The organism is Bacillus sp. ISL-57, from assembly GCF_018613135.1.
GTDB lineage: Bacteria > Bacillota > Bacilli > Bacillales > DSM-1321 > Peribacillus > Peribacillus frigoritolerans.
Genome location: NZ_JAGGQV010000012.1, coordinates 173,015 through 230,089 on the forward strand (window position 1 = coordinate 173,015; position 57,075 = coordinate 230,089).

Here is a 57,075-nt window from a genome sequence, read left to right on the forward strand (position 1 = left end):
TATCGTAATGGCGTTGATGCATGAGTCCGCACCGATTTAACGCATCAATGATTTGCGGGTCCTTACATTGTGTGGCAAAAAAATGTGCTTTTTTAACCGCATTCAGATTCCATGCAAGCATATCGGTTAAGTATAAGCTATCTTTCACCGAAACCATCTCCGGCGGCTGTTTCATAAAGCCGGTCGACTGCTGTTGGCTATTAAACGAATTTTGCTGTTCCATCATTCTACCTCCTTATGTGTTCTATAATCGGGCTTAATTTTCCCTTCATGAAATTTTTTATTCTTGATTCTAAATATCTGAAAAATGAATTAAATGGTAAAATAATCTTGTGCATCTATTTTCCAAAATGATTTGGAGGGGACTGCAGATGGAAAGGATTTTGAAAAATCTATTCCTTTTTTTATCAAAGAATAAAGCAATGACAAAGGCAGCGAAAAAATACGGGCTGCGGTTTGGTGCATCTCGCTTCGTGGCAGGAGAATCTTTGGATATGGCATGTGATGTGATTGCTGAACTTAACCGGAAGGGGCTTGCTGTCACCATTGATTATTTGGGTGAATTCATTGAAGATGAACAAGAAGCAGGGAAGATGGCAGAAGAGTGCATCGAAGCCATCCGGATGATTGGCACAAATGAACTGGATTCACAGTTATCCCTGAAGCTGACCTCGATGGGCTTGGATGTGTCCGAGCAAGTCGTAATGAATAACATGCGGAGAATCTTGGATGAAGCTAGAGCCCATCGAGTTTTCGTGACGCTTGATATGGAAGATTTTCCGCGCTGTCAGCCGACTTTGGATGTATTCAAAACCCTTAAGTCTGAATATAATGAATTGGGGACTGTCATTCAAGCTTATCTGTATCGTACTGAGAGGGATATTGAAGAGCTGGATGCATACCATCCGAATTTAAGACTTGTTAAAGGGGCTTATAAAGAACCAAGGGACGTGGCTTTTCCTGAAAAAAAAGATGTGGATGAGAATTTCAAGAAAATCATCAAGAAGCATATGCAAAATGGAAATTACACAGCCGTTGCCACACATGATGATAGTATCATTGATTATACGAGGGCCCTAGTCAAAGATCATGGAATACCCCGGGATTCATTTGAATTTCAAATGTTATATGGCATCCGCACTGAAAAGCAGCTTGAACTTGCTAAAGAAGGATATAAGGTAAGGGTGTATGTTCCTTATGGTACGGATTGGTATGGATATTTCATGCGCCGCCTTGCGGAGAGGCCGGCCAATATTGCTTTCGTTTTAAAAGGCCTATTCAAGAAATAGGAAGCGAGAGCCGCCCCGGAAAAGGGACGGCTGCTCAAATCAAGAAGGATTATCTTTTGAACTGATTGTTCTGGCTGTTCACTTTATTGATTCCATGTTGACGTTCAGCGCCAGGGCCGGCATTGCCTTTAACACTTGCTGCGCTCACGGCTGCTTTAGAAGGATTATCTTTACGCTTCATTATATAAGTCACCTCCTGCCCGGTTATTTTTTACTGAACGGAGGAGAAATAACCGAAAGAACGCGGAGAAAAAAATATTTTTTCCTGTTTAATCATTGCGGAATTTCCAAATATATTCTATATTAGTAATAAGAAAAAATATTCAAAATTTTTTTGAATTAAAAATGAATGAACATTCATTCAATAAATTGTGTAAGGGGGATATAAACTTGGTTCGACAAATACGAAAGGCTGCTGTTCTAGGGTCAGGAGTTATGGGATCAGGGATTGCTGCACACCTTGCTAACATTGGCATTCCGACTTTATTATTGGATATCGTACCTCGTGAACTCACTGAGGATGAAAAGAAAAAGGGACTGACATTAGATAATAAACAAGTGCGTAACCGTATCAGCCAAACGGCGATTACGAAACTTTTAAAACAGAAACCAGCTCCGCTTTCGGCTAAGGGAAACATCGAGTTGATCGAGGCTGGAAACCTGGAAGATGATATAAGTCGTTTAAAGGATGTCGATTGGATCATCGAAGTGGTCGTTGAGAAGCTTGAGGTTAAGCAAAGTGTGTTCGCCCAGGTTGATCAGCATCGTAAACCAGGAAGCATCGTTTCATCGAATACATCCGGAATTTCAATCGAAGCGATGGCAGAAGGACGTTCGGAGGACTTTCAAAAGCACTTCCTGGGAACTCACTTCTTCAATCCGCCACGTTATCTTAAATTGTTGGAGATCATCCCTACTAAGGCAACTTCACCTGAAGTGCTCGAATATATGAAACGATTTGGCGAAGATGTGCTTGGAAAAGGTGTTGTCGAAGCCAAGGATACCCCCAACTTCATTGCAAACCGCATTGGAACTTATGGATTATTGGTCACTTTGCGGGAAATGCAAAAAGGCGGATACAGTGTCGGTGAGGTCGACTCGGTTACAGGTCCGTTGATTGGAAGGGCAACTAGCGCCACTTTCCGGACACTTGATGTCGTTGGATTGGATACCTTTGCACATGTTGCCAGAAACGTTTATGACCAGGTGGACGGAGAAGAAAAAGAAGTTTTCAAGATACCTGATTTCATGAATGAAATGCTTAAGAATGGGTGGCTTGGAAGCAAGTCAGGACAAGGATTCTTCTTGAAAAAAGGCAAGGAAATCCTTGAACTGAATCCCGAAACCCTTGAATATGCTGAACGAAAAAGATTAAAAACGCCTTCCGTCGAAATGGCTAAACAGGTCAAGGGCTTGGATAATAAAATGAAAGCGCTTGTTTATAGCGAAGACCGTGCAGGCCAATTACTATGGAATGTTCTGAATCCAGTGCTTGTGTATTCTGCCCAGCTGCTTGGGGACACCGCGGATGACATCGTGGCGATCGATCAAGCGATGAAATGGGGATTTGGATGGTCCACAGGCCCATTTGAAACCTGGGATGCGATAGGTTTAGAAAAATCGGCAGCCCGAATGGAAGCGGAAGGCATAACCGTCCCTCAATGGGTGAAGGATATGCTCGCTAAAGGCATCAAGTCATTCTATAAAGAAGATAATGGCATAGTTCACTATTATGATAATGGTGAATATAAAGAGCTTGTCGAAAATCCTAAAGTGATCAATCTTAAAGCCATCAAGAAGCAAAAAGGCGTAATCAAGAAAAACAGTGGCGCAAGCTTGATCGATATCGGCGATGGGGTAGCTCTGCTTGAATTCACTTCGCCGAATAATGCAATCGGTCTGGATATCATTCAAATGATCAATGCCGCGGTTGACGAAGCGGAAACGAATTTTAAAGGCCTGGTCATCGGAAACCAAGGAAAGAATTTCTGTGTCGGCGCTAATATTGCAATGATGCTGATGGAAGCGCAGGATGACAATATTTTTGAACTCGATATGGTCATCAGCCAATTCCAACAGGCGATGCTTAAAATAAAGTACAGTGCAGTTCCTGTAGTGGTTGCCCCGTTTAATATGACACTTGGCGGGGGTGCTGAAGTGTCCCTTCCGGCAGCGCGCATCCAGGCAACGACTGAAACGTATATGGGACTAGTGGAACCTGGTGTCGGCTTGATCCCAGGCGGCGGCGGGACTAAAGAACTTTATGTGAAGACGTTGAGGAATATGCCGAAGGGCGTTGACTTCGACTTACAGAAAGTGGCCAACCAAGTATTTGAAACGGTCGCCATGGCAAAAGTTTCGACCTCCGCCGAGGAAGCGAGGGGGAATAATTTCCTTAATTCAGCTGATGGAATAAGCGTGAATGCAGATCATCAGTTATATGATGCGAAACAGGCGGTACTTTCCATGCATGAACAAGGATATACCGCTCCAGCCCGCACAAAGATCCCTGTCGTAGGTGAAACTGGATATGCCGCACTGCTATTGGGGGCGGAATCCATGCGCCTTTCAGGATTCTTATCTGAACATGACCTTGTCATAGCCAAAGAGCTGGCATACGTCCTGGCGGGAGGAAAACTCCCATTTGGCACGGAAGTAGATGAACAGTATATCTTGAACCTGGAAAAACAGGCATTCCTAAAACTGATTTCGACTCCGAAATCCCAGGCAAGGATGCAGCACATGCTCGTTAAAGGTAAACCACTCCGTAATTGATGAATAGATGAAGATGGCCAAAACGAGATCGATAGATCGATAGCTTAAAAATGAGTAAGGGGGATCCTCATGAAAGAAGCGGTAATAGTAGCTGGAGCAAGGACTCCGGTAGGAAGAGCGAAAAAAGGTTCTCTTGCTAGTGTACGTCCTGATGATTTAGGGGCTCTTGTCGTAAAGGAAACGTTAAAGCGTGCAGGGAATTATGAAGGAACGATAGATGACCTGATTATCGGTTGTGCAATGCCAGAAGCGGAACAAGGATTGAATATGGCGCGTAACATTGGAGCATTGGCAGGATTGCCTTATACAGTACCGGCCATAACGATTAATCGTTACTGTTCAAGCGGGCTGCAAAGTATCGCATATGGAGCCGAAAGGATCATGCTCGGCCAAAGTGATACAGTCATTGCAGGCGGTGCGGAATCCATGAGCCTTTTGCCAATGATGGGCCATGTAACACGTCCGAACGCGAGACTTGCGGAAACGGCACCGGAATATTATATGGGGATGGGTCACACTGCTGAAGCCGTTGCCAAAAAATACGGCATTTCCCGTGACGAGCAAGATGCATTTTCTGTTAGAAGTCATCAGAAGGCGGCTAAGGCCATTGCAGAAGGAAAGTTTTCCGAGGAGATCGTACCGGTTGACGTTACCCTTCGTTCAGTGGGGCCAGATCTTAAGTTAAAGGAAAAATCATTTACTTTTACACAGGATGAGGGCGTTCGTCCAGGAACGACAGCTGAAGTGCTGAAAAAACTAAGACCTGCATTCTCCGTTACGGGATCCGTAACAGCAGGGAATTCATCACAGACGAGTGATGGTGCAGCCGCGGTCATGGTCATGGACGGGGAAAAGGCTTCTTCCTTAGGGATGAAACCGATGGGTAAATTCCGTTCCTTTGCTGTAGCAGGAGTACCGCCTGAAATAATGGGTATCGGACCGATTGCAGCCATACCTAAAGCTTTGAAGCTAGCGGGTCTTGAATTATCGGATATTGGTTTATTTGAATTGAATGAAGCATTTGCTTCCCAATCCATTCAAATCATTCGTGAGCTCGGATTGAATGAAGAGATTGTTAATGTAAATGGCGGAGCCATCGCCTTAGGCCATCCGCTAGGATGTTCGGGAGCAAAATTGACATTAAGCCTGCTTCATGAAATGAAGCGCAGAAACCAACAGTTCGGAGTCGTGACAATGTGTATCGGCGGCGGAATGGGTGCTGCCGGAGTGTTTGAATTAATGGCGTAATCCGATCCCTTCCGGAAGCTGTCATGCTTCCGGCGGGTTTACTATCTTAAACACATAGGAGGAAATAACATGTCCAATCAAACTACAGATAACCTTATTAAAGGCGGAGCCTTCTTAATAGAAGATATTACGTATGATCAAGTGTTTACACCTGAAGATTATTCTGATGAGCATAAAATGATTGCCAAAACTTCCGAGGAATTCGTAGTGAATGAAATTCTGCCGCAGGTTGAACATTTAGAAAACCATGAGTTTGACCGTTCCGTTAAATTACTGAAGCATGCAGGTGAAATCGGTTTACTTGGTGCTGATGTTCCTGAAGAATACAGCGGATTGGGTCTTGATAAAATCAGTTCGGCATTGATTACGGAAAAAATGGCACTTGCAGCCGGCTTCGGGATTACTCATGGTGCACATGTAGGTATCGGATCTTTGCCAATCGTATTATTCGGGAATGAAGACCAAAAGAAAAAATACCTTCCTTTACTTGCAACGGGTGAGAAGATTGCTGCGTATGCCTTAACGGAACCAAGCTCAGGTTCAGATGCCTTGGGAGCAAAAACGACAGCGAAATTGAATGCAGAAGGAACACACTATATTTTAAATGGTGAAAAACAATGGATTACAAATGCAGGTTTTGCAGATGTCTTCTGTGTATACGCCAAAATCGACGGCGAACAATTCTCCGCTTTCATTGTTGAGCGTGATTATAAAGGTGTATCAACTGGGGCTGAGGAGAAGAAAATGGGCATTAAAAGCTCATCTACACGTACTTTAATCCTCGAAGATGTTCATGTACCAGTCGAAAACCTTTTGGGTATAGCCGGAAAAGGTCATGTCATCGCTTTCAATATCCTGAATATCGGCCGCTATAAATTAGGCGTCGGTGCTGTAGGCGGATCTAAACGTGCCCTTGAGATTACAGCTGCTTATACGAATCAACGTCAACAGTTCAAAACGAAAATTTCCGATTTTAACTTGACGAAAGAAAAACTTGCAACAATGGCGGCGAAAATTTATGCAGCAGAAAGCTCTGTATATCGTACGGTTGGCCTTTATGATCAAAGACAAAGCAAATTGACGGATGAGCAAGTGAAAGATGGGAAATCAATGGCGGCCGCAATCGCTGAGTATGCCATTGAATGTTCATTGAATAAATTCTTTGCTTCCGAAGTATTGGATTACGTTACGGACGAAGGCGTACAGCTTCATGGCGGTTATGGTTTCATGCAGGAGTATGAAATTGAAAAGGCATATCGCGATTCCCGTATTAACCGGATCTTTGAAGGTACAAATGAAATCAATAGGTTGCTTGTCCCGGGAACGTTCCTGAAGAAAGCACTTAAAGGGGAATTGCCGCTGCTTCAAAAAGCTCAAGGCCTGCAAGAGGAATTAATGATGATGATGCCGGAAGAACCTGGCGATGCGCCGCTGGCACAAGAAAAAATGCTTGTTAGGAACGCTAAGAAAATCGGTATTCTGGCAGCTGGGCTTGCGGCACAGAAATACGGCAAAAATCTTGATCAAGAACAAGAAATCCTCTCCAACATCGCTGATATCGCATCTCTTGCCTATGCAGCTGAATCCGTGGTATTGCGTACGGAAAAAGCAATTGCAGCTACAGGTCTTGAGAAGAACAAACAAAAAGTGCTTTACACTGAAATATTCGTTCAGGAAGCTTTCAATGAAATAGAACAGCATGCTAAGGAAACGTTAATTGCGGTGGAAACAGGCGATACTCTTCGCATCATGCTTTCATCGCTCCGTAAGCTCACTAGACACACTCCGATCAATGTCATTGCGAAAAAACGTGAAGCATCCGTAAAAGTAATCGAAACGGAAAAGTATGCTCTTTAAGCAATGAGTCAGAATCCGTAAAGGGAATGCCCGTAAAGGCATTCCCTTTATTTCCTATGATGAAATCACATTGGAAATTCAAAAGACATTTCGTTGTATTGCGTAGTAAAAACGGGTATTCTATTGATAGGTGGTGAAATGATGGGCTTAACATTATATTGGTACCCAAAATGCGGTACATGCCGTAATGCGAAGAAGTGGCTGGATAATCATGAACTGCAATATGAAGCGATCCATATAGCGGATAATCCCCCTTCGCGAACTGAAATAGAACAACTATATAAAAACAGCAATTTGGAGTTGAAGAAGTTTTTCAATACTAGCGGTCAAAAATATCGGGAGCTGGGTTTAAAGGATAAGCTGAAAGAAGCTTCTGAAGCAGAGATGCTTGATATATTGTCCACAGATGGCATGCTTCTGAAAAGGCCGATTGTTACGGATGGCACCAAAGTGACGGTAGGATTCAAAGAAGAGCAATTCGAACAGGTTTGGAACTGAAATTTCACAAAATATTTGGTTAATTCCTTACTTAAACAAACAATCTACCTTATAATGGAATAGATAAAATAAGATGTACATATGGAGGGTTAATTATGACAACAACACCAAAAGAACTTCGTTACACTAAAGAACATGAATGGGTCAAAACGGAAGATGGAACAGTGCGCATTGGAATTACGGCATTCGCACAGTCCGAGCTAGGGGACATCGTATTCGTTGAGCTTCCGGAAATCGGCGATGAATTAAAAGCGAACGAACCATTTGGAAGCGTTGAATCCGTTAAGACCGTTTCTGAACTTTATGCACCTATCAGTGGCAAGGTTGTTGAAGTGAACGAAGATTTAAGTGACAACCCTGAATATGTAAATGAGTCTCCTTATGAAAAGGCATGGATGGTTGTGCTTGAACCATCTAATAGCAGTGATATTGAAAACTTGATGAGCGCTGAAGAGTATGAGAGTTTAATCAACGGTTAAAAACAAAGGAGAGGGGGGACTGAAAAGGCCTGCTCTCTTTTTCATTTGTACAGTGGGTGAGTTGCGCACATAATTCGTGAGATGGAGTGATGACATGGAGTGGGGCGAATTCGATAAAGTGATCATTGTAGAAGGCAGTTCCGATAAAAGAAAAGTTGCCTCCGTTTTAAATGAAGATGTGGAAATAAGATGTACAAATGGGACCATATCATTAACTAAGCTGGATGAATTAGTGGATGAATTGATGGACCGTGATGTTTATCTCCTTTTTGACGCAGATGAATCAGGAGAAAAGCTGCGGAAGCAGTTCCGAAGGGAAATGCCGGAAGCGAACCACCTGTATATTAATAAAATGTACAAAGAAGTGGAGAGCTCACCCGAACATCATATCGCAACTGTGCTCCTATCTGCCAATATGAATGTGAAAATGAAATTTTTAAGTCAAAGGGTGAACGACTAATTGATGCAGGAATGGAAAGAAGAAGAGTGTAAGCGTGCTGTTGAAAATGGGGAAACCTTTTGCTTATATTTATATACACCTTTATGCGGAACCTGTCAGGTGGCCTCCAAGATGCTGACGATATCCTTGGAGCTTTTCCCCGAATTGAAGGCAGGCAAAATGAATATGAACTATGTCCAAGCAATTGCCGAATCATATGAAATCGAAAGTGTTCCTTGCTTATTGCTTTTCAAAGAAGGGAAGCTGCAAAAGAAAATATATGCCTTTCAATCCGTTCCATATTTGTACGGATTACTTAAGGAAATCAGTTAGGAAACCAATCAGAACCGCGGTTGGTTTTCTTTGTTGCTGACATTTGAATGAGAGCAGGAAATAAACAAAGAATATTCTAACAATTCATTGACTGATTTAATCTAAAATGCTATATTTTGAATTAAGTAATGGCAGAATTTAATAGTTCTTATCAAGAGTGGCGGAGGGACTGGCCCGACGAAGCCCGGCAACCGGTATAAATTTTTATATACGGTGCTAATTCCAGCAGAGTGTTGGCTCTGGTAGATGAGGTGTGTTCTTGAAACCTCTTCTTATAGAAGTGGTTTTTTTGTTTATAAAAAGCCATATTTCATATAAATCCAACTAAATCCATAGAAAAAAGGTGAAATTATATGTCAGAGAAAAAGTTGCGTTTCGAAACATTGAGTGTTCATGGCGGTCTGCAAGCTGATGAAACAGGTGTCCGTGCCGTCCCTATCTACCAAAGCAATGCATACTTGTTTAAGGACACCGACCATGCAGCGAATTTATTTGGCCTAAAGGAGAATGGCTATATATATTCACGGCTTCATAATCCCACGGTCAGCGTTTTTGAGGAAAGAATGGCCTTATTGGAAGGCGGTATCGGCGGATTGGCAACGGCAAGCGGAATGGCCGCCATCTCACTTTCAATCCTGAATATCGCCGCTGCAGGGGATGAAATTGTTTCAGCCTCAACATTATATGGCGGTACGTATAACCTTTTCGAAAACACTCTTCCTAAATATGGGATCAAAGTGAAGTTCGTTTCTCCCGATGATCCTGAAAACTTCAAAAGGGCGATTACGCCAAGAACTAAAGCCATTTTTGCTGAAACGATCGGAAATCCAAGTTTGAGGGTGCTTGATATTGAAGCAGTAGCGGAAATCGCCCATGAAGCAGGCATACCTTTAATCATTGATAATACCTTCGCGACACCGTATCTTTGCAGACCAATTGATTTTGGAGCGGATATTGTCATCCATTCCGCTACAAAATGGCTTCTTGGAAATGGAACGACGCTAGGCGGTGTCATCGTGGACGGAGGGAAATTCGATTGGAACTCGCCGAACTACCCTGGCTTCACGGAACCTGACCCAAGTTACGACGGTCTGGTATACGCCGAGGCAGTTGGCCCTGCCGCATTCATAACGAAAGCCCGAGTCCAGTTACTACGTGATTTGGGCCCTGCGCTAAGTGCCCAAAGTGCATTCCAGTTTACGCTTGGACTTGAAACGCTGCATGTAAGGATGAAAGAACATCTATCAAACACCAAGTCTGTCATTCAATATTTAAAAAACCATCCTGCCGTGACCTGGGTTTCACATCCAGGTGATGAGGATCATCCCGATAAAGCCCTTGCGGATAAATATTTGCCAAAGGGAGCTGGATCTGTCGTCACATTTGGGATTCAAGGTAATCGCGAAGCCGGGGCAAAACTTATCAATTCGGTGGAATTATGGTCCCATGTGGCGAATGTAGGGGATGCGAAGAGCTTGATCATCCACCCAGCCAGTACGACCCATCAACAATTGAATGAGGCGGGTCTTGCGAAAGCGGGTGTAAGTGCCGATCAAGTCCGTTTATCGATTGGGATTGAAAATGTAGAGGACTTAATAGAAGATTTGGAGCAGGCAATTGAAAAGGCGACGAACATCGTCTCCTTGACTTCCAAAACGCTTTAAGCAAAGTTCCTGTTCATTCTTGTACTAGAAATAATATACATTGCGCTCTTTTTTTATCTATGATAAAATTTCAACATACTAAAGAACTTAATGATATTTAAATATTCTATATATTAGCTCTTATCAAGAGAGGTGGAGGGATGTGCCCGATGAAACCCGGCAACCGACAAGGAGATTTCCTTGGAAAGGTGCCAATTCACACAAAGTTTAATCACTTTGGAAGATGAGAGGAAGGCCTGTTTCTTCACCTGCCTTTCTGCTCATGCAGAAAGGTTTTTTCTATTTTAATTGAGAAAACTTTTACATGATGGGAAGAACAGACTAATAATGTAGAGAAATCAACTAAGTTCATAGGTTTTATTGGATAAAAGAGGTGAGGGTTAATGATTACATTGACGAAAGTCAGTAAGCTGTTCCGAACAGGAAAAGGAAACAGTGAGACGATCAAGGCTGTAAATAATGTGAATGTTGAAATAAATAAAGGCGAGATTTTCGGGATCATCGGTTACAGTGGAGCGGGGAAAAGTACTTTGATCAGAATGCTCAATGGATTGGAAACACCGACAGAGGGATCCGTTGTGGTGGCTGAAAAGGAAATTTCAAAAATTAAAGGGGCTCAGCTTCGTAAGGCCCGCCAAGAAATCAGCATGATTTTCCAACATTTCAATCTATTGTGGTCAAGGACCGTTCAGGAGAATATATCTTTCCCGTTGGAAATTGCAGGAGTTTCTAAACCGGAACGCACCAAGCGTGTGAACGAATTGATCAAGTTAGTCGGACTTGAAGGCAGGGAAAAGGCCTATCCTTCGCAATTAAGCGGAGGGCAAAAGCAAAGGGTGGGAATAGCCAGGGCTCTGGCAAATGACCCTAAAGTGCTGCTGTGTGATGAAGCGACTTCTGCATTGGACCCGCAGACTACCGACTCCATACTCGAATTGCTTGTTGACATCAATCAGCGTTTGGGATTGACGATCGTCTTGATTACGCATGAAATGCATGTAATACGTAAAATCTGCCATCGCGTCGCCGTGATGGAAAGCGGGCAGGTTGTTGAACAAGGTCCTGTCCTGGATGTCTTCAAGAATCCTAAAGAACAAATGACGAAGCGTTTCGTGCAACAGGTAACGGAACCGGAAGAAACGAAAGAAACGATGGACCATTTGCTCGAACGCTATCCAGCAGGCAAAGTGATTCAATTGACCTTTGTAGGCGATCATGCAGAAAGCCCATTGATTACCAAGCTTGTACGTAACTTCGAGTTGGATGTCAATATCGTTCAAGGTAAGATATCCCAAACAAGAAGCGGTTCATATGGAACATTGTTTATCCACCTAGATGGCAAAGAGGATGAAATGCTCCGCGCAATCGAATTCATTAAAGCACAGCAGGTAGGCGTGGAGGTGATTACTCATGCTTGAAGAATTATTGCCGAATGTTGATTGGGAAGACATCATTGAAGCTACGAAAGAAACGCTTTACATGACAAGCGTCTCTGTAGTGGCAACCTTTTTTATAGGCATAATACTAGGATTGATCCTTTTCTTGACAGGAAAAGGTAATATGTGGCAAAACCGGGCTGTCAACGGAATCATGAGTGCTGTCGTCAATATATTCCGTTCCATTCCATTTCTTATTTTGATTGTGCTGCTCATTCCTTTCACTAAAGCGCTTGTCGGTTCCATGATCGGTGAGAACGCTGCACTGCCGGCACTCATTATCGGAGCGGCACCATTTTATGCGCGTATGGTTGAAATCGGCCTTCGTGAAATCGATAAAGGTGTAATTGAAGCCGCTAAATCGATGGGGGCAAAAACGAGCACGATCATTTGGAAGGTCCTTCTTCCAGAGTCGATGCCTGCCCTTATTTCCGGGATTACGGTAACATCGATTGCATTGGTTGGATATACCGCAATGGCCGGGGTCATCGGCGCAGGCGGGCTTGGTAATCTAGCCTATTTGGAAGGCTATCAAAGAAATCAAAATGACGTTACGCTTGTAGCGACGATCGTTATTCTAATTATCGTCTTCATAATTCAAATTATTGGAGATGTGATTACATCTAAATTGGACAAAAGATAAAGGGAGATGAATAGGATGAAAAAGTTTTTAGGATTTGCATTAATCTTAGTGTTATCTATCGCTTTGGCTGCTTGTGGAAGTGAAAAGGATAAAAGCGGCAGCGATACGGATAAAGAATCGAAGAAAATAGTTGTAGGGGCATCCAATGTTCCTCATGCAGAAATCCTTGAGGAAGCTAAACCGCTTCTTAAAGAAAAAGGAATCGATTTGGAAATTGAAACGTTCCAGGACTATGTTTTACCGAATAAGGCGTTGAATGATAAGGAATTGGATGCTAACTACTTTCAACACATTCCATATTTAGAGGGGCAAATTAAAGAAAATGGATATGACTTCGTCAATGCTGGCGGAATCCATATCGAGCCGATTGCTCTATATTCACAAAAATATAAAAGCATTGATAAACTTCCGGAAGGTGCAACAATTATTATGAGCAGCTCTGTTGCTGATCATGGACGCGCATTATCCCTTTTGGAAAAGAATGGCCTGATCACTTTGAAAGAAGGCATCGATAAAACGACGGCTACAACGAAAGACATCGTTGAAAATAAGAAAAACCTTAAATTCGATGCAGATTATGAAGCGGCCCTGCTTCCTAAAATTTATGAGAGCGGCGAAGGCGATGCAGTCTTGATCAACTCCAACTATGCAATAGACGCCGGTTTGAATCCGCTTAAAGATTCAATTGCGATTGAGGATTCCGAATCACCTTATGTGAATGTCATTGCCGTAAACAAAGGTGACGAAAATAAAGAAGCAATCAAAGCGCTTGTAGAAGTATTGCATTCTAAAGAAATTCAAGATTTCATTCTTAAAGAATACAAAGGTGCAGTTGTACCGGCGGATAAATAATTCGAGAATGGCGGCCTGATTTAATTCAGGTAGCAGTTTAAAAAGGTTTCGGAATGGTCTCATTCCGAAACCTTTTTGTTATTGGATTTAATCATTATAGCCCTCTATATTTGTTATTGAGTGCCGATGGACAGGGATAACAACCAAAACGCTCATATTACGCATAGCCATGGTTGCGGAATCTGGGTCAACAGCTTCAGGTTTTCCAGCTTTCTTAATCACTTGTTCAATCAGAGGCTCTTAATCGAGTATTTCCGGGTGTTACTATCGTCCCAACACAAATCCGTTACGGTCTGCTGAAGCATAAATGAATAAGCGAGCTGGTTTGTCCGTTCAGCTTTTACATAATGCGTCGCTCATGATTTTTAGTTTGTCTACAGTTTTTTAGATTTTTAGGTTTTAAAAATTTGAACGTTACTTTCCGCTTCAGGCACTCGCTTTTCCCTCAAGAGTCTCGTACCTTCCGTTCCAATCCACTAAGACTACACAATCAGAATAGAATCACTTTCACCTACATTCTATTTCCGTTCAATGCCGGTTAGGATTTCCGTGATAAAGTGCTTCACTTCTATAAGTTCGGTTAATGATGATCCAGGTTGTTTCAGTCTGCGGTTTAGTTTACTCCTTTCATGTTTAATCAGGAAAGGAAAGGGTATAGAGATAATGAAGGTGAAAAATGATACACAAATTTGAAAGGATGGTTCACTATCAATACTCTGGATTTAAATGTAACAAGCGAAATGGAAAAGGCGATGCAGTCTTCACATGGGATTGGCTACAGTGAGTACAGCAGAGATTTAGACCTCCGTATCGAGGTTGAGAAAGAACGGGATAGGGAACATGTAAAGTGCAACAAAATGGTCCAGGACCTACAACGCAAAATTCACGGCTAAGCATATAAAAGAGTTCTTTAAAAGATCGGTCTGTAGAGGTAAAATGGAAAGTGGTCCATAAAATAAGGATTTCCTTATTGGATAAACTTACATAATACCTGACAGTCCGATTTTTTTCTTTTTAAGCGGAACGTTCATACCTTGCAATCGAATCCTTTGAACATATAGTATTAAGGACGAAGATTTGCCGAATAATAAGATAATTTTAACAAAAGCTAAAATAAGTATGAATATGCAGTAAACAGGCCATATCTGTTAGTATTGTAAGAATGGGACAGGTTTTTAACATGGCCGAAGTGGAAACCCATATCTATTTAGTTGATTCTAAATTGGATTTGTTATAAAATTGGAATGAGAATAAAGTGAGAATGCTTTTACGTAAATTATAGTAATGAAAGTAATCTTTACTTTCTGGTAATAAAATTGGAATTAGTTCACGGAGGTATTATTATGTCAGCTTCTACATTAACGGTTAAAGATCTGCACGTATCAATTGAAGGCAAAGAGATTTTAAAAGGGGTAAACCTTGAAGTTAAAGGTGGAGAAATCCATGCGATCATGGGACCAAATGGAACTGGTAAATCAACTTTATCATCAGCAATCATGGGTCACCCTAAATATGAGGTAACTAGCGGAAGCATCACATTCGATGGTGAAGATGTATTGGAGATGGAAGTAGACGAGCGCGCTCGTGTCGGTCTATTCCTAGCTATGCAATATCCAAGTGAAATCAGCGGTGTTACAAATGCAGACTTCTTACGTTCTTCCATTAACGCACGCCGTGAAGAAGGCGATGAAATTTCATTGATGAAATTCATCCGTCAAATGGACCAAAAAATGGAATTCCTTGAAATGGATGAAGATATGGCGCAACGCTATTTAAATGAAGGTTTCTCAGGCGGAGAGAAAAAACGCAACGAGATCCTTCAATTAATGATGATCCAACCTAAAATTGCAATCTTGGATGAGATTGATTCAGGTCTAGATATCGATGCACTTAAAGTCGTTTCAAAAGGAATCAACGAAATGCGCGGAGAAGACTTTGGATGCTTGATCATCACTCACTACCAACGTCTATTAAATTACATCACTCCTGATTTTGTACATGTAATGATGCAAGGACGTGTCGTAAAATCAGGCGGTCCTGAACTTGCTGCCCGCTTGGAAGCGGAAGGTTATGACTGGATTAAACAAGAATTGGGCATTGAAGACGAAACTGTTGGCGAAGAAGCGTAAGTAGGAGGATTTGCAATGACTACAGAAACGAAATTACCGTTTGAACAAGAGGATATAAGCTCCTATTCAACTAAAAATAATGATCCAGCTTGGCTATCCGAGCTTCGGATTCAAGCGTTTTCTGAATTAGAAAAGCTCCCGATGCCAAAGCCGGATAAAACGAAAATCGATAAATGGAATTTCACTTCTTTCCAAACTCATACGGTTGAGAGTGAAGCTTTTGCCTCTTTAGAGGAGCTTCCGGAAGAAATTAAGTCCATCATTGAAGAAAATGAAAACTTATACATCCAACGCAATAATACGCCGGCACATATCAATCTGTCAGCAAGTGTGAAAGAACAAGGCGTCATTTTTACGGATATTTTATCAGCGGCCCGCGATCATGCTGAGCTCGTGCAAAAATATTTCATGAAAGACGGCGTTAAAATAGATGAGCATCGTTTAACAGCACTTCATGCTGCATTGGTTAATGGGGGAGCATTCCTTTATGTTCCGAAAAATGTAGAAATCAAAGAGCCGATTCAATCGGTATTCCTTTTGGATAATCCAGATACTACACTTTTCAACCATGTCTTGATCGTAGCTGAAGATAATAGCTCTGTCACATATGTAGAGAACTACTTCTCAACCGTTGAGTCTAACGAAGGTGTTGCCAACATCGTAACTGAAGTATTTGCAAATGCGAATGCCAAAGTCCAATATGGTGCGGTCGATACCCTTTCAAAAGGCTTCACGACATATGTTAACCGCCGTGGAGTGGCAGGACGTGACGCACGTATTGAGTGGGCGCTTGGCCTGATGAACGACGGAAATACGATTTCAGATAATACAACATATCTAATGGGCGATGGCTCTCACGGTGATACAAAAACCGTTGTAGTCGGACGCGGGGAACAAAAGCAGAACTTCACGACAGCCATCATTCATTATGGCAAACGCTCTGAGGGTTATATCCTTAAGCACGGTGTCATGAAAGAATCCGCATCCTCCATTTTTAATGGAATCGGGAAAATAGAGTATGGAGCTACAAAGGCCAATGCCGAACAGGAGTCACGCGTATTGATGTTAAGTGAAAAAGCACGCGGAGACGCCAATCCGATCCTCTTGATCGATGAAGATGATGTAACGGCTGGCCATGCTGCTTCCGTCGGCCGTGTCGATCCGCTTCAACTGTATTATTTAATGAGCCGTGGTATTACAAAGAAAGAAGCAGAAAGACTTGTCATTCACGGATTCTTGGCCCCTGTTGTTAACGAGCTTCCAATTGAGGGAGTCAAAAAACAATTAGTAGCGGTCATTGAAAGGAAAGTACAGTAATGAACCCATACGAAATTCGTAAGCTTTTTCCAATATTAGATCAAGAAGTCAATGGTCAGCCATTAGTTTATTTAGATAGTGCTGCAACCTCTCAAAAACCGGCTGCAGTGATTGAAGCGATTGAGCAATATTACCGCGGTTATAACTCGAATGTTCACCGCGGGGTGCATACACTAGGAACAAAAGCTACGGATGCGTATGAAGGTGCTCGTGAAAAGGTACGTAAATTCATTAATGCTTCTTCTACAGAAGAAATCATCTTTACCAGAGGCACAACGACTGCTTTAAATACTGTAGCAAGAAGTTACGGTGGTGCAAATATTAAAGAGGGTGACGAAATCGTCATCTCTTACATGGAGCATCACAGTAATATCATTCCGTGGCAGCAGCTTGCCAAAGAAAAAGGCGCTGTATTGAAGTATATTCCGCTTCAGGAGGATGGCACGATTTCCGTTGACGATGCGAGGGCTACAATTACGGAAGCCACGAAAATCGTGTCCATCATGCAGGTTTCGAATGTGCTTGGCGTTATCAATCCTGTGAAGGAAATCGCCCAAATTGCCCATGATCACAATGCTGTAATGGTAGTCGACGGGGCACAAAGCACGCCGCATCTAAAAGTGGATGTCCGTGATTTGGATTGTGATTTCTTTGCCTTCTCAGGTCATAAAATGGTCGGTCCAACAGGCATCGGCGCATTATATGGCAAGAAAGATCTTCTGGAAAAAATGGAACCGATCGAGTTCGGCGGAGAGATGATTGATTTTGTAGGTTTGTATGAGTCTACATGGAAAGAACTCCCGTGGAAATTCGAAGGCGGTACTCCAATCATCGCCGGCGCCATCGGCATGGGGGCTGCCATTGATTTCTTGGAGGAAATCGGTTTGGATAATATTGAACGGCATGAACATAAGCTCGCCGCATATGCAATGGAGAAAATGTCAGCAGTTGAAGGGCTGACCATTTACGGTCCTAAAGATGCAGAAAAGCGTGCTGGTGTAATAACCTTTAATATTGATGACGTACATCCACATGATGTCGCTACCGTTCTTGATGCAGATGGAATTGCTGTCCGTGCCGGTCACCACTGCGCACAGCCATTAATGAAATGGCTTGACGTATCAGCAACAGCAAGAGCAAGTTTCTATCTATATAACACGGAAGAAGATATTGATAAGCTTGTGTCCGGGCTTGTTAAAACGAAGGAGTATTTCAGTAATGTCTTTTGATAACCTTGATACACTTTACCGTCAAGTCATTATGGATCACTATAAGAAACCTCGTAATAAGGGCATGCTAGAAGATGGAAGCATGACAATCGATATGAATAATCCTACTTGCGGCGATCGGATTCGTTTAACGATGAAGATTGAAGATGGCAAGGTCAGCGATGTTAAATTCGATGGTGATGGTTGTTCGATATCCATGAGTTCGGCTTCCATGATGACGCAAGCCATTAAGGGCAAAGACGTTGATACTGCTCTAGCGATGTCCGAGACTTTTTCCTTAATGATTCAAGGAAAAGAATACGACGATGAGATGGACCTTGGGGATATTGAAGCCCTTCAGGGTGTTTCTAAATTTCCTGCCCGAATCAAGTGTGCTACCCTAGCTTGGAAAGCCATGGAAAAGGGATTGAAGGAATAATTAAATTAAAATGAGCTGTTGTAATTCAGCCATTTGAAATGGAGGAATACGAGCTATGGCAAAGAAAATGCCTGATATCGGCGATTATAAATATGGCTTTGCGGATAAAGATGTTTCCATCTTCCGTTCAAAGCGTGGTCTGACAAAAGAAATCGTGGAAGAAATTTCTCGAATGAAGGATGAACCGCAATGGATGCTTGATTTCCGTTTGAAATCATTGGAGCATTTTTACAACATGCCAATGCCTCAATGGGGCGGCGACATGCAGAGCCTGAACTTTGATGAAATCACATACTATGTTAAGCCATCAGAGAAATCAGAGAAGTCTTGGGATGAAGTTCCTGATGAAATCAAACAGACTTTTGATAAATTGGGAATTCCTGAAGCCGAACAAAAATACCTTGCCGGTGTATCTGCCCAATATGAATCTGAAGTGGTTTACCACAGCATGAAAGTAGAATTGGAAGACTTGGGTATCGTGTTTAAAGATACGGACTCAGCACTTCGTGAAAATGAAGATATCTTCCGTGAGCATTTCGGGAAAACGATCCCACCTACTGACAATAAATTCTCTGCATTGAATTCGGCAGTTTGGTCAGGCGGGTCATTCATCTATGTACCGAAAGGCGTTAAAGTGGATACTCCGCTTCAAGCTTATTTCCGGATCAACTCTGAAAACATGGGGCAATTCGAACGTACGCTAATCATTGTTGATGAAGGCGCATCCGTTCATTATGTAGAAGGTTGTACAGCTCCTGTTTATACAACGAACTCCCTTCATAGTGCAGTTGTTGAAATTGTCATCAAGAAAGATGCTTACTGCCGTTACACGACGATCCAAAACTGGGCAAACAACGTGTTTAACCTGGTTACGAAACGTGCGGTTTGTGACGCTAATGCAACAATGGAATGGATTGATGGTAACATCGGTTCCAAATTGACAATGAAATATCCTGCTGTCATCTTAAAAGGTGAAGGCGCTCGCGGTATGACATTATCGATTGCCATTGCAGGAAAAGGCCAACACCAAGACGCTGGAGCGAAAATGATTCACCTAGCGCCAAATACATCTTCGACGATTGTATCAAAATCAATTTCTAAACAGGGCGGTAAAGTAACATACCGTGGTATCGTTCATTTCGGACGTAAAGCGGATGGAGCTCGTTCCAACATTGAATGTGATACATTAATCATGGATAATCAGTCTACATCTGATACGATCCCTTACAATGAAATCTTGAATGATAACATTTCCCTTGAACACGAAGCGAAGGTTTCCAAAGTATCTGAAGAACAATTGTTCTACTTGATGAGCCGCGGGATTTCTGAGCAAGAAGCAACGGAAATGATCGTAATGGGATTCATCGAACCATTTACAAAAGAACTTCCAATGGAATATGCGGTTGAAATGAACCGTTTGATCAAGTTCGAAATGGAAGGCTCCATCGGATAATAACCGACTGGCCTGCCTGTAAGGCGATTTAGAATAACCATTCATACAAAAGCCTGCCGGGCATGACTGGCAGGCTTTTTGTTTTGATATTCCACACCCTTATACGGAAGATTAGATATGGCTCAATAAGGGTAAAAAATAATAAAAGAAGAAGTCAGGAAATGGTCCTGTCCCAAAGGAGTGATGATGCAGATGATTTATGTTGGTGTGACCGGTTGGGGTGATCATGATAGTTTATATCATGGAGGTGTTTCCCAACGTGAAAAACTCAAAGAGTACGGCGCTCATTTTCCCATTGTGGAGGTGGATGCCTCATTCTATGCAGTCCAGCCAAAGAGGAACAGTGAAAAATGGGTATCCGATACGCCAGCATCATTCCAGTTTGTCGTTAAAGCCTACCAAGGGATGACAGGACATCAACGTGGGGAAATCCCATTTGAAAGTAAGAAGGAGATGTTCAAGGCGTTTTGCGACTCACTAGAAGCATATCGGAAGTCCGGCAAGCTCGCGATGGTCTTATTTCAGTTTCCGCCATGGTTTGATTGTAAACGTGAAAATGTGAATTATCTGCGATGGTGCAAAGCTGAAATGGGCGATATCCCAGTTGCCATAGAGTTCAGAAATCAAAGCTGGTACAGGCCCAACGTAATTCAGCCAACTTTGGATTTCATCGAAAAGGAAGGCTGGATCCATACTGTATGCGATGAGCCGCAGGCTGGTGAGGGATCCATTCCTGTCGTTTTGCATGCCACCGATAAAGATAAAACCTTGGTACGCTTTCATGGCCGTAACCTGCATGGCTGGCAAAGGCCTGCTTCGGGGGATAATTGGCGTGAGGTCAGGTACCTATATCGATATAATCATCAGGAATTGACTGAATGGGCGGAGAAAATCAGGATATTGGAAAAGGAATCCAAGGAGTTATATGTCCTGTTCAATAATAACTCGGGCGGGGATGCCGCTGATAATGCCAAACAGATGATTGAGTTGCTTGGTATAGAATATGAAGGGCTGGCTCCTAAGCAGCTTGGTTTGTTTTAAGAGGAATTATATAATGAATAATGAGATGATGTGACAAGCTAGTAGAGGCAATATCCTCACAAACAGGTAAAGGCGGATTTTTTCATGGTATGGTTAGTATTAGTGGGTATTGGATTATTAGCGGGATCAATCGGCGCTCTTGTCGGTCTGGGAGGCGGCATCATCATTGTGCCTTCCCTTTTATATTTAGGAACATCTACAAATATTATCGATGAGCTGACTCCACAGGTCGCCGTTGGTGTTTCAACCGTAATCATGATTTTTACCGGCTTATCTTCCACTCTATCTTATTTAAAACATAAGGTGGTGGATTATAAGGCCGGCTTAATCTTTTTCATTGGCAGTGCACCTGGTGGAATAATGGGGGCCTATGTGAATAAAAACCTTAACGCCGAAGCTTTTTCATTGTACTTTGGAATTTTCATGGTTTTCATGGCCATCGTGTTATTAGTGAAAAATCGTTTGAAGCCCATGCTTTTCAAGCCTGGAAAAGGGAAAATAGTGAAAACGTATAAAACCGAAAATGGACATTCATTTTCCTATGGTTACCACCCCCTGTTAGCTGTATTTATTTCTTTTGTCGTGGGATTCAGCTCCGGGTTATTTGGAATTGGCGGCGGAGCCTTAATGGTACCCGTCATGATGCTTCTTTTCTTCTTCCCTCCGCATATGGCTGTAGCGACTTCGATGTTCATGGTATTTCTATCTTCCATCACTAATTCGATTACGCATATTTCCCTTGGAAATGTAAATTGGCCATATGCTTTTGCCCTGATTCCGGGTGCGTGGTTCGGTGCTAAATTGGGCGCATTCATAAATACGCGCCTAAAGAGTGCATCGCTGGAAAATATATTGAAAATAGTGCTGATAATCATTGGTTTACGTCTAATATATCAAGGCATTACAGGATAAACGAGGAGGAAAAATGATGTCAGAAATCATTCATTTGTATCACACCAATGATCTCCATAGTCATTTTGAGAATTGGCCTCGTATTGATAAGTTTCTTAAAGAAAGAAGACAACTTCATCAAGAAACGGGAGAAGAAGCGATCATACTGGATATAGGCGATCATGTGGACCGCTGGCATCCATATACAGAAGGTACGTTGGGTAAAGGGAATATTGAACTGCTTAATGAAGCGGGCTACCAATATGTGACCATCGGCAATAACGAAGGGATCACTTTACCTCATGATGCATTGGACTCCTTATATGATCAAGCAAGGTTCAAGGTCTTGGCAGCCAATATTTATTATGGTGATAATGAAAGGCCGGAATGGGCGCTTCCATTTTGGATACATACAACGGTAAAAGGCACCAAAATCGCGATGATAGGTTTGACAGCCTTTTTTCAAAAGTTTTATTCTGCGATGGGCTGGGAAATAACGGAACCATTCATGGAGTTACAGGCACAGCTCGAAAGGGTCAAAACAGAGGCGGATGTAATCATCATCCTTTCCCACCTGGGCATCAATGATGATGAGAGGATGGCAAGGGACTTTCCGGAGATTGACATTATACTTGGCGCGCATACCCACCACATCCTCCACCAAGGTAAATTGATCAATGACACACTCCTTTGCGGGGCAGGGAAATATGGTTTTTTTGTTGGACAGGTGGAAATGACCGTCAATCAGGAAAAGAAAATTAGCCAGAAGAGAGCCATTCTTTATGATACCAATGATTTTTTGGAATTGGAGAATGAACGTTCATGGATTGAAGAAATATACCAGGCCGGGGGGGAATCGCTAAAACAGGTTGCTGTGCACTTACCGATGGCACTGGATAATGAATGGTTCAAACGAAGTCCTTTGACGGAAATTCTTGTTGAGGCCCTAAGGGAGTGGAGTCAGGCGGATTGTTCCTTTTTGAATGCAGGTCTTCTGCTCGAAGGGCTTCCGAAGGGACCTGTCACAAAAGGAGATATTCACAGAATCTGCCCACATCCCATCAATCCGTGCGTAGTTGAAGTCGATGGGAATGAATTAAAGGAAATCTTAATGCAATCGAGAAATGAAGAGTGGCCTCATATTCAGGTGAAAGGTTTCGGTTTCCGCGGAAAAATCATGGGAGCCATGCATTATGATCAAATTGAATTTAACGAAATGGAGAATGGAATCGTAAAAGAGATCCTTATAAAAGGAGAGAAACTGCAGGCGGATAAGTCCTATAAATTGGCAATACCTGATATGTTCACGTTCGGGCACTTCTTTCCAAGTATCCATCGCTCCAATTGCAAAGAATACTTACTGCCGGAATTCTTACGGGATATCCTTTTATGGAAGCTGAAAAAAATATACACGAACCCCTGATACAAAATCACGGTTTTGCCCTTTTTTTCATAAAGTATGGGGAAGGAAGGGGCGAAACCAATTGATTAACATGATCCCAATAATTCTTGATAATCATACATTCCTAGCCATTTCTGTCCGACTGCCGAAAACGAATTTACTTGCTGTCGCGTCCGAAAAGGGGTATATAATGTGCGGTGCGTTAGATGTTGGACTGCTGAACGATAAATTGAGAGATCGTAAAATCCTTGCAGGGAGGGCCACAGGGGTTAAATCGATTGAAGAGTTATTGGAAGCGCCGCTTGAATCAGTTACCTGGGAGGCTGTTGAAAAGGGCATACATCCAGGAATGATTGGTAAAGAGGCATTAATCAAAATGATTTGAAAAGGTGGGCTTTCTTTCTTCCGGAGGGGGCCTTATTTTTTTTACCAAAGTAAATGCTGATATTTTTTCAATAAATATGTTCTAACGGATTCATTTATAAAAATATGTTCCGATAAAACTTAAAAAGGAAAGAATCGGTATGAATTACAAATATTGAATGGGGAAACGGAGTACAAGTATGAGGCTAGCTATTACAAAGTCCCTAAGACCTGGAGCAAGGCTCGGTAAAAACATCTATAATGAGCAGGGCCATATCCTATTGTGCGAGGGCCTTACATTAACGCAGAAGATGATCAATCGACTGGTTTCCCTTAATATTCCCTTTGTTTACATTCAAGATTCCAGGACGGATGACATTATTCCAAAGCCCCCAGTTTCCGGGAAACTTAGAAGAGAAGCCATTAAAACAATTGAAACCACTTTCCTGGACATGAAAAATAAAATGAACCTGGATGGATCATTCACGATAGAGCAGGCTAACGTCAAATTAACTCAAATAGTCCGGAACATCATGGGCGAGCTGAAAAGGAATAAAGAGCTAATGACTTTATTGGCCGACGTTTATACATACGATGACTATATCTTCACACATTCCTTCAATGTGACCTTATATACCTTGGCGATAGGGGTGGAATTGAATATCAATGATAAGAATCTCGAAATCCTTGGGCTTGGAGCGATTTTACATGATGTCGGCAAAATGCTCGTGCCTTTGGAAGTCCTCCGTAAACCCGGTAAGCTGACGGAAAAGGAGTTTGAACAAATCCAAAAACATGCCGATTACGGATTTCATCTAATTAAAAATGTTCATACGGTTCCACTTTTAGTTGCGAATTGTGCCTATCAGCATCATGAAAGGTTAGATGGATCTGGATATCCCCGTGGGATAAAAGGGGATGAAATCCATTATTTCGGCAAGATCATTGCCGTTGCCGATGTGTTTGATGCCGTTACTTCCAATCGGGTTTACCGTAAGGCCATGCTGCCGCATCAGGGATTGGAAGTCCTTTATGCAGGAGTCGGGAAAAAGTTCGACAATACGATCATCGAAGCTTTCCGCAGGGCTGTTGCCATTTATCCCAATGGTCTATCCGTCGAATTGAATGATGGGAGGAAAGGGGTAGTATCCTCTCAAAATGAAGGGATAGGAGACCGCCCCATGATAAGGATACTTGAAGAAGATGGCGAGCAGATAAAAGAGCCCTACGAAGTGGACTTGAATAAAAACCTGCAACTGCTCATCATGAAATGTCTCGATATACAAGAACCAGCCTAACCTCAAGGATAAGCTGGTTTTTTCATTCCTTGTTTTCCTTCATGATGGCAGGTGCAACCGAACCGTTTCCGTTACTGAAATAACTTGGAACATCACCTTCGATCAGCAGGCTTCCGACTGTCACTTCCTGGCTCACCTTGGTCTCCTTCGTGAAAGAGGGGATGACGATTTGAATATTGACATCAAAGTCCACGATCAATTCATAATAAACATTATTGATGCCTGCGTTTGTCAGTTTTGTCCTTAAATCGGATTCAACATTCCCGATGACTGACATTTTCACTGGGATTTCAGGTCCGTAATTGGAAAGGAGGTTATTCCCGGTTACGACACCAAATGGTATATAATACACCACACTTTTATATTGTTCATCATTTATTTTGGCTGAACCTGTTTTAAAAGGGTTTCCCTGTTTGATGCCAAGCTTCTTTTGAATATCCTTCGTGATGTTAGCCCGCAATTCACTATATATGACTGGATTGAAGCTATAGGAAGAACTGGAGTCATCACCACCCTTGTTGTTGGTGATGATTTTGTTCATGTCAACCTTGGCTATATTCTCATCAACCGATTCATGAATCGTTTCGGTTGCAATCCGTTTGATTTCATATTCGGCTACACTCATGATCACGGGTTCGATCGATTTGTCCACGTACCAAAGAGTCATGATGCTTGAAATGATGAAAAGGATAAATGAATAGAGAAATACTTTTCGGGTGGGAAGAGGCCCCTTTTTTCGGAATTTCTTCGTTCGAAATCTTTTTCGGAACACGCTTTAGCCCCCTTTACTAATAACTATGCATCAAGTTCAGGGGTTTATGTTCGAATCAAAAAAAAGCAGCGTAAAATTCACGCCGCTCACTATTTCTTTTTGGCGAGATCTTTCCTTTCCCACAATTTTAAATAGGGGTAAGGGTCAAAGCTCCATTCTGTGATTCCGTTGTCTTTGTACATTCCGTAATGAAGATGAGGAGGGAATTTTCCGGAAGTTCCTGGAGGACCGTAGCCCGTACTGCCGACACCCCCGATGACTTGTCCGGGCTCAACGATTTGACCGACTTTCAACCCTTTGGCGAAGCCGCTTAAATGGGCAAAGTAATGATAGGTATTATTTAAATCCCGTATCCCGATCCTCCAACCGCCGAATTTATTCCAGCCTTTCATTTCAATGATTCCATAGCTCGTGGAACGAACGGGAAGGCTATAATCCGCAAAAATATCGGTGCCCTCATGGATTCTTCTTCCGCCCCATCCGCGAGCGCTTCCCCATGTATTCAAGTACGTATAATGAGTCCGCACTGGAACCGGGAAGGCTTTTTCATGTAGATCCAACCGGCCGTATTTCTTATAAATCTCGGCATTGCCGATAATGATGCTGACGGCTTTATCGCGTTTATAATAATCCCACAAGCCGATCCGGATATTATCTTCATCTGCACCATATGCTTGGAGATGCTTCGAAAAAGCATACAATCGATCGGTATCATTAGTGATATCCGCTTTGCCATCACCATTGCCATCCTGGCCCAACCCATCAAAAAATGTAATCGTGAGCGGGTTCACATCGTTTAAGTCTGGATTGAGAGCCCCGCTCCACTTTGAAGGCTCGATGTGGATGCCTATAAAACCTTTTGCCGGCTCTAAATCCCTTCGTGCGGCCCTTAGGCTGTGCTCATATTGATCTGCTCCAGCAAGGTAATACCACGGGATTTGGAGGGCAGCCTCCATATTTTTATATAGCGCCATTCTCCCGGCATAAACATCAGGGGTATTGGCAGCATTGGCGACTTGGCCTGGTGCCAAGATAAACAAACAAGTTATCGTTAGAAGGAATAATTTTTTCAACGGGGCAGGCTCCTTTCATGATATTCTCCGTTATTAAAAGACATCAGTCCATCCATCTTTTATAGTTTTGCTGATTTGGCAATAAACATGAAAAATAAATAATGGGAAACCAACTATAACTTGTATAAATGCTTTTTTATTGTTAAAGTAGGGTGTGTTAATTTCTATAGAATGGAGTGGCATTTTCATGTCTTCTAGAAATAAAGAAATTCTTCGAAAACCAGATTGGTTGAAAATAAAGCTTAATACTAACGAAAATTACCTCGGTTTAAAAAATATGATGCGCGAGAAAAATCTTCACACTGTCTGTGAAGAGGCAAAATGTCCGAATATTCACGAATGCTGGGCAGTTAGAAGGACGGCCACTTTCATGATTCTAGGTGAAATCTGTACAAGGGCTTGCCGTTTTTGTGCAGTAACAACCGGACGTCCGAATGAATTGGATTGGGCTGAACCGGAGCGTGTTGCCGATTCCGTTGTTTTGATGAATTTAAAGCATGTCGTCATTACAGCTGTTGCCCGTGATGATTTAAAGGATGGAGGCGCTGAAGTTTTCGCTGAAACGGTCCGTGCCATCCGCCGCAAAAATCCATTTACATCAATTGAAGTATTGCCGTCTGATATGGGCGGGGTGTTTGAAAATATCAAGACTTTGATGGATGCTAAACCGGATATCCTGAACCATAATATAGAGACTGTCAGAAGTTTATCCGACCGTGTACGGGCTCAGGCCAAGTATGATCGTTCATTGGAGCTTTTAAGAAGAGCCAAGGAACTGTATCCGGAAATACCGACAAAGTCCAGTTTAATGGTGGGGCTGGGTGAAACGCGTGAGGAAATCCTTGAGACAATGGATGACCTAAGGGCTAATAATGTGGATATCATGACGATCGGCCAGTATTTGCAGCCGACTAAAAAGCATTTAAAAGTGCTGAAATACTACACGCCTGAAGAATTTGCCGAACTGAAAGAACGTGCATTGGAAAAAGGGTTCAGCCATTGTGAATCAGGTCCGCTTGTCCGTTCGTCCTATCATGCGGATGAACAGGTTAATGCTGCGGCTAAACATAAGCAGAGCAAAGGTGAAGAATTATTGAAATAGAGTGAAATAAAGGACCGAAAAAATTCGGTCCTTTTGTATTCAACGGTTATCCATTTTTTGATGGATGTTATCGTGATGATCTCTTTTATCGTTAACCATTTCGCCGTTTTCATTTTCACCATCACTCATTTTGTATCCTTGAGGCGACTTCAGCATTCTTTTGATGGTTTGTTCAATCGTATAGTCAATCCCTCTGCTGCCGGATTTCACTGTAGCGAAATTCTCGACATCTTGGGCAAGGGTTTGATAATCATCACTGACATAGACATGATAGTAGCGAGGCACGACGGACATGGCAGTACGTTTAACCTGGTCTGCGGTTTCCGTCCGATCCTTTGCATTGGTATCATATACGACAAGCACTTCCTCATCAGTAACGAGGGTAGCGGCATCATTGACATTTGGAATCTGAACACTCAGTTTAGAGATGACATCAGAAAGTTGTTCACGGTCAATGGAAGCAGCTTTGTTGGAAATGTTACGGCCGTCAATGGTTGCACTATTTGTGCGGGTAAAACCGAAATCATCACTTTTATTGTCATTATTACGATAATCCTCGTCATAATATTGAGTTGGATTATTTACGTTCGTTGGGTTACCGGCATTGTTTTTTGCACCTAGCCCCTGGTCTTTTTCTTTATCAGCACATCCGGTTAGTGCAATAATCGAGCTTAAACCTATCGTTATTATCGTTTTTTTCATCAATAACACCCCCATAACTTTAGGATGAACATATTTCTCTATTTTTCGCTTAGTAATTGATGGGGAATCAGTTATAATTTAAAGAAGGAATTTATATATGAGAGGTGAAAACATGATTAACATCAATAACATGACCTATGAAATAATTGAGGATGAAAGGGAAGGCTATAACGAAGAAGCGTTTAAAGCCAGATACAGTGAGATTTTAACGAAGTATGATTATATAGTGGGCGATTGGGGTTACGGGCAATTGAGGCTGCGTGGATTTTTTGATGATTCCAATCAGAAAGCCACCTTTGATACGAAAATAAGCACGCTGAGTGAATATTTATATGAATACTGCAATTTTGGCTGTCCTTATTTCGTCGTGAAGAAAATAAAGAAATAAAAAGGCCAGAATTCACTCTGGCCTTCCATGTTAAGAGTTACCATATCCTTTATATGGAGGCTGTTCGTCTTTTTCTGAATCATCATGTGTCGGATGTGCCCCAGGATATTGTCGAGGCATACCCTCATGTAACGATTTATTTTCATAATTAAAGGCACTTTGATATCGTTGCCCTTCCTGCCACGGGGTATTTTTATTCTGAACTGGTTCATCTTTTGCTATGGCTGATCCAAAAGGTCCTTCGGGAAATTCTTCAGGAATTAAATAATCCCTCTGTTTTTCGACATTGGAAAAATCGTGGTATTCTTCTTTGTCCAAGATTATCCCCCCTCATGTAATCGGTCTTACACTCAGTAGGTTTCCCGTTTAAGCTAAAAAACTTCAGCACTCAGACGATTTCCATTAAAAAGTGACGAAGTTCTTCGGCTTCCGCTTCCGACAATTGAAAGGCATGCTCAAGATAGCCTTCCTCTTCCAAATCATCAGGCCCAATAATCGCGAAACGGTTACTCTGCATATTTAAAACAAGCTTCTTTCCATAGAAACGATCGGTTGCCGTAATGGCCAGATCGAATCTTGATTCCTCTCCCATGAAGCTTATGAACCGGGTTTTTGAATCAACGACGTCATTGTATAAATAAAAACGATCTTCCATAGTATCATTCCCTTCTTATCTTCACATTTGTAGTTCCATCATAACAAAGTGACTTCAATAGGGGAACAGACATTTTTCGGGGGTTCCGGTTGAACATTTCGCTTCGGCAATAATGGCATTCATCGATTAAATGAAAATGGCAAGAATATAAATGGAATCGGGAGTGTACGTCTGGAAATGCATCCCCGTAGAAAAGGCAATGTGTAGTTGAAGGAATTGAGAGTAAGGGAGAAGCTATGGTATCATCAAGGAATAAGGTTGGTTCGGTACAGCTTTTAACTATGCCGCTCACTCAACCAATGATTCCCTATATCATCTTAGATCAGAAAGGATCTGGAAAAAATGTACTTTGTAGACCGCCAAAAGATTGAACAAATATTAGGTTTTCTTGAAAAGCAGCTTGGACTTTTTGAGGGGCAGGATAATTGGGATGGAGAGCATTCGGAACTTATCGCTGAAAGGCTTATACAAACTTCCATCGATTCCGTGTTGGATGTAGGAAATGCGGTAATTGATGGTTTCATTATGCGTGATCCAGGAAGTTATGAGGATATTATCGATATCCTTCAAGATGAAAAAGTGATTTCAGAAGAAAAAGCGATGCAATTCAAAAAGGTTTTGCCATTAAGGAAAATGCTGGTTCAAGACTTCATTGAAGTGAACCACAAAGAACTGCATGCCGTATTTTCGGAAAATATCGAGGCATTCAAGCAATTCCCTGATTTGGTGAGGAACTATTTAACGAATGAATTGGGACCTGTTTCAGCTTTTAAAAACTAGCAGCGTTAGGAAGGCGAATTTCAAATGAAGTCGTATAAAGGATATTTAATTGACTTGGATGGCACCATGTATCGCGGAACGGAACAAATTGCGGAAGCGGCAGGGTTTATTAATGACTTAAGGAAAAGGGATATCCCTTATTTATTCGTCACCAATAATTCATCCCGAACTCCGGCACAGGTAGCGGATAAATTGAGAAGCCTCGGCATATCGACGGAGGATGACCAGGTTTTCACGACAAGCATGGCCACGGCCATTTACATAGCTGAACAAAAGAAAGGTGCATCGGTCTATGTGGTGGGTGAAGAAGGCATCATCGAGTCTCTTAAGGAAAAAGGAATGAAGCTTGTGGAAGAGCATCCGGATTTTCTGGTCATGGGCATCGACCGCGGCATCAATTATGAAAAGTTGTCAAAAGCCTGTCTTGCTGTAAGAAATGGTGCTGTTTTCATTTCGACCAATGGTGATATTGCTATTCCTACCGAGCAAGGCCTTTTGCCTGGGAATGGTTCCTTGACCTCCGTTGTTTCCGTTTCGACCCAGGTACAGCCGATTTTCATCGGAAAGCCAGAATCCGTCATAGTGGAGCAAGCCCTAAGAGTATTGGGGGTTCCTAAAGAAGAGACAATCATGGTTGGAGATAACTATGATACGGATATCCTTGCCGGCATTAATGCTGGGATCGATACACTGCTTGTACATACTGGCGTAACGACAAAAGAACGTTTAAAGCAATATAAGGAGCAGCCTACGCATGTGGTGGACACCCTTGACTTATGGCGCTTTGAATGAAAAAAACCAGGTCTGCGAATGCAGCCCTGGTTTTTTCATGTCGGAATATCATTCGTTTACTATTCCGCATTTTCGGTTCTATGGGCAAGCCGGCTTGAAGCGGCAGCGGCAATTGCCCCAACGATATCATCTAAAAAGGTGTTCACCTTACCTGTGCTTTTATCGTTTAAATATTTTAAGATACCCGGCTTTTGTTTATCGATGAAACCATAGTTGGTAAAGCCGATGGATCCATAAACATTCACAATTGAAAAAGCCAATATTTCATCGACCCCATATAGGCCTTCGTCTATTTCAATGATGCTCAGCAGAGGCTCCTCGAGCAGTTTTTTCTCAGCCAGAATATCCAACTGTATGCCGGTAAGGATGGCATTTTGGACCTCACGTTTTGAAAGGACCCGTTCGACATTGTGAAGGCAATCAGACATTTGGAGATTTTCATGGTAGCTGGATTGTAAATACATGACAAGCTCAGCGATATCCTCCAATTTCACTCCTCGTTCAATTAGCCATTTCCGAGCCGTTTTTTCAGACATTGATTGTTCAATATTAGCCATTTCATCACCCATTTCTCTATATTTTAAAGGGATAGTTCTAATGCAGGCAGTTTGGTTTGATTAAACTTAAAACCTATGGAGGATGTTTTGATTGGAATTTCTAATAAGGTTTCGATAATCATTCAGAAAACGGGTTATTCCACATATATATAAGTATATGATGTCCAATATTTCTATTATATCCATTTGATGAAGGAGGCCATTCCATGATAGAAGAAATCATTTTTAATAATTATGGCATACAGGTGGAGCTTGAAGAAGCCAATGTCAGGTTTCCAAGCTTCCGTTCAGGAAATATGGTGTACAGTATCGTTCCCATTGAAAATATGGAGCAGGAGGAAATAGTGGAACGGTATAAAATGTCTCAACATCTGATTTCACAAGGTGATCGTCACGTATCCGCCTTTGTCCTTGCCAATCATGGAAGTTATGTTTCGGAAGCGGATGAACAATTATTCATCCTTCTCGCCAATCAGGCATTGGAAGGTCCGAGAAATTTCAACCCGGGAAGACGTCTGGCAAGATTCCATCAGCGTGGGAGAACGATTAATGAAACGATTCGAACATGTTCAAGAATCGGTAAATGGAAAGAACTCTGGGAACGAAGGATCGATCAGTTAGAAAAGATTTGGCGGGATAAGCTCAACGCCCATCCTGATAACCAGTTTGAAAAATTATTTATAGAAACCTTTCCCTATTATATGGTCCTAGGTGAAAATGCGATTCAATATTTAGTCGACACGGAAATTGATGATACCCCGCAAATTGTCGATAGCGGAACCGTATGTTATGAACGGTTTTTACATGATACCTGGAAAAGCAATAAGTGGATGAAAAATCCGTTCGATTGGGTATTTGACCACGGAACAAGGGATGTCGCGGAATGGGTGAGGGAACATTATTTTCAAAATGTGCATACCCATCAGCGGGGCATTGGCCATTTCTTTCACGAATATCAGTCCATTGAACCCTTCTCCAGTTTTTCAGCCCGGTTGTTATATTCGAGGATGCTGTTTCCCATTCATTATTTTGAAACGGTGGAAGAGTATTTTTCAAAAACGACGGAATCAAGGTCGAATGAATTGGAGGATAAAATAGCCTCGATCGCGAAATCCTCCCAACTTTATGAGTCCTTCCTCAAACATTTTTATGAATTGGCAGAGGTCCCTGCCAAGCATTATGATTTGCCTAAAATTGACTGGATTTAGATAAAAACGGAAAAGAAATATGATTCATTCTTACTTACTATGTTATGATGATAACAAGATTTTTTAGAATAATTAGTTATTTAATCACTGCGGAAGGATGGGATCATGAAAGGATTGATGATGGCCGCCCTCATAGCCTTTTTAATCATCCAAACAGCGAATCTTGCGAAAGCTGAATCGAGAACAAGTTGCGAATCCGCTCAATACAAGATTGTCTTGAAGTCTGAAGCGGATGTGAAAGAAAAGGCGTCGGCTGCCAGTAAAACGTTAAAAACGTATAAGAAAAACAAAGAATTATCGGCAAGCGGGAGAACTGGAAACTGGTATAAAATCTGTCACGCAAATAAGGCCGCATATATCAATATGGCAGATGTAAAAGAGGTTTTCAGTACCGATGAAAAAGCTCTTCTGAAGAAATTCGATAGGAGGAAAGGCGTTAACCAAGTTGTATCGGCGACAGGTAAATCGATGAATGATACGAAGGTCACGATCCAGACTTATGAGAAGAAACAAGGGGAATGGCGCCGGGCATTGAAGAAGATGGAGGGTGTCATTGGGAAGAACGGCTTCACGAAGAGCAAAAAAGAAGGGGATGGGAAATCCCCGGTTGGAATTTATTCCTTTGGTACGGCCTTTGGAAGCGAAACGAAGCCGGCCGGAATGAAAATGGGATATAAGAAAACGACCAAATATGACTACTGGATTGATGATCAGACATCCAAGGATTATAACAAGTGGAAAACCTATAAAGGGAATCCTGCAGTTAAATGGAAGTCTTTTGAAAGGATGAATCATGAACTGTATAGGTATGGAGCGGTCATCAATTATAATACGGATCCCATCATAAAAGGAAAAGGCAGTGCAATCTTTCTCCATATATGGAGAGGGGGTACAAAACCGACGGCGGGATGTACAGCCACGGCCGAAAGGAATGTCCTCAGTTTACTGAAGTGGATGGATCCCGTGCAAAAGCCACATATTGTAATGGGTACAAATGATTCATTGAAGAGCATTAAGTAATAATCATCAAAATGGTTTTCCCATAAAAAAATTAACGGTACCCGTCCTTACTCGTTCAAGGGATGGACGAAAAAAGTTCGTGCATCCATCTTTTCTAACTATTGATAATTATGTGAATTGAACTTATAATGTCTACTATACAAATACAAATGTTTTTTACAGGCAAACAGTTTTAAGGGGGAACCAAATTATGAAAGCCATCTCGATCGGTTTATTGGGGTTAGGTACAGTCGGATCAGGAGTCGTCCAAATCATTGAAAGGCATCAGGACAAGCTCATGCACCAAGTGGGCTGTTCCATATCCATTAAGAAGATACTAGTGAAAGACACGACGAAGGAGCGGCTTGTCGCGATCGAAAAAGGAATGTTAACGGACAATCCTGAGGATATCCTTTCGAATCCCGAGATTGATGTTGTAATAGAAGTGATGGGCGGAATCGAAGAAACACGCGGCTATCTAATAGAAGCGATAAAAAATAAAAAGCATATCGTTACGGCCAACAAAGACCTAATGGCTTTACATGGACCGGAACTGTTGGAATTGGCCACCGATAATCAATGTGATTTGTTCTATGAAGCAAGTGTTGCAGGGGGAATTCCGATTTTACGCGGTCTTGTCGATGGGTTATCTTCTGACCGCATCACGAAAATGATGGGAATCGTAAATGGAACGACAAACTTCATTTTAACGAAAATGAGCAAGGAAGGCAGAGCTTATGATGACGTATTGAAGGAAGCCCAGGAGCTGGGATTTGCTGAAGCCGATCCGACAGCCGATGTAGGCGGATTGGATGCGGCCCGTAAAATGGCGATCCTATCAACACTCGGGTTCTCAATGAACATTGGTTTGAATGATGTTGAGGTACAGGGCATTACCGAAATATCCGAAGAGGATTTGAGATATAGCAAGAAGCTTGGGTATACAATGAAATTGATCGGGGTCGCTTCCAGGGCGGGGGATAGGGTCGACGTAAGTGTCCAGCCTGCACTTCTTCCGGAAGCACATCCATTGGCATCGGTAAATAATGAGTATAATGCTGTATACGTTTATGGGGAAGCCGTAGGGGAAACGATGTTTTACGGACCGGGGGCTGGCAGTCTTCCTACTGCGACTGCAGTCGTTTCGGATATGGTGACGGTCATCAAGAATATGAGGCTGGGCGTAAATGGCCGCAGTGCCGTTGCACCTCAGTACCCGAAACAATTAAAGGATGCCACTGAGATTTTCGCTAAATTCTTCATTCGGTTACATGTTCAGGATGAAGTGGGCGTTTTAGCCAAAATCACGAATTTATTTGCCGAGCACGGGGTAGGATTCGATAAAATCCTACAATTGCCTCTGGATGAAAAGGAATCTTCCGAAATCGTATTAGTTACGCATACTGCCACAAAGGCAGCATTTGAGCAAATAATACAGAAATTACATGATTACAATATGGTAAGAGAAGTGAAAAGCACATACAGAGTTGAAGGAGAGGACATCAAATGAGCTGGCAAGGACTTATAAGCACGTATAAAGATTTTTTACCCGTTAATGAAAACACGCCTGAACTAACCCTTTTGGAGGGCAATACACCTTTAATCAGACTGAATCGATTATCCGAAGAGTGGGGAATCGACTTACATGTAAAATATGAAGGGGCAAATCCAACTGGGTCATTTAAGGACCGCGGAATGGTCATGGCCGTCGCCAAAGCGATAGAAGAGGGCAGTGACACGATCATCTGTGCTTCCACTGGGAATACATCAGCCGCTGCAGCAGCTTATGCGGCCCGTGCAAACCTGCGCTGTATCGTCGTCATCCCGGAAGGTAAAATAGCGATGGGCAAGCTTGCCCAAGCTGTTATGTATGGAGCGGAAATCATCTCGATCGAAGGGAACTTCGACCAAGCTTTAAAGATCGTCCGTTCACTTAGTGAGAGTTCACCGATAACTCTTGTGAATTCGGTCAACCCATACCGGATTGAAGGGCAGAAGACAGCCGCTTTCGAAATTTGTGATGCTCTCGGCTCCGCACCGGATATTTTGGCGCTGCCAGTCGGGAATGCAGGGAATATAACGGCTTACTGGAAAGGCTTTAAGGAATATAACGAATCGAAACAAACGGGCCTTCCTGAAATGAGAGGGTTCGAAGCGGAAGGAGCGGCTGCAATTGTCCGGGATAGCATTATTGAAAATCCAGAAACGATTGCAACGGCCATCCGGATTGGAAATCCTGCTAGTTGGAAGTTTGCTGTGGAAGCGGCAAATGAATCAAAAGGCAAAATTGATGAGGTGACAGACGAAGAAATTCTGGAAGCCTACCATTTCCTTGCTAAAAAAGAAGGGGTATTTGCAGAGCCGGCATCATGTGCTTCCATTGCAGGTATCTATAAACAATTAAAAAGCGGTGAAATCAAAAAGGGAAGTAAGATTGTTGCTGTATTGACTGGAAATGGATTGAAGGATCCGAATGTGGCAGTCAATACGAGTACGATTCAACCTACATTGCTGCCAATGGATGAAGAAGTCATTTTGGAACATCTGCAGGGTGTGAAACAGGCATGAGTGCGGAATCAGAGATGTTCTTGATCCGTGTACCGGCAAGTACGGCCAACTTAGGGCCAGGATTCGATTCCATCGGATTGGCGCTAGGACTTTACTTGGAAATACACGGATCAACATCAGATCATTGGGAAGTCGTCCCGCTTTCAGAGGAAATGTCTGTTTTTCCAAGGGATGATCGTAATTATATCGTCCAAATTGCCAAGGAAACGGCGGCTTCCTATGGAAAGGAACTATCCCCATGCCGGCTTTTCGTCTCTAGCGAAATTCCACTGGCGCGGGGGCTTGGAAGCAGCGCCTCCGCCATTGTGGCGGGAATTGAATTGGCGAACATCGTTGGTGAGCTTCATTTATCAAATGAGGAGAAGAATAGGCATGCTTCCCTCTTTGAAGGGCATCCCGATAATGCGGGGGCATCTGTGTATGGCGGATTGGTTGTGGGCCTTCATACGGAGGAAAGGACGGATGTCCTGTCGTTTCCGATCGAGGGAGTCAAGGTCATCGCTGTCATTCCCGATTTTGAATTGCTTACTGAGGATTCAAGAAATGTCCTTCCGAATTCGCTTTCCTATAAAGATGCGATAAGCGGGAGCGCAGCCGCAAATGTAATGCTTGCAGGCGTTCTATCGAAAGATTGGAAACTTGTTGGTGAGATGATGCAAAGCGATCGTTTCCATCAGCCATATCGAGCGGAGTTGGTCCCTCATTTAGCGCTTATAGAAGAAGTCGTCCTTAATGAAGGCGGATTTGGTGCGGCACTAAGCGGAGCAGGTCCAACTGTTTTATGCTTGGCATCTCCAGAAAAAAGTGAAGGTTTGCTCACTGCATTGAAGGGTAGATTTCCGGAATTCCATGTGAAGGAATTGGAAATCGATAATGATGGAAGTTATACGGCAATCCTTTCTGAACAGGAAAAAAAGGAATTGAAGTTTTTGAAATCGTGAGCGGTGTTCATTTGCCGTCCACAAATAAAAAAGCTGACCCGTGTCAAGCCGTATCAATTCATTTGATAGGGCAAAAGCCGAGTCAGCTTTATTTTTATTACAGTCCGCAAAAAGATTCCGGCCTGCATGAAAAAAGGTTGAACGTGTAAAGATGAAGTGACCCTTCATCTTTACGCTGCATGTTATTTAAAGGGCTATTAGAAAACTTGTTCAACTTCCACTACACCAGGAACTTCTTCAAGAAGGGCACGCTCAATCCCAGCTTTTAGCGTAATGGTCGAACTAGGACAGCTTCCACAAGCTCCTAGTAATCGTAATTTTACAATTCCATCTTCTACGTCAACTAGTTCACAGTCACCGCCATCACGAAGAAGAAACGGACGAAGCTTATCTAGGACTTCTTGAACTTGAACTTCCATTGTTTGTTCAGACATTGCAATCGACTCCTTTCCTAATCATATTATAATGCGAAGGTAATAAAAAATCCAACTGTAACTTTGCGGAAATATAATCTATATTATTCTGGTATGATGGAAACAGGTGAAGTTTTAAACATTATTCAAATGAAGCAACTATAATAAACTGAAGGAGGAAGAGTATGGTAAGGAAAGATATTGAAATAGAAGTGTATGGAGCGGAGCAAATTTGCGCGAGTTGTGTGAATCTCCCCTCTTCGAAAGATACCTGCGAGTGGCTTGAAGCCGCTTTAACGAGAAAATTTCCTGAGCAGCCATTCAAAATATCCTATATAGATATGTATAACCCACCAGAAACATTGAAGCAAAAGAGCTTTGCCGAGAAGATGATCGAGGAAGATTTATTTTATCCATTGGTCCTCATCGAAGGTGAAATCATTGCGGAAGGAAATGTCCGTCTCAAAAAAGTGGTGGAAACGATGGAGAAATATGGATACTCGGTGCGGGAGTGATATATAATGGAAGAAATAAGAAAAACTGACCCATGGATGGGCTGCATGCAGCTCAATGGGCCAGTTTATGAATCAACCGTTATGGTATTTATACATCCAGAGAATGCCTGATTTCATTAGGCGTGCCACTCTGCCGGTGATTGGGCGATTTGCAACAAGACCAAAACCTTGTTTCTTCCCAAGGGAACCTAATGTTCCTTTTAATTTCATGGTAGGGAAGCTTTCCGGAAGTGGTTCATTTGCCCATTTCTTCACAAGGACTTGGACGATTTGCTCAGCTTGGGACTCCGCTAATTGAGCACTAGGTGCATGAGGCAGGCTCGCGCAATCGCCGACTACAAAGATGCTGTCATCATTAGGAAGGAAATGCTGAGGAGTCAGAACGGCTCTTCCTTGACGGTCTTTTTCAATATCCATATCGCGGATGATCTTGCTTGGCTGAATTCCAGCTGTCCATACGATGACGTCGCTTTGAACGGCTTCGTCTCCATTATAGAGAAGGTTTGGTTCAACTTTCGTAATATTTGAATGATGGACGATTTCGATGGTATGTTTATCGAACCATGATTCGACAAAAGTACTTAATCTTTCTGGGAAAGCAGATAGAATATGCGGCCCACGGTCAAATAGCTTAACGTTTAAATCTGAACGGCTCTCAATCAATTCACTTGCAAGCTCAACACCGCTCAGTCCGCCACCAACGATAGAAACGGTTGCACCGGCACCTAAATTATTCAAAGCTGAATATGTGCGGCGTGATTTATCGATTGTTTGGATACTGTAAGTGTGTAAGTCTGCACCAGGAATATCGTGGTATTTATCTTCGCAGCCAAGGCCAATGACTAAATCATCATAAACGACAGGATCTTGATTTTCTATAATGACCTGTTTATTTTCCATATCGATGGAAAGTACTTCTCCGTATACGTTCTTCAAGCGAGGATGTTCAGGAAATGCAACACGGATGTGCTGATCTGGAATGGTACCTGCTGCTAAAGCATAATATTCCGTTTTTAAGCAGTGATAAGGATTACGGTCGATAAGCGTGATGCTCACATTTTCAGGAAGCTGATTAGGCAGCAATCTTTGCAACATGCGCATACCACCATACCCGCCACCAAGTATGACTAGATTCTTCATATGATATTTTCCCCTTTATTTGATCTCTTGAAAAATTTGATTAGCACTTAACTATAGGATTCCCCCAAATGGTCCCCTTAAAAGTTTAATTAAATATATATACCCCAATTTGTAGTAAGAATAAAAAATTAGATAATTTTCTTTTTTTACGTACCCCGACAAAAGTATAACGAATATAAAAGGAAATCACAACCGATATCTTGAAATAGGCTTATTTTTTATGCGTAAATATTGACTGTTAATGGGAAAAGTAATAAGATGGGTTGTTAGTGACTGTGAGGTGAAACAATGTACCCGATTATTGAATTTTGCGTAAGCAATCTAGCCAGCGGGGCTCAGGAGGCTCTGGAAAGATTGGAGCGGGATCCGAATTTGGATATCATAGAATATGGTTGCCTGGGATATTGCGGCAGATGCTCCAGTAACTTATATGCACTTGTAAACGGTGAAGTGGTTTTTGGTGACACAACGGATGAATTGGTAGATAAAATATATAAGTACATTGATGAATATGAAATGTCTTAATCATCAACGGCAGATAAGAGGCTGTTCCTGGAAGGGACAGCCCTTTTTTTATCAGCGTTGCAGCAAATGGTGGGGAGTTTCCGGGGTCCGTTTGAGTTCCTGAAAGCGGTCCCTGGCCATCTGGATGATGGAGGCTTCCCGGGCATTTTTTTGTCTTTCGAACACCAATGAAAAAAACTTGATGGCTGCCTTTTCATTGCCTATCCTTCTTGAGATTTCGCCAGCGAGATAAAGGATCCGGGCTTCGGATACCTGGGTGCCGCTGAAGTCCCCTGTTGAATACGATGCTTCATATTCCTTTAGGGCGAACCTCAAAAATCTTTCTTCTTGTTCATTGTTTTGTTTGATCCGATATAACCAGGCAATCCGTAAACAGATTCCAGCAAGGATTATATGTTTTTCCTTTTTTAAAGATCCGCAATAACTCGCCAGCTTGTATGTATTGATCGCGTCTTTAATGGATCTTTCCTTGCTAAAATGTTGGGGAACCCACTGGGAGCTGACTTTTTCCAAAATGATTTCCATTGTAGTGGGGGGGAAGTGCCGTGAAAAATCCTCGGAATAAGAAAAGCCGCAGTGAGGGCACACAAAAATATTATAGTAAAGTGGGTTCACGGCTGAATCAGCATGAATGGGACAAAAGTCCGTGTCATATTTAGCAACTTTTACAAAACGTGACCGTACCTTTTTAGTGGTTGATTTTTGTTTGCATAAAAGGCATTCCATGCTTTTGTCATATAGAGGATGTATACTTTCGATGGTGATTACCCCCTTATTGTAATTTAAGATTGGGTTCAATGGATTGATCCATTATACCTATACCTATTATTATAGACTAATGTTAGTTGGTAAAATAGGTGGGGGAATATGAATTTTTCCAAGCTGGAAAATTGAGCGCGGGAATTTCTTTGGTATATACTATAAGGAGAAATGGTTCTATCTCACATATTCAGAAGAAGGAGGGATTTATTGTGAGTGAAGTTGTTCAAATAACGGAAGCTGCCGCTTTTCAGATAAAAGAAATGATGAAACATAATGGTGAAGAGGGTTCCTTTTTAAGAGTGGCCGTTAAAGGCGGAGGCTGCAGTGGATTATCCTACGGAATGGGCTTTGAACAAGAGCCCGGAGAAAAAGATAGCCAGCTGGAACAGTTTGAAATTAAGATCCTTGTTAATGCCGAGGATGCAGATATATTGAATGGAACGGTAATTGATTATAAACAAACGATGATGGGTGGAGGCTTTACGATCGAAAACCCAAATGCCATCGCTTCATGCGGTTGCGGGTCTTCCTTCAAAACGGCAAAAAACGCCGGCACGCCGGAGAACTGCTAAGTAAACTCCAATACTTCGGAAAAAGGGGGCACTTTAACAAGTGCCCCCTTTAGTTTGTTTTGACAAAAGGGATTCAAGGTGGTCTCATCCTAACACGAGACTAGATTATCCTTACTGTTTTTTATTGTAAACCTTATTGGATTGAAGAAATTTGCGACACTCCTGCCGAATAACTGGCTAGCCAAGACCCCACAGACGCTTGCGTCGAGGAGGCTTGGCAGACAGTCGGCGGAAAGGGAGCGGATTTCTGAAATCAACTACAACGTTTTTTAGAAAAAACGGTAGGCAAACATGCTTTTCTTTGAATGTTTCTACAGTCTAGTCCAGGGAGGAATTTAACAACTGCCCCTTTTTCATTCTGCCTTACATATTGTTCAGAGCCTTCTTGATTGGGAGGGTGCCGCATAATATCTCGAATGTTTTATTGAACGTTTTCTCCCCTGTGACAGATTGGGCAAGAACGGAAGCGACAACGACCCTTGGAATGGACTTTTTAGTATGACCCACTTTCACATCCGCAAAGATTTTTCCGATCGCTTGTTCATTTGTCAAAACAATCGGCCGGACAAACGTGTATGTCAGCCCGCTGGCTTTTAAAACATCGGCATCATGTATTGCTTCAAGATAATGGCGCATTCCTTCTTGGGCATGTTCCGGATTATCAGAAACCGACAGAGCTTAACATGACAAAACGTTCGATCCCTTTCTTTTTGGCGGCACCATCCAGTTTAATGGCTCCATTCTTATCCACAGTTGTCGTTTTATCCGGTCCTGTTTTGGGTCCAGATCCGCGGCAAAAATGATGGCTTCCATGTTATCCACTGCTTTATCCACATTTCCCTCTAAATCTGCAAGGATTGGATGCCCACCGAGTTCTTTTATCGTTTGAGCCTGTTCCTCTTTCCTGATCATCCCGTATACGTTCATTTGCGGATTTTTTGATAATTCCCCAATGATCTGCTTTCCGGTCGTTCCCTGGGCCCCTGCAATTAAAATATTCATGGATGCATTCCCCTTTCATGGCTTCTTCTACGCTTTACCCAAGAATGACAAGGGAGAGCACTGTGGATAACTAATTTAAAAACTTATCCACAATCATCGAATTGGGGACAAAAAAAACCGGCCATGAAAGCCGGTTTTTGCGTAATATAGTTAAAACATGGAAGAACTGTGCATCGGCTGAACCTTTGCTTTTGGGTCAATATATTGTTTGGCGTGATTGACGGCAGTGGGTGCCTCACCAAAACCACTGGCAATCAATTTTACTTTGCCATCATAGGTTGCAATATCGCCTGCTGCATAAATCCCCGGGATATTCGTTTCCATTCTGGAATTCACCAAAATGCTGTTCTTCTGGATATCAAGTCCCCATTCCTTAATGGGACCAAGAGAAGAAACAAAGCCGTAATTGACGATGACTGCATCTACATCCATGGTCTCTGTATCGTCACCATTTGTATCCTTGATGACGATTGTATGGATACGTCCGTCTGTTCCAATCAACTCTGCAGGTATGTATGGAGTCTTTATTTCCACTTTTGAATTTTTAAGTGTTTCTACACTATGTTCGTGGGCACGGAACTTATCTCTTCTGTGAATGATGCTCACTTTCTCGGCGATCGGCTCCAGCATTAAGGCCCAGTCCACTGCTGAATCCCCACCGCCGAAGACGACCACTTTTTTGCCGGCAAAATGATTGAGGTCATCGATGAAATAGTGAAGGTTGCCGTTTTCATATTTTTTTGCATCTTCAATTTCGATGCGGCGGGGTTGGAAAGCCCCATTTCCAGCTGTGATGATAATCGTTTTGGAGTAATGGATTTCTTTATCAGTCGTTAACTTGAACACTCCATCGGCTTGCTTTTCCACTTCTTGAACGGCTTGCTCCAGGACGACATCCTGTTCGAATTTTGCCATTTGTTCTTTCAAATTATTCACTAGCTCCTGAGCGCGCACTTTGGGGAAACCAGCGATATCATAGATGTATTTCTCAGGATAAAGGGCCGACAATTGTCCGCCTAATTGTGGCAGGCTTTCGATGATTTTTACGGATGCCTGTCTCATTCCTCCATAAAATGCAGTGAATAATCCAACCGGGCCTCCGCCAATGATTGTAATATCATAAACTTTTTCATTAACTTCCAACGTTATCCCTCCGATATACTAGGTTTGCTGAAATTTATTCTCTTATTTTAACATAGATGATCTTTTAAAAAACGGAGAAAGTTAGAAAAGTGGGAAAGTTTCGACTATATTTGTGCGGTTTCCTGATTGATGTTCTGTATCCGCTTTCAAATCCGGGTGAAATTGCCCTTTGCCAATGTTGAGCATATCGTATGAATATGGTCGCAACTGGGTGAGAAATAATGTTTTTCGGCTATATTTTAACCCGAAGAAGTTTGGTTTGTTACTTGAAAAAGGTAAGGAAAAAGACTAATATTTACTTAGATATCATTTGGTAAATTTTTTATGAATATTTTATGACATTTATGAAGTGTTACGTGAAATACGTCACAAATGTATAAGAGTGCTTTTTATAATGGAAATTATAAAGATAGACAATATATTTTAGTTATGGAAAGCATCACAAGAAAATATCGTAAAGGTGGAAGAATACTTTTGAAAAAGCCAACAATCGTTGTTTTAGGAGCAGGTTATGGTGGATTGATGACTGTTACTCGCTTACAGAAGGCATTAGGTCGAAATGAAGCAGAAATCGTATTAGTTAACAAAAATGATTACCACTATGAAACAACATGGCTGCATGAAGCATCCGCTGGAACGCTTCATCATGATCGTGTGCGCTATCCAATCAAAAGTGTCATTAACAGCAAAGTTAAATTCATCCAGGATTCCGTTTTGGAAGTGAAATCGGAGAACAAAAAAGTCATCCTTGAAAACGGCGAAATTTCTTATGATTACTTAGTGATTGGTCTTGGACCTGAATCGGAAACATTCGGAATCCAGGGGCTAAAAGAATATGCTTTCTCTATCTCTAACGTGAACACGGCACGTAAAATCCGTGACCATATCCAATTGCAATTCGCTACGTACAGTACGGAGGTCGAAAAGAATGAAGACCGCTTGACGATCGTTGTTGGAGGAGCAGGATTTACGGGTATCGAATTCCTTGGCGAATTGGCTAACCGTGTCCCTGAACTTTGCAAAGAATACGACATCGATTTCCAAAAGGTCCGCATGTACTGTGTGGAGGCAGCCCCAGCCGTCCTTCCTGGCTTCGATCCGGAATTGGTGGATTATGCAGTATCTTACCTTGAGAAAAAAGGTGTGGAATTCAAAATCGGCACACCGATCAAGGGTGCGACTCCTGAAGGCATCATCGTGGCAAAAGGCGAAGATGAAGTGGAAGAAATAAAAGCGGGCACCGTTGTATGGGCAGCTGGCGTACGTGGAAACTCCGTGATAGAGGCTTCCGGTTTTGAAGCCATGCGCGGCCGTATTAAAGTGAACCTTGACATGCGGGCACCGGGGCATGACGATATCTTCATCGTAGGGGATTGCGCTTTGATCATCAACGAGGAAATTAATCGTCCATATCCACCTACTGCACAAATAGCGATGCAGCAAGGTGAGGTCATTGCGAAGAACCTGACTAAATTGGTGCGTAACGAAAGCGACCTGGAAACGTTCACTTTCGAAAACAAAGGAACGGTATGTTCACTCGGTGAAGATAATGCGATTGGTGTTGTCTTCGGCAAGAAAGTTACAGGTAAGACTGCATCATTCATGAAGAAAATGGTTGATAACAGGGCATTGTTAATGATTGGCGGAGCCTCACTTGTTGCAAAAAAAGGTAAATTCAACGTCCTTTAATTTTTCGATAGATCAATAATGGCCATTTGGGGATTGTCCCTGAATGGCCTTTTCATTGGCAGCCCATCCATCGATGAGTGCGTCAGAGCGGAGTATGCATTTTTTTGTGTGGAATATAATGGGGATGATGAAGTTTGATCAAGGAAATTATCTTTGGCATCATCTTACTAAATAATGAATGTAGGGGAAGTGGGTTTTGGTGGAACGATGCAAAAATGTTTGGCTGGCAGTGTCCGGCCTTGTGATATCCGATAAAGGTGAGTGGCTTGTCGTGAACAAAAGGTATGGCGGATTGAAAGGGCAATGGTCGCTTCCGGCAGGTTTTGTCAAAAATGATGAAACCGTCGATGAGGCTGTCGTAAGGGAAGTGTTGGAGGAGACGGGCATTCATACAGAAATCGAAGGCATCGTAGGAGTGAGAAGCGGAGTCATCAAAGGGGATATAAGTGATAATATGTTGATATTTTTACTTAAACCGCTCAGTTTTGAAGTACATGCTCAATTGGATGAATTATATGAAGCTAAATTTTATCACCCTGATTTACTCATGAAGGAGGGGAAGCAATCGTTACTATTGGAACAGCTTTTAGCTTTTAAAAAGGAAAGAATGCAGACGATGCTTGACGGGTTGAATCCGGGAGATCAATTTGGATATACATCATATAAACTATTCTTGTAATTTGGGTAATTATCTTTTCTTCGGTATTATTTGGTATAAGTCGTTGACGCAGCAATTATTTTTTCAGTAAACTAAAGGTGTCGCTTTTAAGGAGGGTCAAGAATAACATGCCATTGCCTGTTTTAATTATCTCAATACTCTTATTTTTCATATTGTTTTTCGGAATTGGCTTTTTGCTGAATATGCTCTTTCGTTCTTCGTGGATCATGGTCTTCTTATTTCCAATCGTCTTCATCATCATTGTCAATGAAACAAAGCTAATAGAATATTTTAGGAATCCGGGAATATCTTTTTCCAATCTTGGTAAGAACCTTACATCCCTGCATATGGCAGACATCATTATTTTATCAAGCGGGCTGCTTGGCGCGGTTTTAGCCGGTGTGGTCATCAGGATTCTAAGGAATAAAGGATATCAAATGTTTTAATAAGGGAAGGGCCGTCATGTTTGGATGGTCCTTTTTTTTATAGGCTGTTTTGCATACTTTGTTGCTATTTACCAAGTAGTGCGGTGTGGTTGATTTCCCCTCCAGATTCTCGCTTTCCGCGGGGCGGTGAGCATCCTCGGCGTAAACCCTGTGGGGTCTTCACCTGTCCCGCTGCTTCCGCAGGCAGTCTGGCACTTCCGCTCCAATCAGCCTTAAATAGTTTCGTTTTAAAAACAACGATCTTTACGAAAAGACCCTTTTTTGTAAGAAAAATTGGTTCTTTCCATGCTTTTTGAATACTTTCACTCTGTTAAGGGAACAAATATCCTTGTGAGAGGAGTGGAATTGGTACATATGAAGATTGTAAAGGCATTATTTTTGAGGGTTGCTATTATCATATTATTTATCTTGGCCATCGAATCGACCTTGAATCATGTTTTTGGGGCAGTTCCTGAAGATCATCCTTTTGAAGAGGCAATGAGACAACATCGAATGCTTGGTCTCGAATATAAAGCGATTCATAGTGGGGGGCAAGTGGCAACGCTAATGGCATCGGCATCCGCGAGCAATGGTCCCACGACGATAGCGGAGGCGATCGAGCTTTCGAAATACCCGAAGCATGAAGTTTTGGCCACAGGATATACAGCAGGGTATGAATCAACCGGAAAGTACCCGGAAAGCCCATCTTATGGAATCACATATTCAGGGGTGAAGGTGAAACGGGATTTGTTTTCCACCATTGCCGCCGATCTTGCCATATTCCCTCTCGGAACCATCCTTTGGATTCCGGGCTATGGATATGGGGTTGTAGCGGACAAGGGCGGTGCGATCAAAGGGAATCACCTGGATCTATACTACGAAACGGTACAGGATGTGTACGAGAACTGGGGAAAGAAAACCCTTGAAGTATATGTTGTCCAAAAAGGGAACGGCGAGTTATCCGAACAACAGTTAAGCAGGTTGAATGAAACCAAGATCAAACAGGTATTCAAGCCGAAAATCGCTGAGAAAACATTGAATGAGAATGTAGCTTCCTTTGCTTTTTAAAGAGGAAAGTGAAAGGGTGCCTCAATTGAGGCACCCTTTTCTGTTTCATTTGGGACGTCCTTAGGGCATGCCTTTGTAGGCTTCAGGATGCAGAGTCTTTGCCAATATGGACAGCCCATCCAGCAAACGCGGGGAAGGCCGGCAGAATAAAGGTTCTTCCATGATGTGAATATGGTTATTCCGGACGGCCTTCATATCAGTCCACCCTTGCCGTTTCTTGACAAGAGCCGGGGTTACTTTACGTAAAGGGACACCGACCCAAGCTAAGCAAATATAGTCGGGATCCTTTTTTTGGACTTCTTCGGAAGTAACTTGAATGCTTGCCATATCGACATCCTCGAAAAGGTTATATCCTCCCGCAAGCGTACTGATCTCGGATAACCAATTAACTCCCCCGGGGCTGAATAAGGGATTAGGCCACCATTCCCAATACAGGGATGGCTTTGTTTCGATTTTATCGGCGATGTTTTTATATTGAAGGATGGCATCACGGAATTTGGCAGCCTGTTCCTCTGCTTTTTCCTTAAGATCCATCGCCTCGCCCAAGGTCAGTAAATCTTTTGCGATATCTTCAAGCGATTGCGGGTTGAAGATGATATGTGGGATGTTCCGTTCTTTTAGCCCCTCAATGTTTTTTTCCATGCCCGGTACACTCAGTGAAGCCAGCACCAAATCGGGTTTTAGTGATTCCACATGATCGATATCGATTGATAAGTCGGGCCCCACCTTAGGAAGATGCTGTAGGGTTTCAGGCCAATCAGAGTAGTCATCGATGGCGATCAGCTGATCTTCGATTCCTAGATATGTGCATAGTTCCGTATTGCTGGGGCAAAGAGAGATTATTTTCAAATTGAACACCTACACTTGAAAGATGAAGAAGTGAAGTGCCAATGCAATGAATACTCCTGTCAAGGCTCCGAAAAATACCTCGATTGGCTTATGGCCCAACAGTTCCTTTAATTGCTGCTGTTTCTGTTTATCTGCTTTTTTCTGCCAGTTCTTTGCTTGCTCGACAAAGGTATTGAAGTCGGTAACGAGCTGGTTCAAGACGGCTGCCTGTTCTCCTGCCTGCCGCCTCACTCCTGTCGCGTCGAACATCGTGATGATTGCAAAGATCGCGGCAACGGCAAATACAGGGGAATCCATTCCGGTTTCGATCCCCACCGCCACGGTCAGGGCTGATACGGCCGCAGAGTGGGAGCTTGGCATACCGCCTGTGGAGTTAATGAGTGACCAGTTCACTCTACGAAATGCTATGAAGTGGATGGGAACTTTGATGAATTGAGCAAAGAAAATGGCAATCAATGCTGCGATTAAAGGGAAGTTGAGTAATAATTCCAAGAGTATCAGCCTTCTTTCTAGTTATAAGTAAAGATGAAATCCATATATGGGTAAATGCATCTGTTCGGAATAAGGACCTTATTATTAGTTCCATTCAGTCCTGTCGATTCCCTGCCGGCATAAGTATAAATATGATCTTTCTTATACTATTACTCTAAAGTCACCCATTCTAAACAATATACCTTGTTATTATTATTTTTGCGGACCTTATTCGAAAATTTTTGAAGATTTCGTTATAATGAAAGTAATAGAATGGAGGAGATAGCAGAATGTTCACAGTAAAAAATTCCTTAAATATAGATTTGATTGACGAATGCCTGGTTCTAGGCGTATTTGACAGACCCGTAAAGTTCACAGGGATAGGGAAAGAAGCGGATGAACGATTGGATGGCCAGCTGACGGAGTTAGTGAAAGCCGGAGAAATCTCTTCCAAGAAAAAAACAGTGGTCAAAATACATACATTAGGTAAATTAAGCGTAAAGAGATTGATTTTTGTAGGATTGGGCAAGGAAAAGGAGCTATCTTTTGAAACGCTCCGCGAAGCGTTGGGAAAAGCGCGTAAGACGATTAGAGAATCCAAGATTACGACACTTTCGATCGCGTTGGATACATTCACGACTGAAAATCTGGATGCATTGGACGCAGCGCATGCTTGTTCCGAGGCTTTTGAACTTGCTTCCTATAAGTTTGACGGATACAAGCAAAAATCGAACCAGGTCGAAAAAAGCCTTGAATCGATTACGGTTTACAGTGAATTTGATCAAGAAGAGGTCGGTGCCGCTCTTCATGTAGGGAGGATCTTCGGAAGGGCGACGAACTCAGCCAGAACTTTGGTCAATACACCCGGCAATTTGCTGACTTCCACAGATTTGGCGAATTATTCATCTGCCTTGGGCGAACGTTATGGTTTTGAAGTGGAGATCCTCGAGAAGGAAGACATGCTCAAGTTGGGAATGGGCGCACTCCTTGCTGTCAATAAAGGTTCGGTCGAGCCTCCGAAAATGATCGTCCTGAAGTATCAAGGTAAGGATGAATGGAAGGATGTTATCGGGTTGGTCGGTAAAGGAATCACATTCGATACGGGTGGATACTCATTGAAAACGAAGGCTGGTATCGTTGGAATGAAGACTGATATGGGCGGTGCTGCAGCCGTTTTAGGTGCAATGGAAATCATCGGCGAATTGGGACCGGACCAAAATGTCGTGGCGGTCATTCCTTCCACTGATAACATGATCAGCGGTGATGCATTCAAGCCCGATGACGTGATCACTGCCATGAGCGGCAAGACGATAGAGGTATTGAATACGGATGCGGAAGGCCGGCTGGTTTTGGCGGATGCCATGACTTACGCTAAACATCATGGTGCTGAGTATCTAATTGACGTTGCCACTTTAACGGGTGGTGTCATAACGGCTCTGGGCATGGATATGACGGGTGCAATGACAAATGACACGGAGTTCTATGAACAAGTGGTCAAAGCCTCAGAGGAGGCCGGGGAGCCCATTTGGAGATTGCCGATTACGGAAAAGGATAAAGAGCGGGTGCGCAATAGTAAAATAGCGGATTTGAATAATTCACCTGGAGGGGCGGGACATGCGATCATGGGCGGCGCCTTCATCGGTGAATTTGCCGAAGACACTCCGTGGGTCCATCTGGATATTGCAGGAACTTCCACAACCTCGAGCAACTCCGAATTATGCACATCGGGGGCTACCGGTGTCATGGCACGCACGCTTGCATTATTGGTTGAAACCTTTGAAACGAAAACAAGTTGAACCCAAATATCCGAAGCCGAAAATAGGCTTCGGTTTTTTTACCAAAAAGGTGTTAAACGGACGTTATACATCCCTCCATTTCAAGCTTACGATGATATGGCAATTTTCTTCCCCTGCTTTAGGATAGAAATCAAAACGTATCCCATCGGGGTTATACGTGATATCAGGTTCGTTCTTAATTCCTATCTTGCGGATCATATCGATCACGACATTTTTTTGCGATGCTTGGGCAGCGGTCATCAACCGGTTCGAGAAAGGCTTGGATGCGGCTAAAGTATCCATGACCCTTTTTACATCAAGCATCAAAAATTGCGAGGCATTTGCCGATTTGACTAGCAGATCTGGATTGGTTGCCGAGTAGGGGCGCAATGTCTGATTCCTGGCGTGAGGCGGAAATAGGATAGGATCATATAAAAAATAAGGGAAATCCTCCAAAAGGTTTCCTTCCTTTCATTAGGTCTGTCTATAGACACGTTTTCGTTATACGTTAAAATATGTATAAAGGCCAGCCGATATGATAGCGGTTTGTGTATGACCATTTTCTGCAAAAAAACTTCTTGGAAATTATGATCAAAGATACACTATTATTTGTAAACTGCTTCATTGACAGGTATAGTGTATAGTAATATACTTACTTACCTAAAGTAAGGAGAAGGCACACTATAAATTATAAAAATAGGTGATGTTAACATGAAAATAACCCAGGAAACAAAAGACCTTTTAATAGATAAAATGAATATCATCCAAACCCCCGGTAAAGCTGATATATGCCTTGTGGGACCTGTGAACCTGCCGGTTGAACAAGGAGATTTCTCAACGGTTTTCCAATGGTATACATGGCTACAGCTTGACGGTGCGGATAATGACAAGGATACGGTGCTTGATTCGCTTTCGGAAGCGAACCTCGCTTTTGGACAGCAATCCTCCGTATTGGTTTATGGTGATTTTGAAAAGTCGGAGGATGCACTTGTCCGGATGCATAGCATCTGCCACACAGGTGATATCTTCGGCAGTAAACGCTGTGATTGCGGCTATCAGCTCCACCAATCGATGAAGATGATAGCCGAGCATGGGTGCGGGGCCATTTTTTACCTTGCGGACCATGAAGGAAGAGGGATTGGCCTGTTCTCCAAATCTCTTGCCTATTTGCTTCAGCAGGAAGGTTATGACACGGTCGAGGCGAATGAGGCTTTAGGATTCGAAGACGATACGCGATCTTACGAGGGAGCCATTCGCGTGTTGAGGGAACTGCGTAAGGATCCGGTTACTTTAATCACGAACAACCCCAAAAAGCTGGATGCCCTCATGAAGCATGGACTTGCGGCAAAGGACCATATTCCGCTTTGGGGCGGTTTGACGGAAGATAATAGTTTCTATCTCGATACAAAGGTTAAGAAGTCTGGACATATTCCCACAAAGAAGCCAACTTTGATTGTATAAGGAGAGCTATAGAATGAATGATGATCAATATTACATGAAGCTGGCATTGGATTTGGCGGCCAGTGCTAAAGGAAAGACGAATCCAAATCCAGTGGTCGGGGCAGTCATAGTGAAAGACGGTGTGATAGCCGGGACAGGGATCCACCGTAAAGCGGGTGAACCGCATGCGGAAGTACATGCTTTCAAAATGGCGGGTGAGTATGCAGAAGGTGCAACGCTTTATGTGACTCTTGAGCCTTGTTCCCATTATGGAAAGACACCACCTTGTGCAAATTTGGTGAAAGAATCAGGTGTCCGGCGAGTGGTGGTTGCGACTCAAGATCCTAATCCGGAAGTGGCCGGCAGAGGAATAACCATCATAAGGGATGCCGGCATTGAAGTCGAAGTCGGCGTCCTGGAAAAGGAAGCCCAAAGGTTGAATGAGCGTTTTATTCACAATATGCTGACGGATCGTCCATTTGTCATTTCGAAGTATGCGATGACGCTCGATGGAAAACTTGCAACCCACACAGGCCATTCAAAGTGGATAACAGGAGAAGAATCACGTCATTCCGTTCATTTGCTTCGTGATGAGGTGGATGCCATCCTAGTTGGTATCGGGACTGTGTTGGCCGATGATCCATCACTGACGACCAGACTTCCGGAGGGCGGAGGGAAAAATCCGATCCGGGTCATTTTGGACAGTGAATTACGGGTTCCATTGGATGCCAAAGTTGTACAAGTATCAGATGCGAAAACCTTGATAGTAACGCAGGAAAATGCACCTGCGGATAAAATGGACCTTTTACGTGAAAAAGGGATCGAATTCATTTTCGTCCCCAAAAACGAGACGGGACTGAATCTAAAGGCATTAATGGAAGAGCTGTATAAAAAGGGGATTACGGATGTCTTGCTGGAAGGCGGAAGCGAAGTGAATGCCTCATTCCTTAGGGAAGGGCTCATCGATAAATACTTGATTTATATAGCCCCTAAACTATTGGGCGGTAGAAACTCACTGACACCGTATACCGGCATGAATGTGGATACGATGGATGAAGCGATGGATGTTTCCTTCTCTGGCGTGGAAACGTTTGGTGAGGACATACGCATCACGGCTTATCCTAAATAAAATGGACAACAGGTGAAGAGGCATGTTGGTTAAATCAGATGTATGCATAATCGGTTCAGGTCCTGGAGGTGCCCTGCTGGCTTACCTATTGGCCAAGCAGGACATTTCAGTCGTATTGCTTGAAAGGCATTCTGAAGTTTCAAGGGAGTTCAGGGGCGAGTTCTTGAACGATGAAGGAGAGGGCATTCTTAAAAAGCACGGTTTATTCAATAGTGTGGAAAAACTTGGCTTGCTTAGGATGGAACAAATTGATTATTGGCATGGCGGCCAAATGTTCAAAAGCATTTTCCCGGAATGGCCTGTCGATCATGTTGGGATACATGTCCCTCAAAACCATCTGCTTAAAGCCATATTGAATGAAGCCGAAAAGCTGGACTCCTTTCAATTGATGATGAATACGAGGGTTACCGACTTGTTGCAGAATGAAATGGGCCGTTTTACGGGTGTCAAGGCCCGTAATGGCGGAAATGACCTGGAAGTGCAAAGTCCATTGATAATCGGAGCGGACGGCAGGTTTTCCATCGTTCGGAAAAAAGCGGGAATACCAGTCGTGATTAAAGATCATGGCTATGATTTACTGTGGGCAAAAATTCCTGCTCCGGAGGGGTGGAAGCCCTCGATCAAGATGGCATTGGTCAATGGCTCCCAGGTTGCCCTCTTCACCCAGGCCGGCGGTTTCATCCAAATTGGCTGGAATATAGAGCATGGTTGTTTTCCCCAATTGCGAAAACAGCATTTTGATCCGTTCATTGAAGATTTGCTTCTTGCCTTTCCTGAATTGAAAAAGGTCGTGTGTGAAAATATCCGCTCTTGGCGGGACTTCATTTTATTGGATGTTTACAGCAGCTATTGTGAAACGTGGACAAAGGATGGCGTTGCTTTATTAGGTGATGCAGCCCATACGATGACGCCTACAGGTGCGTTCGGACTCAATTGTGCCATGAAGGATGCCGATATATTGGCCGAGCTTATTTCTGGATGCATCCTGCAGGGGGATACTGGCTTCCTTGGACTTAAAACGGCTGAGCCAAAAAGAAAAGCCGAGATTGAAAGATTACAGGCCATTCAGGTGGACAAGGAGATGTCCTTCGCATCACAGTTTGCCGCCGCTTATGTTTGAATAGGAGTGAAGGATATGAAATTCGGTTTTGATATTGACGATACCCTTATTAACTTGAGGGAGTTTGCGTTCCATCTTTATAATGAAAAGCTTAATACGAACGTAGAGTTAACGAAATTCACGGCTTTAAAGACGTTGGAGATCCATGAAGCATTCGGGCTTGATAAAGAGGCTGGGGGCAAGATGTGGAACAGCCTTGCCGATGAAGTGTATTACTCATCCTGTCCAGCCTTCGAGGGCGCAGTGGAAACGCTGCAGGAGCTTGAACGCGATGGCCATGAAATCTATTACATCACCGCCAGAAAAGCGGAGCATGGTGAACGGACAAAAAAATGGCTGATCGAAAACGGCTTTCCGGTTAAGGATGAACATTTTTACTGCGGGATGAAGGATCATGAAAAAATTGATACGATCCGCAAATTGGAATTGGATTATTATTTTGATGATAAACCGGCAGTGCTGGAAACGTTATTGGATATTCCAACGAAAGTGTACGCAATGGATAACTCCTATAACAGGGAAATGGATATTCCAAGACTGACAAGCTGGTTTGAATTAAAAGAAATCCTCTCCAAATAATACATTTACATGATTGAAGGATGACTTGATAGACTTGGGTCATCCTTTTTTTGTATACTAATATGAATAACGATTCATTTTTTGGTAAAAAAACAAGAGAGTCGGGGGTAATGGGATGGAGAGAAATATTGAAAAGTCATTGATAGGCACGCTTGGGATTGAAATGAAAGAAGTAGGCGAGGGGAAAGTCATTGCGACGATGCCTGTCGATGAACGGACTAGGCAGCCGTATGGTTTATTGCATGGGGGAGCGTCCGTTGCCCTTGCGGAATCCGTTGCAAGCTTTGGCGGGATGCAGCTGGTAGATAGTACAAAACAAGCTGTCGTCGGCCTTGAAATCAATGCCAATCATGTTAGGGGCGTCCGTTCAGGTTTTGTTACCGCAGAAGGGAACATCATCCATCGTGGGAGGACCACGATGGTGTGGGATGTGAAGATCCGTGATGAAGAGGATCATCTTATCTGCATTTCACGCTGTACATTGGCCGTTATCGACTTACCGAAGTCAAAGTGAATCAAAAGAACAATCGCAAATTGGCGCACTGATTCTGCATTATCCGGTTTACGTATAATAAGGGCAGTAGACTAATGTATGAAGAGAGGTTTTTTTATGCTGGTGGGTCATATTCAAGAAATCACCCGTCATCCTGTAAAATCATTCACTGGTGAACAGGTGCAAAAAACGAAGGTGATGGACTATGGACTATATGGAGATCGCAGCCATGCCTTTAAAGGCAAAAATGGGAAGTTCCTGACGATAACCCAAGTCCCGGAAATGGTCCGTTATCAAGCTGCTTTTTCTGGTGAGGAAGCACTTGACCAATATCCGGAAATCCAAGTGAAGACCCCTTCAGGAAACGTTTTGACATGGGGAGAGGGAGCCTTTCAGGAGGAAATGGAACGGTTGTTGAAACAGGATGCAGAACCAGTTGTTTATCATCCTGCACATATTCCGTTAGGTGCGATTGAGGAAGAAAACATCCTGCTTGTCAGTGATGCCTCGATTGGCGAATTGACAAAGCTTTGGGGAAAAGAACTGGATGGCAGGAGATTCAGGCAAAATTTGATTATATCCTTAGTGAACAAAACCCCCTTTTTAGAAGAGCAATGGTTCGGAAAAAGGATTCTAATTGGAAATGAAGTGGAATTGGAGATCAAAAGGCATTGTGAGCGCTGTATGATCATAACTGTCGATCCAAGCGATTCACATAGAGATCCATCACTGCTGAAAACTGTCGTCAAGGAAAGGGAAAATCATTTTGGCGTATACGCCTCGGTCATGCAAACAGGTGAAATCAGAGTGGGCGACCAGGTACTTTTAATAGATTGAAATAGAAAAGAGCTGCTCCTGTAATCAGGGCAGCTCTTTTGCAATGGCAGGGATCACCGGGTTTTCTTTAAATCATCCTGGACACTCCGATCCCACATTTTTACGCCAGTATGATAAGCCGAGCGCATGATTAAATGTCCGGCAACAGGACTGGTCATGAAGATGAAGATGATCGCGAGCACGACCCGGAAATCGAAATGGCTATGTTTATAATAAAAATATAACAAGGTGCCGATCAGGATGAACATGATTCCAAGTGTCGAGCTTTTTGAGGCAGCGTGATTTCTTGTATAGACGTCGGGCAGCCGGATGATGCCGAAAGCCGAGACTAAAAAGAGAAAGACTCCCATTAATAGGAATAGGGCCGATAGGATTTCAACGATTGCGGTCATCTTCGATTATCTCCCCTTTCTCAAGGAATTTGGCGAAAGCGACCGTCCCGATGAAAGATAGGATTCCGAGCAGAAGAATGGCTTCCAGATATGCGCTTGTATCCATGACAATGGAGGCAAGTGCAACGATTGCGATAAGATTGATTCCCATTGCATCGAGTGCGATGACCCGATCCGGCACGGAAGGCCCTTTGATTAAACGGTATAAGAATCCAATCATGGAAAGCGAAACACCGAGCAACGCGATTTTAAGCATTAGATCGAACATTATTTGCCCACCTCCATAATCGCTTTTTCAAATGTATTTTTAATGCTGTCCACAGCCTCATCCTTGTCGGCAATATCCATCGCGTGGATATAAAGAATCCGATTATCTTCCGATACTTCAACGACAAGTGTTCCTGGTGTAAGTGTAATTAAATTCGATAGTATCGTAATTTCCCAATCCTTGGTCAGCACGGTTTCAAATGCGAATATGCCAGGTCTC

Annotated in this window: 63 protein-coding genes, 2 pseudogenes and 2 riboswitches (2 of these 67 only partly in view); of the genes and pseudogenes, 46 read left to right on the plus strand and 19 right to left on the minus strand. The window is 42.7% G+C overall.

The window, feature by feature from the left end; all coding sequences use genetic code 11:
• Nucleotides 1-223 carry the 5' portion of a hypothetical protein gene (locus J7I90_RS17430; protein ID WP_034310108.1) on the minus strand. The gene continues 56 nt to the left of window position 1, outside the view, so the window shows 223 of its 279 coding nt (coding positions 1-223); its start codon is at nt 221-223; the stop codon falls past the left edge of the window.
• 148 nt (nt 224-371) lie between these two features.
• On the opposite strand from J7I90_RS17430, the gene J7I90_RS17435 reads away from it, so the two are divergent.
• Entirely contained in the window at nt 372-1,289 is a 918-nt protein-coding gene (locus J7I90_RS17435; protein ID WP_214773065.1) for a proline dehydrogenase family protein, read from the plus strand.
• A 49-nt stretch (nt 1,290-1,338) separates the two neighbouring features.
• Here J7I90_RS17435 and J7I90_RS17440 read toward each other — a convergent pair whose 3' ends face one another.
• Nucleotides 1,339-1,473: a YuzL family protein gene (locus J7I90_RS17440; protein WP_072273724.1), complete on the minus strand. Its 135-nt coding sequence runs from the start codon at nt 1,471-1,473 to the stop codon at nt 1,339-1,341.
• A 161-nt stretch (nt 1,474-1,634) separates the two neighbouring features.
• Here J7I90_RS17440 and J7I90_RS17445 point away from each other — a divergent pair, with 161 nt between their 5' ends.
• From J7I90_RS17445 to J7I90_RS17545, 22 genes are all read left to right on the plus strand, one after another.
• A complete protein-coding gene (locus tag J7I90_RS17445; RefSeq protein ID WP_396020443.1) occupies nt 1,635-4,064 on the plus strand; it encodes a 3-hydroxyacyl-CoA dehydrogenase/enoyl-CoA hydratase family protein in 2,430 nt (809 codons plus the stop codon).
• A gap of 69 nt (nt 4,065-4,133) precedes the next feature.
• Nucleotides 4,134-5,312 carry an acetyl-CoA C-acetyltransferase gene (locus J7I90_RS17450; protein ID WP_214773067.1) on the plus strand — a complete coding sequence of 393 codons (1,179 nt, stop codon included), beginning with the start codon at nt 4,134-4,136 and terminating at the stop codon, nt 5,310-5,312.
• A 69-nt stretch (nt 5,313-5,381) separates the two neighbouring features.
• Entirely contained in the window at nt 5,382-7,169 is a 1,788-nt protein-coding gene (locus tag J7I90_RS17455) for an acyl-CoA dehydrogenase family protein (protein ID WP_214773068.1), read from the plus strand.
• A gap of 141 nt (nt 7,170-7,310) precedes the next feature.
• Nucleotides 7,311-7,667 carry an arsenate reductase family protein gene (locus J7I90_RS17460; protein WP_034310119.1) on the plus strand — a complete coding sequence of 119 codons (357 nt, stop codon included), beginning with the start codon at nt 7,311-7,313 and terminating at the stop codon, nt 7,665-7,667.
• A gap of 95 nt (nt 7,668-7,762) precedes the next feature.
• Nucleotides 7,763-8,146 (plus strand): glycine cleavage system protein GcvH, encoded by a 384-nt coding sequence (gene gcvH, locus J7I90_RS17465; protein WP_034310122.1) that lies wholly within the window; start codon nt 7,763-7,765, stop codon nt 8,144-8,146.
• Nucleotides 8,147-8,240: 94 nt separating this feature from the next.
• Entirely contained in the window at nt 8,241-8,606 is a 366-nt protein-coding gene (locus J7I90_RS17470; RefSeq protein ID WP_057278065.1) for a toprim domain-containing protein, read from the plus strand.
• Between the two features lie 3 nt (nt 8,607-8,609).
• Entirely contained in the window at nt 8,610-8,918 is a 309-nt protein-coding gene (locus tag J7I90_RS17475) for a thioredoxin family protein (protein ID WP_214773190.1), read from the plus strand.
• Nucleotides 8,919-9,063: 145 nt separating this feature from the next.
• A riboswitch (SAM riboswitch) is annotated at nt 9,064-9,171 on the plus strand.
• Between the two features lie 100 nt (nt 9,172-9,271).
• Nucleotides 9,272-10,582, plus strand: coding sequence for an O-acetylhomoserine aminocarboxypropyltransferase/cysteine synthase family protein (locus tag J7I90_RS17480; protein ID WP_214773069.1), 1,311 nt, complete (start codon nt 9,272-9,274; stop codon nt 10,580-10,582).
• A gap of 117 nt (nt 10,583-10,699) precedes the next feature.
• Nucleotides 10,700-10,812, plus strand: a riboswitch (SAM riboswitch).
• A 153-nt stretch (nt 10,813-10,965) separates the two neighbouring features.
• On the plus strand, nt 10,966-12,000 hold the full coding sequence (locus J7I90_RS17485) for a methionine ABC transporter ATP-binding protein (protein WP_048688213.1): 1,035 nt from the start codon (nt 10,966-10,968) through the stop codon (nt 11,998-12,000).
• Nucleotides 11,993-12,661 carry a methionine ABC transporter permease gene (locus tag J7I90_RS17490; RefSeq protein WP_214773070.1) on the plus strand — a complete coding sequence of 223 codons (669 nt, stop codon included), beginning with the start codon at nt 11,993-11,995 and terminating at the stop codon, nt 12,659-12,661. The genes J7I90_RS17485 and J7I90_RS17490 overlap by 8 nt, the downstream gene beginning before the upstream one ends.
• Before the next feature lie 15 nt (nt 12,662-12,676).
• On the plus strand, nt 12,677-13,513 hold the full coding sequence (locus J7I90_RS17495; protein WP_214773071.1) for a MetQ/NlpA family ABC transporter substrate-binding protein: 837 nt from the start codon (nt 12,677-12,679) through the stop codon (nt 13,511-13,513).
• A gap of 752 nt (nt 13,514-14,265) precedes the next feature.
• Nucleotides 14,266-14,406 carry a YuzK family famiily protein gene (locus J7I90_RS28285; protein WP_479687500.1) on the plus strand — a complete coding sequence of 47 codons (141 nt, stop codon included), beginning with the start codon at nt 14,266-14,268 and terminating at the stop codon, nt 14,404-14,406.
• Between the two features lie 450 nt (nt 14,407-14,856).
• Nucleotides 14,857-15,642: a Fe-S cluster assembly ATPase SufC gene (sufC, locus tag J7I90_RS17500; protein WP_034310141.1), complete on the plus strand. Its 786-nt coding sequence runs from the start codon at nt 14,857-14,859 to the stop codon at nt 15,640-15,642.
• Nucleotides 15,643-15,657: 15 nt separating this feature from the next.
• Nucleotides 15,658-16,959 (plus strand): Fe-S cluster assembly protein SufD, encoded by a 1,302-nt coding sequence (gene sufD / locus J7I90_RS17505; RefSeq protein WP_214773072.1) that lies wholly within the window; start codon nt 15,658-15,660, stop codon nt 16,957-16,959.
• The gene (locus tag J7I90_RS17510) at nt 16,959-18,188 is read left to right on the plus strand and encodes a cysteine desulfurase (protein WP_048688225.1); all 1,230 of its coding nucleotides are present in this window, start codon (nt 16,959-16,961) and stop codon (nt 18,186-18,188) included. The genes sufD and J7I90_RS17510 overlap by 1 nt, the downstream gene beginning before the upstream one ends.
• Complete coding sequence (sufU, locus tag J7I90_RS17515; RefSeq protein WP_034310148.1) at nt 18,178-18,606, plus strand: Fe-S cluster assembly sulfur transfer protein SufU; 429 nt, start codon at nt 18,178-18,180, stop codon at nt 18,604-18,606. Before J7I90_RS17510 ends, sufU begins: the two co-directional genes overlap by 11 nt.
• 55 nt (nt 18,607-18,661) lie before the next feature.
• Nucleotides 18,662-20,059, plus strand: a complete 1,398-nt coding sequence (sufB, locus tag J7I90_RS17520) for a Fe-S cluster assembly protein SufB (RefSeq protein ID WP_053536753.1) — start codon at nt 18,662-18,664, stop codon at nt 20,057-20,059.
• Nucleotides 20,060-20,251: 192 nt separating this feature from the next.
• Nucleotides 20,252-21,100, plus strand: a complete 849-nt coding sequence (locus J7I90_RS17525) for a DUF72 domain-containing protein (RefSeq protein WP_214773073.1) — start codon at nt 20,252-20,254, stop codon at nt 21,098-21,100.
• Nucleotides 21,101-21,184: 84 nt separating this feature from the next.
• The gene (locus tag J7I90_RS17530) at nt 21,185-22,012 is read left to right on the plus strand and encodes a sulfite exporter TauE/SafE family protein (RefSeq protein ID WP_214773074.1); all 828 of its coding nucleotides are present in this window, start codon (nt 21,185-21,187) and stop codon (nt 22,010-22,012) included.
• Nucleotides 22,013-22,028: 16 nt separating this feature from the next.
• Nucleotides 22,029-23,414 carry a bifunctional metallophosphatase/5'-nucleotidase gene (locus J7I90_RS17535; RefSeq protein ID WP_214773075.1) on the plus strand — a complete coding sequence of 462 codons (1,386 nt, stop codon included), beginning with the start codon at nt 22,029-22,031 and terminating at the stop codon, nt 23,412-23,414.
• Nucleotides 23,415-23,475: 61 nt separating this feature from the next.
• Nucleotides 23,476-23,778, plus strand: a complete 303-nt coding sequence (locus tag J7I90_RS17540; RefSeq protein ID WP_034310161.1) for a YunC family protein — start codon at nt 23,476-23,478, stop codon at nt 23,776-23,778.
• A gap of 178 nt (nt 23,779-23,956) precedes the next feature.
• Nucleotides 23,957-25,054, plus strand: a complete 1,098-nt coding sequence (locus J7I90_RS17545; protein ID WP_214773076.1) for an HD-GYP domain-containing protein — start codon at nt 23,957-23,959, stop codon at nt 25,052-25,054.
• Nucleotides 25,055-25,076: 22 nt separating this feature from the next.
• Here J7I90_RS17545 and yunB read toward each other — a convergent pair whose 3' ends face one another.
• Entirely contained in the window at nt 25,077-25,826 is a 750-nt protein-coding gene (gene yunB, locus J7I90_RS17550) for a sporulation protein YunB (RefSeq protein ID WP_095390895.1), read from the minus strand.
• A gap of 89 nt (nt 25,827-25,915) precedes the next feature.
• Nucleotides 25,916-26,899: a M23 family metallopeptidase gene (locus tag J7I90_RS17555; RefSeq protein ID WP_396020069.1), complete on the minus strand. Its 984-nt coding sequence runs from the start codon at nt 26,897-26,899 to the stop codon at nt 25,916-25,918.
• A 187-nt stretch (nt 26,900-27,086) separates the two neighbouring features.
• Between J7I90_RS17555 and lipA the strand changes: the two genes are divergently transcribed.
• A complete protein-coding gene (lipA, locus tag J7I90_RS17560) occupies nt 27,087-28,001 on the plus strand; it encodes a lipoyl synthase (RefSeq protein ID WP_034310172.1) in 915 nt (304 codons plus the stop codon).
• A gap of 39 nt (nt 28,002-28,040) precedes the next feature.
• Here lipA and J7I90_RS17565 read toward each other — a convergent pair whose 3' ends face one another.
• On the minus strand, nt 28,041-28,703 hold the full coding sequence (locus J7I90_RS17565) for a YhcN/YlaJ family sporulation lipoprotein (RefSeq protein WP_214773077.1): 663 nt from the start codon (nt 28,701-28,703) through the stop codon (nt 28,041-28,043).
• Nucleotides 28,704-28,815: 112 nt separating this feature from the next.
• On the opposite strand from J7I90_RS17565, the gene J7I90_RS17570 reads away from it, so the two are divergent.
• Nucleotides 28,816-29,091: a YutD family protein gene (locus J7I90_RS17570; protein WP_034310177.1), complete on the plus strand. Its 276-nt coding sequence runs from the start codon at nt 28,816-28,818 to the stop codon at nt 29,089-29,091.
• Between the two features lie 30 nt (nt 29,092-29,121).
• On the opposite strand, the gene J7I90_RS17575 is transcribed toward J7I90_RS17570, so the two are convergent.
• Nucleotides 29,122-29,409 (minus strand): cytosolic protein, encoded by a 288-nt coding sequence (locus J7I90_RS17575; protein WP_170946935.1) that lies wholly within the window; start codon nt 29,407-29,409, stop codon nt 29,122-29,124.
• A 70-nt stretch (nt 29,410-29,479) separates the two neighbouring features.
• A complete protein-coding gene (locus tag J7I90_RS17580) occupies nt 29,480-29,746 on the minus strand; it encodes a DUF3055 domain-containing protein (protein ID WP_034310182.1) in 267 nt (88 codons plus the stop codon).
• Nucleotides 29,747-30,088: 342 nt separating this feature from the next.
• On the opposite strand from J7I90_RS17580, the gene J7I90_RS17585 reads away from it, so the two are divergent.
• Both J7I90_RS17585 and J7I90_RS17590 read left to right on the plus strand, forming a co-directional pair.
• Complete coding sequence (locus J7I90_RS17585) at nt 30,089-30,526, plus strand: DUF86 domain-containing protein (RefSeq protein WP_214773078.1); 438 nt, start codon at nt 30,089-30,091, stop codon at nt 30,524-30,526.
• A gap of 24 nt (nt 30,527-30,550) precedes the next feature.
• Nucleotides 30,551-31,318, plus strand: a complete 768-nt coding sequence (locus tag J7I90_RS17590; protein WP_214773079.1) for a TIGR01457 family HAD-type hydrolase — start codon at nt 30,551-30,553, stop codon at nt 31,316-31,318.
• 59 nt (nt 31,319-31,377) lie between these two features.
• Here the strand turns inward: J7I90_RS17590 and J7I90_RS17595 are convergent, their stop codons facing one another.
• Nucleotides 31,378-31,887 carry a phosphatidylglycerophosphatase A family protein gene (locus J7I90_RS17595; protein WP_214773080.1) on the minus strand — a complete coding sequence of 170 codons (510 nt, stop codon included), beginning with the start codon at nt 31,885-31,887 and terminating at the stop codon, nt 31,378-31,380.
• A 194-nt stretch (nt 31,888-32,081) separates the two neighbouring features.
• On the opposite strand from J7I90_RS17595, the gene yutH reads away from it, so the two are divergent.
• The 5 genes from yutH to thrB all read left to right on the plus strand — a co-directional run bounded on the left by yutH (nt 32,082) and on the right by thrB (nt 37,591).
• Nucleotides 32,082-33,083: a spore coat putative kinase YutH gene (yutH, locus tag J7I90_RS17600; protein WP_214773081.1), complete on the plus strand. Its 1,002-nt coding sequence runs from the start codon at nt 32,082-32,084 to the stop codon at nt 33,081-33,083.
• A 105-nt stretch (nt 33,084-33,188) separates the two neighbouring features.
• Complete coding sequence (locus tag J7I90_RS27485; RefSeq protein WP_251025352.1) at nt 33,189-34,103, plus strand: L,D-transpeptidase family protein; 915 nt, start codon at nt 33,189-33,191, stop codon at nt 34,101-34,103.
• 190 nt (nt 34,104-34,293) lie between these two features.
• Nucleotides 34,294-35,592, plus strand: coding sequence for a homoserine dehydrogenase (locus J7I90_RS17610; RefSeq protein WP_214773082.1), 1,299 nt, complete (start codon nt 34,294-34,296; stop codon nt 35,590-35,592).
• Complete coding sequence (thrC, locus tag J7I90_RS17615) at nt 35,589-36,650, plus strand: threonine synthase (RefSeq protein ID WP_214773083.1); 1,062 nt, start codon at nt 35,589-35,591, stop codon at nt 36,648-36,650. Before J7I90_RS17610 ends, thrC begins: the two co-directional genes overlap by 4 nt.
• Nucleotides 36,647-37,591, plus strand: a complete 945-nt coding sequence (gene thrB, locus J7I90_RS17620; RefSeq protein WP_214773084.1) for a homoserine kinase — start codon at nt 36,647-36,649, stop codon at nt 37,589-37,591. Before thrC ends, thrB begins: the two co-directional genes overlap by 4 nt.
• Nucleotides 37,592-37,788: 197 nt before the next feature.
• On the opposite strand, the pseudogene J7I90_RS17625 reads toward thrB, so the two are convergent.
• Nucleotides 37,789-38,056, minus strand: a pseudogene (locus J7I90_RS17625) (NifU family protein); the annotation flags it as partial.
• Nucleotides 38,057-38,189: 133 nt separating this feature from the next.
• On the opposite strand from J7I90_RS17625, the gene J7I90_RS17630 reads away from it, so the two are divergent.
• Nucleotides 38,190-38,519, plus strand: coding sequence for a YuzD family protein (locus J7I90_RS17630; protein WP_214773085.1), 330 nt, complete (start codon nt 38,190-38,192; stop codon nt 38,517-38,519).
• A 72-nt stretch (nt 38,520-38,591) separates the two neighbouring features.
• Here J7I90_RS17630 and J7I90_RS17635 read toward each other — a convergent pair whose 3' ends face one another.
• Nucleotides 38,592-39,659: an NAD(P)/FAD-dependent oxidoreductase gene (locus tag J7I90_RS17635; protein WP_214773086.1), complete on the minus strand. Its 1,068-nt coding sequence runs from the start codon at nt 39,657-39,659 to the stop codon at nt 38,592-38,594.
• Between the two features lie 288 nt (nt 39,660-39,947).
• Here J7I90_RS17635 and J7I90_RS17640 point away from each other — a divergent pair, with 288 nt between their 5' ends.
• The gene (locus J7I90_RS17640) at nt 39,948-40,184 is read left to right on the plus strand and encodes a YuzB family protein (RefSeq protein ID WP_214773087.1); all 237 of its coding nucleotides are present in this window, start codon (nt 39,948-39,950) and stop codon (nt 40,182-40,184) included.
• A 51-nt stretch (nt 40,185-40,235) separates the two neighbouring features.
• Here J7I90_RS17640 and J7I90_RS17645 read toward each other — a convergent pair whose 3' ends face one another.
• Nucleotides 40,236-40,982 carry a DUF2225 domain-containing protein gene (locus J7I90_RS17645; protein ID WP_285289442.1) on the minus strand — a complete coding sequence of 249 codons (747 nt, stop codon included), beginning with the start codon at nt 40,980-40,982 and terminating at the stop codon, nt 40,236-40,238.
• A 173-nt stretch (nt 40,983-41,155) separates the two neighbouring features.
• Between J7I90_RS17645 and J7I90_RS17650 the strand changes: the two genes are divergently transcribed.
• Nucleotides 41,156-41,518, plus strand: coding sequence for a HesB/IscA family protein (locus J7I90_RS17650; RefSeq protein ID WP_063574759.1), 363 nt, complete (start codon nt 41,156-41,158; stop codon nt 41,516-41,518).
• Nucleotides 41,519-41,881: 363 nt separating this feature from the next.
• Here J7I90_RS17650 and J7I90_RS27490 read toward each other — a convergent pair.
• Nucleotides 41,882-42,520 (minus strand): annotated as a pseudogene (locus J7I90_RS27490) (NAD(P)H-binding protein).
• A gap of 150 nt (nt 42,521-42,670) precedes the next feature.
• Entirely contained in the window at nt 42,671-43,663 is a 993-nt protein-coding gene (locus J7I90_RS17665) for an NAD(P)/FAD-dependent oxidoreductase (protein WP_034310210.1), read from the minus strand.
• Nucleotides 43,664-44,137: 474 nt separating this feature from the next.
• Here J7I90_RS17665 and J7I90_RS17670 point away from each other — a divergent pair, with 474 nt between their 5' ends.
• The 4 genes from J7I90_RS17670 (at nt 44,138) to J7I90_RS17685 (ending at nt 47,503) form a co-directional block, all read left to right on the plus strand.
• Complete coding sequence (locus J7I90_RS17670) at nt 44,138-45,352, plus strand: NAD(P)/FAD-dependent oxidoreductase (protein ID WP_214773091.1); 1,215 nt, start codon at nt 44,138-44,140, stop codon at nt 45,350-45,352.
• 199 nt (nt 45,353-45,551) lie between these two features.
• Nucleotides 45,552-46,031 carry an NUDIX domain-containing protein gene (locus J7I90_RS17675; protein WP_214773193.1) on the plus strand — a complete coding sequence of 160 codons (480 nt, stop codon included), beginning with the start codon at nt 45,552-45,554 and terminating at the stop codon, nt 46,029-46,031.
• Nucleotides 46,032-46,138: 107 nt separating this feature from the next.
• A complete protein-coding gene (locus J7I90_RS17680) occupies nt 46,139-46,456 on the plus strand; it encodes a YuiB family protein (RefSeq protein WP_214773092.1) in 318 nt (105 codons plus the stop codon).
• 354 nt (nt 46,457-46,810) lie between these two features.
• Nucleotides 46,811-47,503 (plus strand): 3D domain-containing protein, encoded by a 693-nt coding sequence (locus tag J7I90_RS17685; RefSeq protein ID WP_048687644.1) that lies wholly within the window; start codon nt 46,811-46,813, stop codon nt 47,501-47,503.
• 60 nt (nt 47,504-47,563) lie between these two features.
• Here J7I90_RS17685 and J7I90_RS17690 read toward each other — a convergent pair whose 3' ends face one another.
• Complete coding sequence (locus J7I90_RS17690; RefSeq protein ID WP_214773093.1) at nt 47,564-48,352, minus strand: cobalamin-binding protein; 789 nt, start codon at nt 48,350-48,352, stop codon at nt 47,564-47,566.
• A 9-nt stretch (nt 48,353-48,361) separates the two neighbouring features.
• A complete protein-coding gene (locus J7I90_RS17695; protein WP_214773094.1) occupies nt 48,362-48,844 on the minus strand; it encodes a divergent PAP2 family protein in 483 nt (160 codons plus the stop codon).
• A 269-nt stretch (nt 48,845-49,113) separates the two neighbouring features.
• Between J7I90_RS17695 and J7I90_RS17700 the strand changes: the two genes are divergently transcribed.
• Nucleotides 49,114-50,619, plus strand: a complete 1,506-nt coding sequence (locus J7I90_RS17700) for a leucyl aminopeptidase (RefSeq protein WP_214773095.1) — start codon at nt 49,114-49,116, stop codon at nt 50,617-50,619.
• 63 nt (nt 50,620-50,682) lie between these two features.
• Here J7I90_RS17700 and J7I90_RS17705 read toward each other — a convergent pair whose 3' ends face one another.
• Nucleotides 50,683-51,054 (minus strand): YuzC family spore coat inner layer protein, encoded by a 372-nt coding sequence (locus tag J7I90_RS17705; protein WP_214773096.1) that lies wholly within the window; start codon nt 51,052-51,054, stop codon nt 50,683-50,685.
• Between the two features lie 255 nt (nt 51,055-51,309).
• Between J7I90_RS17705 and J7I90_RS17710 the strand changes: the two genes are divergently transcribed.
• The 6 genes from J7I90_RS17710 to J7I90_RS17735 all read left to right on the plus strand — a co-directional run bounded on the left by J7I90_RS17710 (nt 51,310) and on the right by J7I90_RS17735 (nt 56,196).
• Nucleotides 51,310-52,059: a GTP cyclohydrolase II gene (locus J7I90_RS17710; protein ID WP_057278041.1), complete on the plus strand. Its 750-nt coding sequence runs from the start codon at nt 51,310-51,312 to the stop codon at nt 52,057-52,059.
• Nucleotides 52,060-52,072: 13 nt separating this feature from the next.
• On the plus strand, nt 52,073-53,167 hold the full coding sequence (ribD, locus tag J7I90_RS17715; protein ID WP_214773097.1) for a bifunctional diaminohydroxyphosphoribosylaminopyrimidine deaminase/5-amino-6-(5-phosphoribosylamino)uracil reductase RibD: 1,095 nt from the start codon (nt 52,073-52,075) through the stop codon (nt 53,165-53,167).
• Nucleotides 53,168-53,189: 22 nt separating this feature from the next.
• Nucleotides 53,190-54,287 carry an FAD-dependent monooxygenase gene (locus J7I90_RS17720; protein ID WP_214773098.1) on the plus strand — a complete coding sequence of 366 codons (1,098 nt, stop codon included), beginning with the start codon at nt 53,190-53,192 and terminating at the stop codon, nt 54,285-54,287.
• A gap of 15 nt (nt 54,288-54,302) precedes the next feature.
• On the plus strand, nt 54,303-54,866 hold the full coding sequence (locus J7I90_RS17725; protein WP_214773099.1) for a 5' nucleotidase, NT5C type: 564 nt from the start codon (nt 54,303-54,305) through the stop codon (nt 54,864-54,866).
• 115 nt (nt 54,867-54,981) lie between these two features.
• Nucleotides 54,982-55,380, plus strand: a complete 399-nt coding sequence (locus tag J7I90_RS17730) for a hotdog fold thioesterase (RefSeq protein WP_202315673.1) — start codon at nt 54,982-54,984, stop codon at nt 55,378-55,380.
• A 96-nt stretch (nt 55,381-55,476) separates the two neighbouring features.
• The gene (locus J7I90_RS17735; RefSeq protein WP_214773100.1) at nt 55,477-56,196 is read left to right on the plus strand and encodes an MOSC domain-containing protein; all 720 of its coding nucleotides are present in this window, start codon (nt 55,477-55,479) and stop codon (nt 56,194-56,196) included.
• Between the two features lie 53 nt (nt 56,197-56,249).
• On the opposite strand, the gene mnhG is transcribed toward J7I90_RS17735, so the two are convergent.
• The 3 genes in view from mnhG to J7I90_RS17750 are tightly spaced (at most 11 nt apart) and all read right to left on the minus strand, a layout consistent with a single transcriptional unit that may run on beyond the window.
• Complete coding sequence (gene mnhG / locus J7I90_RS17740) at nt 56,250-56,588, minus strand: monovalent cation/H(+) antiporter subunit G (RefSeq protein WP_048687653.1); 339 nt, start codon at nt 56,586-56,588, stop codon at nt 56,250-56,252.
• Nucleotides 56,572-56,844, minus strand: a complete 273-nt coding sequence (locus J7I90_RS17745; RefSeq protein ID WP_370023645.1) for a Na(+)/H(+) antiporter subunit F1 — start codon at nt 56,842-56,844, stop codon at nt 56,572-56,574. The genes mnhG and J7I90_RS17745 overlap by 17 nt, the downstream gene beginning before the upstream one ends.
• Before the next feature lie 11 nt (nt 56,845-56,855).
• Nucleotides 56,856-57,075: the final stretch of a Na+/H+ antiporter subunit E gene (locus tag J7I90_RS17750; RefSeq protein ID WP_214773101.1), read on the minus strand. 257 nt of this gene lie beyond the right edge of the window; 220 of the gene's 477 nt are visible here — the last part of the coding sequence; the start codon falls outside the window, past its right edge — the gene reads right to left on this strand; its stop codon occupies nt 56,856-56,858.

Coding starts and splice junctions, on each gene's coding strand:
- J7I90_RS17435 (WP_214773065.1), top strand. CDS start 372: ATGGAAAGGATTTTGAAAAATCTATTCCTTTTTTTATCAAAGAATAAA.
- J7I90_RS17445 (WP_396020443.1), top strand. CDS start 1,635: ATGAATGAACATTCATTCAATAAATTGTGTAAGGGGGATATAAACTTG.
- J7I90_RS17450 (WP_214773067.1), top strand. CDS start 4,134: ATGAAAGAAGCGGTAATAGTAGCTGGAGCAAGGACTCCGGTAGGAAGA.
- J7I90_RS17455 (WP_214773068.1), top strand. CDS start 5,382: ATGTCCAATCAAACTACAGATAACCTTATTAAAGGCGGAGCCTTCTTA.
- J7I90_RS17460 (WP_034310119.1), top strand. CDS start 7,311: ATGGGCTTAACATTATATTGGTACCCAAAATGCGGTACATGCCGTAAT.
- gcvH (WP_034310122.1), top strand. CDS start 7,763: ATGACAACAACACCAAAAGAACTTCGTTACACTAAAGAACATGAATGG.
- J7I90_RS17470 (WP_057278065.1), top strand. CDS start 8,241: ATGGAGTGGGGCGAATTCGATAAAGTGATCATTGTAGAAGGCAGTTCC.
- J7I90_RS17475 (WP_214773190.1), top strand. CDS start 8,610: ATGCAGGAATGGAAAGAAGAAGAGTGTAAGCGTGCTGTTGAAAATGGG.
- J7I90_RS17480 (WP_214773069.1), top strand. CDS start 9,272: ATGTCAGAGAAAAAGTTGCGTTTCGAAACATTGAGTGTTCATGGCGGT.
- J7I90_RS17485 (WP_048688213.1), top strand. CDS start 10,966: ATGATTACATTGACGAAAGTCAGTAAGCTGTTCCGAACAGGAAAAGGA.
- J7I90_RS17490 (WP_214773070.1), top strand. CDS start 11,993: ATGCTTGAAGAATTATTGCCGAATGTTGATTGGGAAGACATCATTGAA.
- J7I90_RS17495 (WP_214773071.1), top strand. CDS start 12,677: ATGAAAAAGTTTTTAGGATTTGCATTAATCTTAGTGTTATCTATCGCT.
- J7I90_RS28285 (WP_479687500.1), top strand. CDS start 14,266: ATGCAGTCTTCACATGGGATTGGCTACAGTGAGTACAGCAGAGATTTA.
- sufC (WP_034310141.1), top strand. CDS start 14,857: ATGTCAGCTTCTACATTAACGGTTAAAGATCTGCACGTATCAATTGAA.
- sufD (WP_214773072.1), top strand. CDS start 15,658: ATGACTACAGAAACGAAATTACCGTTTGAACAAGAGGATATAAGCTCC.
- J7I90_RS17510 (WP_048688225.1), top strand. CDS start 16,959: ATGAACCCATACGAAATTCGTAAGCTTTTTCCAATATTAGATCAAGAA.
- sufU (WP_034310148.1), top strand. CDS start 18,178: ATGTCTTTTGATAACCTTGATACACTTTACCGTCAAGTCATTATGGAT.
- sufB (WP_053536753.1), top strand. CDS start 18,662: ATGGCAAAGAAAATGCCTGATATCGGCGATTATAAATATGGCTTTGCG.
- J7I90_RS17525 (WP_214773073.1), top strand. CDS start 20,252: ATGATTTATGTTGGTGTGACCGGTTGGGGTGATCATGATAGTTTATAT.
- J7I90_RS17530 (WP_214773074.1), top strand. CDS start 21,185: ATGGTATGGTTAGTATTAGTGGGTATTGGATTATTAGCGGGATCAATC.
- J7I90_RS17535 (WP_214773075.1), top strand. CDS start 22,029: ATGTCAGAAATCATTCATTTGTATCACACCAATGATCTCCATAGTCAT.
- J7I90_RS17545 (WP_214773076.1), top strand. CDS start 23,957: ATGAGGCTAGCTATTACAAAGTCCCTAAGACCTGGAGCAAGGCTCGGT.
- lipA (WP_034310172.1), top strand. CDS start 27,087: ATGTCTTCTAGAAATAAAGAAATTCTTCGAAAACCAGATTGGTTGAAA.
- J7I90_RS17565 (WP_214773077.1), bottom strand. CDS start 28,703: ATGAAAAAAACGATAATAACGATAGGTTTAAGCTCGATTATTGCACTA.
- J7I90_RS17570 (WP_034310177.1), top strand. CDS start 28,816: ATGATTAACATCAATAACATGACCTATGAAATAATTGAGGATGAAAGG.
- J7I90_RS17580 (WP_034310182.1), bottom strand. CDS start 29,746: ATGGAAGATCGTTTTTATTTATACAATGACGTCGTTGATTCAAAAACC.
- J7I90_RS17585 (WP_214773078.1), top strand. CDS start 30,089: ATGTACTTTGTAGACCGCCAAAAGATTGAACAAATATTAGGTTTTCTT.
- J7I90_RS17590 (WP_214773079.1), top strand. CDS start 30,551: ATGAAGTCGTATAAAGGATATTTAATTGACTTGGATGGCACCATGTAT.
- J7I90_RS17595 (WP_214773080.1), bottom strand. CDS start 31,887: ATGGGTGATGAAATGGCTAATATTGAACAATCAATGTCTGAAAAAACG.
- yutH (WP_214773081.1), top strand. CDS start 32,082: ATGATAGAAGAAATCATTTTTAATAATTATGGCATACAGGTGGAGCTT.
- J7I90_RS27485 (WP_251025352.1), top strand. CDS start 33,189: ATGAAAGGATTGATGATGGCCGCCCTCATAGCCTTTTTAATCATCCAA.
- J7I90_RS17610 (WP_214773082.1), top strand. CDS start 34,294: ATGAAAGCCATCTCGATCGGTTTATTGGGGTTAGGTACAGTCGGATCA.
- thrC (WP_214773083.1), top strand. CDS start 35,589: ATGAGCTGGCAAGGACTTATAAGCACGTATAAAGATTTTTTACCCGTT.
- thrB (WP_214773084.1), top strand. CDS start 36,647: ATGAGTGCGGAATCAGAGATGTTCTTGATCCGTGTACCGGCAAGTACG.
- J7I90_RS17630 (WP_214773085.1), top strand. CDS start 38,190: ATGGTAAGGAAAGATATTGAAATAGAAGTGTATGGAGCGGAGCAAATT.
- J7I90_RS17635 (WP_214773086.1), bottom strand. CDS start 39,659: ATGAAGAATCTAGTCATACTTGGTGGCGGGTATGGTGGTATGCGCATG.
- J7I90_RS17640 (WP_214773087.1), top strand. CDS start 39,948: ATGTACCCGATTATTGAATTTTGCGTAAGCAATCTAGCCAGCGGGGCT.
- J7I90_RS17680 (WP_214773092.1), top strand. CDS start 46,139: ATGCCATTGCCTGTTTTAATTATCTCAATACTCTTATTTTTCATATTG.
- J7I90_RS17685 (WP_048687644.1), top strand. CDS start 46,811: ATGAAGATTGTAAAGGCATTATTTTTGAGGGTTGCTATTATCATATTA.
- J7I90_RS17700 (WP_214773095.1), top strand. CDS start 49,114: ATGTTCACAGTAAAAAATTCCTTAAATATAGATTTGATTGACGAATGC.
- J7I90_RS17710 (WP_057278041.1), top strand. CDS start 51,310: ATGAAAATAACCCAGGAAACAAAAGACCTTTTAATAGATAAAATGAAT.
- ribD (WP_214773097.1), top strand. CDS start 52,073: ATGAATGATGATCAATATTACATGAAGCTGGCATTGGATTTGGCGGCC.
- J7I90_RS17720 (WP_214773098.1), top strand. CDS start 53,190: ATGTTGGTTAAATCAGATGTATGCATAATCGGTTCAGGTCCTGGAGGT.
- J7I90_RS17725 (WP_214773099.1), top strand. CDS start 54,303: ATGAAATTCGGTTTTGATATTGACGATACCCTTATTAACTTGAGGGAG.
- J7I90_RS17730 (WP_202315673.1), top strand. CDS start 54,982: ATGGAGAGAAATATTGAAAAGTCATTGATAGGCACGCTTGGGATTGAA.
- J7I90_RS17735 (WP_214773100.1), top strand. CDS start 55,477: ATGCTGGTGGGTCATATTCAAGAAATCACCCGTCATCCTGTAAAATCA.
- mnhG (WP_048687653.1), bottom strand. CDS start 56,588: ATGACCGCAATCGTTGAAATCCTATCGGCCCTATTCCTATTAATGGGA.
- J7I90_RS17745 (WP_370023645.1), bottom strand. CDS start 56,844: ATGCTTAAAATCGCGTTGCTCGGTGTTTCGCTTTCCATGATTGGATTC.